The organism is Pandoraea vervacti (assembly GCF_000934605.2).
In the GTDB taxonomy this organism is placed as follows: Bacteria; Pseudomonadota; Gammaproteobacteria; order Burkholderiales; family Burkholderiaceae; genus Pandoraea; species Pandoraea vervacti.
In genome coordinates this window covers 1,841,386-1,898,842 of the sequence record NZ_CP010897.2, presented here as the reverse complement: position 1 = coordinate 1,898,842, position 57,457 = coordinate 1,841,386, and the positions used below count along the sequence as shown (strand labels likewise).

Genomic DNA, 57,457 nt, shown 5'->3' with positions numbered 1-57,457 from the left:
CTGTCCCTCGCGCGCGGGGAGATCGGATGCCTGCTTGGCCCCTCCGGCTGTGGCAAGACGACCGTGCTGCGCGCCGTCTGTGGTTTTGAGCCGTTGGCCGGCGGGCGAATCGTGCTCGACGGCCATGAGGTCGCCAATGCACAAGTGTGTGAGCCGCCGGAGCGCCGTCACGTCGGGGTGGTATTCCAGGACTACGCCCTGTTTCCCCATCTCAACGTCGCTCAGAACATTGGCTTCGGCCTTGGCCGCATGGCGCGTGCAGAACGTCAGGCTCGCGTGGAGATGCTTGCCGAGCGAGTGGGGCTGGCGGGAACGCTGCGCAAGTATCCACACGAACTCTCCGGCGGACAACAGCAACGCGTGGCGCTGGCCCGCGCGCTGGCGCCTGCGCCGGCGTTGCTGCTGCTCGACGAGCCGTTCTCGAACCTCGATCTCGACCTGCGCGAACGTCTGGCCGTCGAGGTCCGGGAGATCATTCGCGCCAGCGGGGCCACGGCGATTCTCGTCACCCATGATCAACATGAAGCGTTCGCCATGGCAGACCGCATCGGCGTGATGCACGCGGGGGCAATCGCACAATGGTCTGCCGCCCGCGAACTTTGGCGTGCCCCGGCCAACCGGGTCGTGGCCGACTTCATCGGGCGAGGCGCGCTGATTCCGGGAACATTCCGTGGCAACGCGGACGGCGGCGGAATCTCGCTAGAGCTGGGGGAAATTTCCGTATCGTCGGCGCTGGCCGACAAACTCCTGCGTCACACCACCAAGGACGCGTACCCTTTGAGTGTCGACGTACTCCTTCGTGCGGACGACATCGCTCACGATCCGGCAAGCCCTTTCGAGGCGACGCTGGTGCGGCGTGCGTTTCGGGGAGCCGATCAGCTTTATACGCTGCGGTTGGCATCGGGCAGCGAGGTCGTGGCGCGCGTCGACGGTGAACTGGCGCATGCGCCCGGCGATCGCGTGGGGCTGCGCCTGACGGTGCAGCATCCGGTGGCGTTTGCCGCGCATACGGCTTCCGTCTGAGTTTGGCGCCCGAGTTTCGCGCCTGACGCTCGTGTCCGAGTCCCGCGTCGTCGTCTCGCAAAGTACGCCGTCACTCAGAGGCTGGTAAAATCCGGCAAAACGGATGGGCCTATGAAACAGTACCTCGACTTCATGCGCCATGTTCTCGAACATGGCACAGACAAGACCGATCGCACGGGCACGGGCACGCGCTCGGTGTTCGGCTATCAGATGCGCTTCGACCTGCAGGAAGGGTTCCCGCTCGTCACCACGAAAAAGGTGCACATCAAGTCCATCGTGCACGAGCTCCTCTGGTTCCTGCAAGGCAGCACCAACGTGCGCTACCTGCAGGAAAACGGCGTGTCCATCTGGAACGAATGGGCCGATGCCGACGGCGAGCTTGGCCCGGTCTACGGCGCGCAATGGCGTTCGTGGCCGACACCCGACGGTGGGCACATCGACCAGATCACGCAGCTTGTGGATCAGATCCGCGCCACCCCCGACTCGCGACGTCTGATTGTCTCCGCATGGAACGTGGGGGAAATTCCGCGCATGGCGTTGCCGCCGTGTCACGCGTTTTTCCAGTTCTATGTGGCCGACGGCAAGCTCTCGTGCCAGTTGTACCAGCGTAGTGCCGACATTTTCCTGGGTGTGCCCTTCAACATTGCGAGCTACGCACTGTTGACACACATGATGGCGCAGCAAACCGGGCTGGACGTCGGCGACTTCATCTGGACGGGCGGCGATTGCCATCTGTACAACAATCACCTTGAGCAGGTCCGTACGCAGCTTGAGCGCGAGCCGTTCCCGCTGCCGAAGCTGGAGATCACTCGCAAGCCCGATTCGATCTTCGATTACCAGTTCGAGGACTTCCGTATCACCGGATACGAAGCGCATCCCCACATCAAGGCGCCGGTGGCCGTATGACGATTCTGACGCTGGTGGTCGCCCGCGCCGAAAATGGCGTGATCGGGCGCGACAATCAATTGCCCTGGCGTTTGCCGGAAGACCTCGCGCACTTCAAGCGCACAACGCTCGGCAAACCGGTCATCATGGGCCGCAAGACTTACGACTCGATCGGCCGCCCCTTGCCGGGCCGACGCAATATCGTGGTGTCGCGTAACCCGGCGCTCAAGATCGAAGGGTGTGAGGTGGCCGGCTCGCTCATCGACGCCATGCGGCTGTGCGTCGGGGTCGAAGAGATTTGCCTGATTGGCGGTGCGCAGTTGTATGCCGAATCGCTGGCAAGCGCAGACAAGGTCGTTGTCACGGAGATCGCCAAGGCGTTCGAGGGCGACGCCCACTTTCCCGCGCTTGCGGCCGGACAGTGGCGCGAGACGGCACGCGAAACGCATCACTCGCCCGCCCCGAACGACTTCGACTATTCATTTGTCACCTACGAACGCATCTGAGCGCGCTCGTTCGACGCTCGGCGCGCGCTCAGTCACTTGCTCAGGCGCTTACTCCGGCGCTTACTCAGGCGCTTAAATTCGCGCGCGGCACTTCGGGAGCCGCGCCGCACGCTTGCTCGCCCTCCTTCGCCTCCGGAAGCCCGATCGTCGCCACATGCACGCGGTCGCGGCCAAGGCGCTTAGCGGCGTAGAGCGCTTCGTCAGCCAAGGCAATCAGCCGCTCGTGCGTATCCCGCACATCGCCCTGCTGCGGTATGTGGGTCGCGCATCCGACGCTTACGGTCACCCATCCCTGCGGTCCCGGCCCCGGTTTAGCCAGCGCACGCACACTGTCCGTCACACGCGTCGCGACAAATTCAGCCCCCCGCTCATTGGTGTCCGGCAAGACGATGACGAACTCTTCGCCCCCATAGCGCGCGACAAGATCGGTCGGACGGTGCGTCGCCCGCATCAGCGCCAGGGCGACGTGTTCAAGGCACTCGTCGCCGACGGGATGACCGTATTGATCGTTGTATCGTTTGAAGTGATCGACGTCGACCATCAGTAGGGAGAGCGGACGCCCCGAGCGGCGTGCCTGCTCGAAGTCACCGGGGAAGCGGTCATTGAAATAGCGACGGTTGTAGATACCGGTGAGCGCGTCGCGATTGCTGTATTCGATGAGACGCAAATGCGCACGGGTGAGTTCTCGATACAGCCGCGTCACCTCCCACACCAGCACGCAAACCAGCAGTCCCGGCGCGGACATGCTGAAAAAACGCGCCAGATACCAGCCCAGCGAGAATCGGACGGTGCTCATCAGGCTGAGCACGGTGTCCGTCACGCACGCCAGAATGGCGAGCGTGACCCAAAGGTCGAGCACGGTGCGCAATCGCCCGATACCCAGTACCGCGCCGAGCGCGACGAGGTTGACCACCAGCAACACGATGCCGGCGCCGCCTGCCGAGAAGTCGCCGGGCGCCGTCGCCGGCGAAAGCGCCGGGGGCAACGCAACGGTCAGTGCGACCAGACACAACAAGACGCCAACGATGAGCGGCGCACCGAGGTAAAGCCAAATGCCCCGGCTGGCCGAGGGCAACTGCGTCACGGATTGTGGCGTGAAAAGACGCCGCGAGATCATGGCCATCAGCACGAGTGCGGGGAAACCGGCGTGCCAGCACACCCAGATCCAGCCAGACGTGCTCGGATGAGCGCCGAACAATCCGGTCGGGGCAAACAACCCCGGGAAGGTCAGCAGTTGCATCGCGACCGTCAGTGCCGTGAACCCGTAGGCCCCGGCGAGCCACCCGAACACGGGCAATCGGCTCACCTGAAATTGCGCGCAAAGCAGGTACGACGCAATGGCTGCAGTGGTAAACACCGTCAGCCCGCACATCGGCAGAAATGGCGCGATGGCAGGCAGCCTGGCGGTGGCTTGCGGCGCCGCTAATATCAAGGCGGCAAGGATGACCATCGCCAGACAGCCGGCAAACGTGCGCTGACCGCGCGATGCGTGCTCCATGAGAAAGCCGTCCATGAAATCCCTTTCGCCTCGGTAAGCGTGACGTAGATTCGACGGTGACCTTTCCTTGCGGCCACGGCAATTACCGATGGCCAATTAGGCGCAGCATGCACCAAATCCCGTCGTCTGCCAACGTGCCGCCGGTTCGCCGCCTCAACGAAAAAACGGCGTCGACCGGCTACCGTTGGATAGCGGGTCGACGCCGCTGGGCGTCAGGGCTCGACAACGCCCCGGGGTGCCGGAAACGTCCGTTTTGAACGCTTCCTCCGTCATTGTCTGTCGCCTTCGTCGCGCGTACCGCTTTCGCGCCTTTTCTGCCAGCGAATCCAGCGCAACCCGCGGATTCGCCAGGGCGAACTTGACGGCTCAACCGCCCAAATACGCCTCCAGTACGCGCGGATTGCCCAGCAAGTTACGGCCGGTGTCATCGAGCACGACCTTGCCGGTCTCGAGCACGTAGCCATGCTGGGCGATCTTGAGTGCCTGACGAACGTTTTGTTCCACCAGAAAGATCGTCAAACCGTCGGCGTTGATTTCCTTCAACGTGGCAAAAATACCCTGCACGATGATCGGTGCGAGGCCCATCGACGGCTCGTCGAGCAACAGCAGGCGCGGGCGCGCCATCAACGCACGACCGATCGCCAGCATCTGCTGCTCGCCGCCCGACAGATTGCCCGCCATCTGGTCGAGGCGCTCGGCAAGTCGCGGGAATCGTTGCAGGACCTTGTCCAGATCGGGCTTCACGTTCTGCTTGTCACGTCGCGTGTACGCACCGAGTTCAAGGTTTTCACGCACCGACATGGTCGTGAGCGTCGCGCGGCCTTCGGCCACCTGCACCAGCCCGCGCTGCACGATCTTGTTAGGCGCCAGCCCCCCGATGTCCTCACCTTCGAACAGGATCGTGCCCGCCTGCTTCCGGATGAGACCGGACAGGGCGAGCAACGTCGTGGACTTGCCCGCGCCGTTCGCACCGACGAGCGACGTGATCTCGTGCTCTCGCAAAGCAAAGTCGACGCCCTTCACGGCCTCGATATGCCCATAGGCGACCTTCAGGCCTTTGACTTCGAGCAGCGCGCTCATGCCTTGTCCTCCGCATCCGCCGCCACAGCAGCAACATCGTCATCGTCATCGCGCCCGAGATAGGCTTCGATAACCTGCGGGTTATGCTTGATTTCGTCCGGCTTGCCTTCGGCGATGATGCGACCGAAGTTCAGCACGGCGATCCGCTCGCACAAGCCCATCACGAAGCGCATGTCGTGCTCGATCATGAAGATCGTGTAACCGCGCGCCTTGATGTTCTCGATCTCGCTCATGAGGTCGACTTTCTCGCCCGTGTTCATGCCGGCAACCGGCTCGTCGAGCAAGAGAAGCTTGGGTTCGGTCGCCAATGCACGCGCCAGTTCGAGCTTGCGCTGATCGCCGTACGACAGATTGTCGGCAATGTCGTACGCCTTGTGATCGAGCTTCACCCACGAAAGCAACTCGTGCGCGCGTTCGCGCGAACGCTTCTCCATGTCGCGAAAGCCCGGCAGCGACAGCAACAACCCCGCCGGACCGTACGTGAGATGGCGATGCATGCCCACCACGACGTTCTCGATCAGCGTCATCTCCTTGAAGATGCGGATGTTCTGGAACGTGCGGGCCACGCCGCGCTGCGTAATCCGGTGCGGCTTTTCGCCCACCAGACTCTCGCCGTCGAACGTGATGCTGCCGCCGGTGGGCTGCAACAGGCCGGTGATCAGGTTGAAGACCGTGGTCTTGCCCGCACCGTTCGGCCCGATCAGGCCGAAGATGGTGCCTTGCGGCACCTCGATGTTCACGTCCTGAAGCACGTGAAGTCCACCGAATCGCTTGGAAATATTGGAAAGCTTAAGCATGTCGTGTTCCCCGCGCACTCACGTGGAAGAGGCCGAGCGCGCCTTGCCGGCACGGAACCAACGGCGAAAACGCATCGGATCCCAGATGCCCTTGGGCAGGAACAGCACGATCAGCACCAGAATCAGGCCGTTGACCACGAGACGGAAGTCGTTGAACGCCCGCAGCAACTCCGGCAACAACGTCAGAATCGTGCTGCCGAGCACCGGCCCCACGAGGCCGTTGATACCGCCGAGAATCGCCATCGTCAGAATCTCGACACCACGGTCGAAGCCAAACTCGTTCGGTCCGATGAAGAACGTCAGATGCGCGTTGAGTGCGCCGGCAAGCCCTGCCAGCACGGCGCCCAACACGAACGCCAGCATTTTGTACCCGGTCACGTTGATGCCCATCAGACCCGCCGCCGTCTCGTCTTCCTTGATCGCCTCGAACGCACGGCCAACCTTGGAGCGACGCAGACGCCACAACACCGCGAGCACGATCACGACGGCAGCCGCCACATGCCACCACTGGGTGAGTTGCGGAATGCCGTTCAGACCGAGCGCGCCGCCCGTGAGGTCTTCGGTGTTGAGGATGAGCACGCGCACGACTTCGCCGAAACCCAGCGTCGCCATGGCCAGATACACGCCGGACAGGCGAAGTGTCGGCTTGCCGATGATGAACGCCACGATGGCCGGGGCCGCCATGCCGCCCGCGAGCGACACGGCAAACGGCGTTTCGTAATTCATCGTCAGCAACGCGGCGGTGTAGGCGCCGATTCCCATGAAGGCCGCGTTGGCCATTGCCAGCATGCCGCACGAGAGCGTGAGATAAATCGACAGAGCGAGCAACGCGTTGGTGCCCAGCGTGAGCACCAGATTGCTGTATACCGCCCAGAAATTATTGAACCAGTCCATTGCGCCCCCGTGATTACGCTTTGCGTTCGAGCACTTTGCCGAACAACCCCTGCGGACGCACCAGCAGGATCAGGAACAGCAGGCCGAACGCCACGGCGTCGCGCATGTTCGAGCCGATGTATGCCACCGACAACACTTCGGCAAAACCGAGGAACAAGCCACCGATCATTGCGCCACGAATGTCGCCCATCCCGCCCAGAATGATCACGGCGATGCCTTTGTGCAGCATCGGTTGCCCCATGAGCGGGAACACGGCGTTGGAGTACAGACCGATCAGCACACCCGCCATGCCGCCCAGACCGGCGGCAGCGAACGACGTCGCGAGGAACAGGCCTTCGACGTTGATGCCAAGCAGATAGGCGGCCTTCGGCGATTCGGCGATGGCGCGCAAAGCGCGTCCCAGCTGTGTCTTCTTGATCGTGGTGATGAGTACCGCCATGAGCGCGAACGAGATGAAGATGATCGCCAGCTCAAGCACCGTCATGTGCACGCCGGCCACCGTAATGGTGTCCTGCGAGACGATGTCGTACGGGAAGCGGAGGTTCTCTGCGCCGAAAATGCCCTGCACACCGTTGTTGAGCAAGATGCCCACACCAATGGTGGCGATCATCGGAATCAGGTGAGGCGCACCGCGCTTGCGCAACGGTTTGAGCACCAGCACGTCGATGACGAGGCCAAGCAGGCCGGAGGCGATAACTGCGGTAATGATCGCAGCCCACAGCGGCAGATGCAGATGCGCGACGGCTTGCAGCGCGGCATAGGCGCCGACCATGAAGACCGCGCCGTGCGAGAGGTTGATGACGCCGAGGATGCCGAACACGAGTGTGAACCCGAGCGCGAACAAGGCGTACACGCACCCGAGGGAGAGCGCGTTGACGAGTTGCTGTTCCAGCATGGTGTGTATTCCAGCCTGAGGGACGGAGGCACGCGCCGACGAGGGGGGCGACGTGTGCCAGAAACGCCGATGGGCGTAGCGCCTTTCGGCCCTACGCCCATGCGGACTTCTTCAAGTACTGCCGGGCTAGTTACTTCTCGATGACGTACTTGCCACCCTTCGTCACGCTGACGATCGGCGCCTGTTGTGCATCGTAGCCGGCCGGCTTGCCGTTCTTGCCCATTGCCTGACGGAAGGCAAACTTGCCGGTCGCGCCGTCGTGCGTGACCTTCGGCAGCGCGTCGCGCAGGGCCTTGCGGTCGGCATCCAGATTGCCCGAGATCTTCACGTTCTTGATCGCGCCCGCCGCGATGTACATCGCGTCGTACGATTGCGCGGCGAACTGGTCCGGGGCCACGTTGTACTTGGCCTTGTAGGCGGCGATGAACTTGGTGTTGGCCGGCGTGTTGTTCTCGATCGACCACGGGCTACCCACCCACAGGCCGTCCGAGCTGCCTTTGGCCAGATCGAAGATCTTGACCGAGTTCATGCCGTTGCCGCCGATGAACGGGACGTTGATGCCCAGTTGACGCGCCTGCACCATGATCGGCGCACCTTCGGCAATCAATGCCGACAGCACGATGGCGTCCGGGTTGGATGCCTTGATCTTCGTGAGCTGCGCCTTGAAGTCCACGTCACCCTTGGCAAACGTTTCGGTGGTCGTGACCGGAATCTTCAAGTCTTCGAGCGCCTTCTTGAAGTTGTCGTAGCCGCTCTTGGTGAACACATCGTCGTTGCCGTAGAGCACCGCGACCTTCTTGATGCCGGTGTGCTTGGCCGCAACCTTGATGGTCTCGGGCAGCACGTCGGCTTCGGTCACCGAGTTACGGAAGATGTAATCGCCAATCGAGGTGATGCCGTCAGCCGTGTTCGACGTGCCGAAAGCGACCGTCTTGCCGGCTTGCGCGATCGGGTCGGCAGCCTGTGCCGAGTTCGACAGCGTCGGGCCGAAGACCATGAGCACCTTGTCCTGGAAGATCAGCTTCTTGAAAACGTTGATCGCCTCTTCCTTCTTGCCCTGCTCGTCTTCGACCTGAAGCACGAGCTTGTTGCCATTGATGCCGCCAGCGGCGTTGATTTCGTCAGCGGCGAGCTGGAAACCGTTCTTGATGGCGATACCGTATTGCGCAGCGCCGCCCGACAGTGCTTCGGCCACGCCGATCTTCAGATCGGCTGCGTGGGCCGCAGCCACCATCCCCGTAGCGACAAGTGCGCTCAGCAACTTGGTCATGGTGCTTTTCATGAGTCCTCTTCCTCCTCTAGTTATGAGAAGGCGCGCCTTATGAGCGCGCCCATTACCCTAACTACCGTATCTGTTCTTAAGCCACGGCTTAAGAAAACCCCTAAGGATATCGCAAACTGCTTGCGCCGGACACGATAATTGAGCATTTGCCCCGCAATGGCGCACAAATGCAACGCGTTTGTGGCGCCATAACGGCTTTTTGCAGCATCAATGACCGGCAACGGTCATTTGTTCAATCAGGATTGACCCGACTTCCTTGGTACCGCGCACCAGCGTGTCGGCACCGATCGCCACGATCTGCCGGAACATGTCGTTCAGATTGCCCGCCAGCGTAATTTCTTCGACGGGGTACTGAATCTCGCCGTTTTCGACCCAGAAGCCGGAGGCGCCGCGCGAATAGTCGCCCGTCACATAGTTCACGCCCTGCCCCATCAGTTCGGTCACCAGCAGGCCGGTCCCAAGCTTGCGAAGCATGGCGCGGAAGTCGTCGCTCGGCGCGGTCAGCTTGCTGTACATGCGAAGGTTGTGCGAGCCGCCCGCGTTGCCGGTCGTCTGCATCCCGAGCTTGCGCGCCGAATACGTCGACAGGAAGTAGCCCTGTACGACGCCATCGCTCACGACGTCGCGCGCGCGCGTCTTGACGCCTTCTTCGTCGTAAGGCGCGCTGCCCATGGCACGGGGCACGTGCGGGTCCTCGTGGATGCCAACGTGCTCGGCGAAGACGGGCTTACCCAGCGTGTCGACGAGGAACGTCGCTTTGCGATACAGCGCACCGCCGCTCACCCCCTGCACGAACGCGCCCAGCAGCCCCGCCGCGAGCGGCGCCTCGAAGAGCACCGCGCACTTGCGCGTAGAAAGCTTGCGGGCATTGAGACGCGCCAGTGCACGTTCGGCGGCGTATCGACCGACGGCTTCGGGCGACGCGAGATCGCTGGCCGCACGCTTGGATGAATACCAGTCGTCGCGCTGCATGTGGCTGCCGGAGCCCGCGATCGGCGACACCGACAGGTAGTGGCGCGAGTACGGATAACCGGAAAGGAAGCCCCGGGTCGTGCCAAGCAGGAATTGGGAGTGCTGGGCGGAGACGGCCGCACCTTCGGAGTTGCGAATGATCGGGCTCACATCGAGTGCGGCCTTCTCGGCCCGACGCGCCAGTTCGACGGCCTCGTCGGCCGTAATGTCCCATGGATGGAACAGCGACAGGTCCTGCGGATGCATTTCGAGCAACTCGGACTCGGCGAGGCCCGCGCAATCGTCTTCCGCGGTGAAACGAGCGATGTTGTAGGCGGCGTCTACCGTGTCGTGCAGCGCCTTGCGGGAAAAGTCGGACGTACTCGCATTTCCACGGCGCTGGCCGATGAAAACGGTGACGCCGACCAGCTTGTCGCGATTGCGCTCGATGGTCTCAACCTTGCCGCGCCGCACCGAGACCGACAGGCCATCGCCCTCGGAGATCTCCGCTGCTGCGTCGGTTGCGCCGAGCGAACGGGCGTACTGCAGCACGTCGCTGACGATTTCCTTGAGTTGATCCTGGGTATGCGTGAAATGCTGGGTCGCTTGGGACATCGGCGCGATTCGGTCAGTGGCTGAATAGGAACCGCCATCTTAGCGCGACTTGCCAGCCGTCGTGCGTAGCCCAAGCAACTATTTGGACGACGCGCGCCGCGTTACAATAGCGCCTATGACGCACATTCAACGCTTTAACCGTATCGCCCATAGCGAGCTTTCCGACGAAGGCCCAAGCAAATCCCAGCGCAAGCGCGAGTCGCATGCGCTGCAGGATCTGGGCGAAGAACTGGTCAATCTGGCCAAGGACGCGCTCGCCCGCGTGCCAATGCCCGAAAACCTCGAACGCGCCGTTCGTGATTGCCGCACCATCACGGCACATGAAGGCCGGCGCCGTCAGTTGCAATACGTGGGCAAGCAGATGCGCACGCTCGACGAACGGGAAATCGAGGCCATCCAGCGCGCGCTGGACGTCATCAAGGGCGTCTCCAAGGCCGAAACCGCCAAGCTGCATGCGCTGGAGCGGTGGCGTGAACGCCTGCTGGCCAAGGACGAGGCGCTGACCGAACTGCTCGCGCAACATCCCGGCGCCGATGCCCAGCAACTCCGCACGCTCATTCGCAACGCCCGCCGCGAGCAGGCCGCACAGAAGCCGCCCAAGGCGTTCCGCGAATTGTTTCAGGTCCTCAAGGATCTGCTCGGCACCGGCGCTGCCGCAACCGAAACTTCGGACGAGGCCGATAACGATCTTCCGGAATTCCCAACACGCGAGGATGATTGATGGTTGCCCGCGCACATCCCGACGAACTTCGCGTAGGTCTTGTGTCCATCAGCGATCGCGCGAGTCAGGGCACGTATGAAGACCAGGGCATTCCTGCGCTTCAGGCATGGCTCGGCAGCGCGCTCACGTCGCCGTGGGTGACGCAAACCCGACTGATTCCCGACGTCGCCGAAGACATCACCGCCACCCTGATCGAACTGGTGGACACGATGCAGTGCGACCTGGTGCTGACGACCGGCGGCACCGGCCCTGCGCGGCGCGATGTCACGCCCGAAGCCACGCTGCTTGCCGGCACCAAGGAGATGCCGGGATTTGGCGAACAGATGCGCCAGATCAGCCTTCGCTTCGTACCGACAGCGATCCTCTCGCGACAGGTGGCCGTGATACGCGAGACGGCAGATCATGCGGCGCTCATCATCAATCTGCCCGGACAGCCGAAGTCCATCAAGGAAACGCTCGAAGGGCTGCGCGACGCGCACGGCAAGTCGGTCGTGCCCGGCATTTTTGCGGCGGTGCCTTATTGCATCGACCTGATCGGCGGGCCGTACATCGAGACGAACGAAACGGTCTGCAAGGCCTTCCGCCCCAAGAACGCGATACGCGCCCCGAAATCGACTTGATGGAAGCCGGGGGCGCCCAGCCCGTCTACCGTCGCCGATTCCTCGTCGATTCCTCGTCGAAACGCACAAACGCACAAACGCCAGCGAATTCGCTGGCGTTCGTGTTTGTGCTTGCCGCTTTCGCAAGAACTCAGGCCGTAGCCCCCGGCACAGCGGTCTTCAGAAAGTGCTCACGGTAGTACACCAGTTCGTCGATCGATTCGTGGATGTCGGCGAGTGCCGTGTGCGCGGCACGCTTGGTAAAGCCCTTGTATACCGTCGGCTCCCAGCGGCGGCACAATTCCTTGAGCGTGCTGACGTCCAGATTCCGGTAGTGGAAGAATGCCTCGAGCTTGGGCATGTAACGCGCCATGAAGCGGCGATCCTGGCAGATCGAATTACCGCACATCGGCGACTTGTTCGGTGGCACGTACTGGCTGAGGAATTCGATCAGTTGGGTCTCTGCGTCCGCTTCGTCGACAGTCGACGCCTTCACCCGGTCAATCAGCCCCGAGCGGCCATGTGTGGACTTGTTCCAGTCATCCATCCCGTCGAGCACGGCGTCGGACTGGTGAATCGCGAAGACCGGCCCTTCGATGCGTCGCGTGAGCGCCGAATCGGTAACGACGACCGCCACCTCGATGATGCGATCGCTGTCGGGCTGCAAACCGGTCATCTCCATGTCGAGCCAAACCAAATTGAACTCGGCCCGCGCAAGCGTTGTTTCGGCGTCGGCGAGCGTGGGATTTTGGGATGGAATGGAAGACATGATCGGAAGACTCTGGAAAACGCGTCGTAAGGCGACCGGCACGGCGCCTCGCCGGTCGAAAGAACTTATAATTCTCGCATACTTCAGATTCTCCTTAAGCGCATGTTCACTTATCTCTTCGTGATCTTTCTGTTGGCGATGGTCATGACCAAGCTTTGGCTGGCCGCCCGCCAGGTCCGCCATGTGGTGGCCCATCGAGCGTCCGTGCCCGAGCGCTTTGCCGACACGATCACGCTGACCGATCATCAGCGCGCTGCCGACTACACCGTCGCCCGCACCCGGCTCGGAATGGCAGAGATCTTTGCGCAAGCGGTTCTGCTTGTCGCGTTTACCTTGCTGGGCGGACTGAACCTGCTTCATATCGGCATCTCGTCGTGGCTTGGCGAGGGGTATGTCGGCCAGATCGCCCTCATCGCCGCAGTACTGCTCATTTCCGGCGTCGTTGATCTGCCCTTCACCTATATCCGCCAATTCGTCATCGAACAGCGTTTCGGCTTCAACCGCATGTCGCTCGGGCTCTTCATCGCGGACATGATCAAGGGGACGGCCGTCGGTGTCGCACTTGGCTTGCCGCTGCTGTTCGTCGTGCTCTGGCTGATGGACCAGGCCGGGCCGCTCTGGTGGATCTACACGTGGGTCGTGTGGGTCGCGTTCAACCTTTTCGTCCAGTTCATCTTCCCGCACGTGATCGCGCCGATGTTCAATAAATTCGAGCCGCTCTCGGATGCTTCGCTCGCGCAACGCATCGAGGGGCTGATGCAGCGTTGCGGCTTCGCGGCACGAGGGCTGTTCGTCATGGACGGCTCGAAGCGCTCCGCACATGGCAACGCCTATTTCAGCGGATTCGGCCGAGCCAAGCGCATCGTGTTCTTCGACACGCTGATCGAGCGACTCTCGCCTGCCGAGATCGAGGCCGTTCTGGCGCACGAACTGGGGCACTTCAAGCGTCGCCATATCACCAAGCGTCTGGTCGTCGCGTTCGCCCTGTCACTGGCATTTCTCGCCCTGCTCGGTTGGCTCTCCGGAAAAACATGGTTCTACACGGAACTCGGTGTGATGCCGTCGATGACCGGCAGCAACAACGCGTTGGCGCTGGTGCTTTTCTTCCTGGTCTTGCCGGTGTTCGGGTTCTTCGCCAGCCCGCTGAGCAGCCTTACCTCGCGCAAACATGAATTCGAAGCCGACGCGTTCGCCGCGAGCCAGACGCAGGCGAGCGACCTGGTGAATGCACTCGTCAAGCTCTATCAGGACAACGCGTCGACATTGACGCCCGATCCGCTCTACACAGCGTTTTATTATTCGCACCCGCCCGCGTCCCAGCGCATCGACCGTCTGCTGGGGCAAGCATGAAGCGCGGCGCCAAGGATAAAACGCAGGCGGTTCAGACGACCGAACAGGCACGGCGCCACGGACGCGTAGCCGCCGCCCACGGCCGTCATTACGTCGTCGAAGCCAGCGACGGTGAGACCGTGCTGTGCTTCCCGCGCGGCAAGAAGAGCGAAATCGCCGTTGGCGATGAGGTCTCCTGGGCGCGCACGGGGGATCAGGGCGTCATCGAGGAGATTCTGCCGCGGCGTAATCTGCTCTATCGCTCGGACCAGTTCAAGAGCAAACTGTTTGCCGCCAACATCGACCAGTTGGTCATCATGCTGGCGACGGAACCGTACTTTAGCGAGGACTTGCTTGGCCGTGCCCTCGTTGCCGCGGAAGCTAACGAACTGCGGCCGTTGATTGTCCTGAATAAGACGGACGTGACCAGCGCCTTGCCGACCGCCCGCGAACGTCTGGCGCCGTACCGGGCACTCGGATATGAAGTGCTCGAGTTATCGGTACGTGCGGATCCCGAAACAGCAAAAGCACTGCTGTTGCCTCGCCTGGCCCATCAGGCATCCCTGCTGCTTGGCCAGTCCGGAATGGGAAAATCGAGTCTGGTGAACCTCGTCGTGCCCAATGCAGACGCTGCCACGCGCGAAATTTCGACGGTATTGAATTCCGGCAAACATACAACGACCTTCACGCGCATCTTTCACCTCCCGGATGGCGGTCTGCTCATCGACTCCCCCGGTTTTCAGGAGTTTGGCCTGCATCACCTCAAGGAAGGCGCATTGGAGCGCGCGTTTCCCGAGTTTCGCCCACTCCTGACCGGATGCCGTTTCTACAACTGTCATCACCTGAAGGAACCGGGCTGCGCAATCCTGGAAGCCGTCGCCGATGGGCGGATTTCGCAACAGCGCCACGCGCTCTATGCGCAACTCGTCCACGAGTCGGAACAGCAGATCCCGTATTAAGCGACGACAGCGCATACGCCATGCAACAAAAAACCCCGCTTCCGCGGGGTTTTTCGCAGGTCCTGCGAGGCGGGCAAAATTAGCCGAGCCAGACGGCAAGCGTGAGCAAGAGCAACAGAAGCATCCACAACAGCACCGCGCGCCACACTAAACCGACCGCTGCCTGCAGGGTGCGCGGGGTGCACTCGCTACCGACGGGCAGCACCGCGTCGTCGCCTTGATTGAGGGCGTCAACGCTGGACACTTCAGCCAACGGTCCGGTCAGTCGCGCGCCCAGGGCGCCGCTCCCGGCGGCGAGCAAAATGCCTTCGTTTTCATTTGGCCATTGCTTCGCGTAATGACGCCATGCATAGATAGCGTCCTCAAAGTTACCAACGATCGCGAAGCCAATCGCGGTCAGACGTGCAGGCACCCAGTCGATGACGTAGAAGGCCTTGCGTGCAAACGCGCCGAATGCCGGGCTTCGGTCGGGTGCGGCTTCCGTCCACCGACGCGAAAGGTACTCCGCGAGTCGGTACAACACCGCGCCCGCCGGACCAACCGGCATCAGGAACCAGAAGAACACCCCGAAGACATGGCGATGGGACGCGATGACCGCGTGCAACAGCGTGTGGCGCACGATTTCGTCCACCGGCATATCGACCGTATCGATGCCGATCCATTGACGCAGGATCTCGCGCGCTTCGTTGACGTTGTCGTTATTGAGCGCAACGTGAATGTCGGTGAAGTAATGACTGAACTGGCGAAAACCCATCGTCAGATAGACGATCAGCACGTTCCAGGCAAAACCCAGGAAAATGTTGACCCGCATCAGCAGGTAGTAAATGACGCCAACGGCCAGGACAAACGGCACGACGACGACCAGCCAGGCGAGCACGCCATGACGCGGCTGCCCCGCGTCGAATGACTGCGACGTGTGTGTCGCGTGGGAGCGGATCAGGTTGTAGATCGGGTTTTGCGTGGAGAGGGCACGCACCTGCTCGAGGATCAGCGCGAGGAGTACCGAGAAGAATGTCATGCGTGCGATCAGATCACCGGACGGAATGGTGTAACGATAGCACAGCTTCTCGCAAATGCCCGCCCAGTGCGCTTCGGCGACGCACTCGCTAACGCATTCGGGCGCACCGCCCGCACTGCCGGGCGACCTTTCGCGTCAGGCGCGCAGCAGTTGATAGAAATTCCGCAGCATGCCGGCCGTCGCTCCCCAAATGAAATACTCGCCGCCCGCCGGCTTCGGGTAGGGCATCGCGTAGAAGCGGCGCTCACCGACCTGATAATTGAAGACACGAATCTGGTGATGCGCCGGATTCATCAGAAAATCCAGCGGCACTTCGAAAATCTCGTCCACTTCCCCGGTGTCGGCCACCAGATCGAAAGGGGGTTTGACCAACCCCACGACCGGCGCCACGCGAAAGCCGGTGCCGGTCACGTAGTCGGGCAAACTCCCGATAACCTCAACGGCACCGGCATCCAGTCCAATCTCTTCACGTGACTCGCGCAAAGCCGTCGCAATGGGCGTGGGATCATCTGGCTCGCGACTCCCCCCGGGGAAGCTCACCTGCCCTGCGTGCGTACTCAGATGCTGGGTCCGCTTCGTGAGCAGCACAGTGGTGCCATGCGGACGCATCACCAGTGGCACGAGGACCGCAGCAGCGCGTGGCGTGAAGAGCGACGCAGAGGTCAATTCGACGACGCCGGACTCCGGCGTCCAGATCGGCGGGCTGGCCAGACGGTCACGTAGCGCCGTGGGCGTCAACCGCTCTGCCGGCACCGAAGGCTCACCCTCGCCCGTCGAGACGATTGGTAATGCTTCAGGGTGCAGGATGAGAGGTGGGGCCACGTAGACCTTTGCAGGATAGATAACTTCGCTATTTTAACGAGGAAGCCGAAAGTGCGTATGCGCGAAGAAAATGCAATTCACACGGTAATTCGCGGCATGCCTGCGTTATGGCGCACCGCCGCATGACGCTCGAGCGACGACGACAGAACGAAAAAAGCACCCCGAAGGGTGCTTTTCCGTACGACTTTTGCTGCGCCCGGCCACAGGTCGCCAGACGTAGCAGCGCCCGACTTACTCGGCGGCAGCAGGCTTGCTCTTGAACGTGAGCTTTTCCTTGATACGTGCCGACTTGCCCGAACGCTCACGCAGGTAGTACAGCTTCGCGCGACGAACATCACCACGACGCTTGACTTCGATGCTGGCGATCAGCGGCGAGTACGTCTGGAACGTACGCTCAACGCCTTCACCCGACGAAATCTTGCGGACGATGAAGCCCGAGTTCAGGCCACGGTTACGCTTGGCGATCACGACGCCTTCGTAAGCCTGAACGCGCTTGCGGTTACCTTCAACCACGTTGACGTTGACGATCACGGTGTCGCCCGGGGCGAATTCGGGGATCGTCTTGTTCGCGGTCAGACGCGCGATTTCTTCTTGCTCGATCTTGGCGATCAGATTCATTTACCACTCCTTGTGCCATCGTATCGACGTTATACCGGCGAGCCGGCCCCGACAGAGGATGGGTTCAAACCGAATGCCGTCCCCATGACGACACCCGAACCTACTTGGCCGAATCGGCCTGCAGGCTTGCCAGCCATGCCTCATCGGCACGACTGAGCAATCCGTTGGCGCGTGCGCTCTCGATCAAATCGGGCCGCTTGCGCCAAGTGTTGGTCAACGCCTCACGGCGCCGCCACTTTTCGATCTCGGCGTGATGCCCACCCAACAACACGTCGGGCACGCGCACACCTTCGTATTCTTCCGGCCGCGTGTAATGCGGACAGTCGAGCAACCCATTGACGAAGCTGTCTTGCTCCGCCGATTGCTCATCGTTCAGCGCCCCCGGCAGCAGGCGGATCAGTGAGTCCATGAGCGCCATGGCAGGCAGTTCACCGCCAGAGAGCACAAAATCGCCGACGCTGACCTCTTCATCCACCACGCGATCAATCAGCCGCTGATCGATGGCTTCGTAACGTCCGCACAGCAAAATCAGACCCTGCTCCTGCTCGCGCAACGCTACAACCCGACGGTGTGTCAACGGCTTGCCTTGCGGCGACATCAACAGCACCCGACCACGCGGCACGCCGGCTTGCGCCTGTGCAGCCTTTGCAGCGGCAATCGCATCGTCGAGCGGCTTGGCAAGCATCACCATGCCCGGACCGCCACCGTAGGGACGATCGTCGATCGTGCGGTAGTTGTTATGCGTGAAATCACGCGGATTCCAAAACCGCAAACCGTAGCGCGACTGCTTGAGCGCCCTGCTGGTGACGCCCCAGTCGGTCAGTGCCCGAAACATTTCGGGAAAGAGCGTGACGACGTCAAACTGCATCAGACCGGTTCCGTCCATAGGTGCCCGGGCGCCAAAGCCACCGGGCGGTCAATCGGTAATTCAGTAATCGAGACCCCAGTCGGCCACAATGCGCCCCGCCTTGGTATCGACAGTCTGAATATACTGGCCAACGAACGGGATCAGGCGCTCGGCGGTCTTCGCCGGCTTGTCGTCGATGGCAGGCACGTCGTACGTCACACGCAATACGGTGTGCACACCGTTATCGAGCAACCCGACGACCTTCCCCAGCAATTCGTTCTGCAAATTCGTCACCTGAGCGCCGATCAGGTCGACCCAGTAGAACTCGTCTTCACCTGCTGTCGGAAACGCGCTTCGCGGCACCCAGACCTGCAGGCCCTTGAGCGCCTCGGCAGCGGTGCGGTTCTCGCTTCCCCGCAATTGTGCGACGACCGTGCCCGAGTGCCCCCGGCTATGCAGCACGTTGGCCTTCGTATAGGCCGACTCACCGGGGCGGCGGAAATACCAGCAATCTGCGGACAAGAGGCCTTCGCCCTCACCCGTGTGCGGCTGCACCTTGATCCAGCCGCGAATCCCGTAGGCATCGCCGATGTAACCAAGCTCGACGAGATCGTCGGGGACTTCGGTCACCGGGGCTAGCACCTGCTCAGCGCGTATGCCGGAGGCGCGACGCGCTTCAGCACCGATTTTCAGCGGTACCCGCTCACGTGCGGTACGAACCATGCCAATCCAACCTTGTGACGAACACACGGCGATGCCTGCTCCGGATCGCTCGGGAACAGGCACCGCCGTTCAATTCTCATGCCATCGGCAAACCGATAGCAATGCGTACAGCTCGACTATCTGAAAGCTTAGGCAGCAGCCTTGGCGCCTTGCTTGATCAGACGAGCCACGGTCGGCGACAGTTGTGCGCCAACGCCTTGCCAGTACGTCAGACGGTCTTGAGCAATACGCAGACCTTCCGTGCCTTCGGCAGCGACCGGGTTGTAGAAGCCAATACGCTCGATGAAGCGGCCATCGCGGCGGTTACGCGAGTCGGTTGCAACGATGTTGTAGAACGGGCGCTTCTTCGCGCCGCCGCGAGCCAGGCGGATAACGACCATATTAAATCCTTGTGAATCCAGAAGTGTTCGGACAGAAAACGCGTGATTATAGCGCAAAACCCTCGTCAAAACAAACACTTCGCCAAACGGAATGTGGTCCCCGCCGTACCGCGCCCAAATTGGGCCGCCTATGCGGCGCTGCCGCCCCCCCTGCGAGCCCTGGTCTACAATGCACGCATCCTTTGCGTGAAGCGAGTCCTGCATGCCACGATTTCCCAACGGATGGCAACGCCTTCTGGGCGCGCTCCTCGCCTGCGCCTCTCAACTCGCGCCAGCGCGCGAGGCCCTTCCGATCGAGCAACTGTCACTGCCGCCCGGTTTCCACGTCGAAGTCCTCTCCGATCAAGTGCCCGGCGCGCGGGGCATGGCGTTGGGTCCGAAAGGCACTTTGTTTGTCGGAAGCCGCGCCCAGGGGAACGTCTACGCGATCACGCTCGACCCGTCGCGCGCCTACGCCGCCAAAATCCGCACGATCGCCTCGGGTCTGAACATGCCCGTGGGTGTCGCCATTCGAAATGGCACCCTCTATATCTCGGCGGTTTCACGTATCGTGAAGCTAGAGGACATTGAAAATCATCTGGACAATCCAGGCAAACCGGCGACTGTCTACGACAAGCTACCTTCGGAAAGCCACCACGGCTGGCGATACATCGCTTTCGGACCCGACCAACGCCTCTACGTCGGTGTTGGCGCCCCCTGCGATGCCTGCAAGCGAGACGAAAATCGCTACGCCATGATCGGGAGCATGAAAGCGGACGGTACCGATTGGCGTATCGTCGCCCGCGGCGTGCGCAACACCGTGGGATTCGACTGGCAACCCGGCACAAATGCGCTATGGTTCACTGACAACGGTCGCGATTCGCTGGGCGACGATATACCCGACGATGAACTCAACCGACTCACCAGTCACGGCGAGCATTTCGGATTCCCGTATTGCCATGCGGGCGACATTGCGGACTCCGCCTTCGGGCGAGAAAAAGCTTGCAGCGCTTTCACGCCGCCCAAGGCGAAACTTGGCGCTCATGTTGCAGCACTCGGCATGCGCTTCTATTTAGGCAAGCAATTCCCCGAGGCGTATCGCGGCAGTATCTTTATCGCTGAACACGGATCATGGAATCGAAGCAGCAAGGTCGGCTATCGGGTCGTACGCGTGGCCCTGGATGCGAAAGGCAATGTAGCGAAACAGGAAGTCTTCGCTCAGGGCTGGCTGGGCGCCGACGAGTCCGTGTGGGGCCGCCCCGTCGATCTGCTGACATTGCCAGACGGTTCTCTATTGATTAGCGATGACTATGCCGGCGCGATATACCGCATCACGTACCGGAAGCCTTGAGGCCTCGCCATGACAGTTAGCCACACCGATTGGGAAATGTCCTTAGCCCTACGCAAGGAACTGTCCCCTCGCAGACCCGGTCAACGGATCATGGTATTCACGGCGCCGTTTGAACACACTGCCCTCAGTTCAACGCGATTTTGGCCGTCCCTGCCCTCCATGCCACTACACCCGTTCAAAATCATGACGCAAAGCCGACCCTCGCTCCGCCCCGCCTCCTTCGCCACCTATGTGGCGACCCTCCTCGTGCCGGCCGCCCTGCTAGCCGGTTGCGCCGCACCGACGGGCGGCGGCACGAGTCCGACGTCAGGCGCCGCGGATACCACCGCTGCCGCGACGGGCCCCGCCGACATTCTCGGCACGTGGCAACTCGTGAAATGGGAAGGCGCAAGCGACGCCCCGAGCCTGCCCGAAGGCCGCGTGATCAACCTCACGTTCAACGACAAGGGCGCGTTCTCCGGCACAGGCGGCTGCAATCGAATTTTCGGTCAGTACACCATCGGTCCGGGCAAGGGTCAGGTCACGATCCAGCCCCCTGCTGCGACGCGCATGGCGTGCGCGGATTCGATGGCGTTCGAGTCCCGTTATCTCAAGACGCTGCCGAGCGTGACCCGCTTTGAGCGTCGCGACACGCAATTGACACTGAGCGCGCCCAACGGCGAGACGCTGACCTACGCGTCGCAAACACTGCTCAACCGTCCGGTGGCGGGCGCGAGCGGCACGACAAGGACAGAAGACCGCATTCTGGATGTCGACTCGCAAATGGCGGATTGCGTCGGGGTAGCACCGCGTAAGTGCTTGCGCGTCCGTACGGCGGACGACACCGGAAAATCGCAGTGGGAGTTGTGGTACGCCCACATCGATGGCTTCGAGTGGAAGCCCGGCGTAGAATACCGCGTGAAAATTCACGGCGAGCCCGTGGCCAATCCGCCCGCTGACGCGTCGAGCATGCGCTGGACGCTCGTCGAAGTCCTTCGCGAAACGCCTGCCCGATAACCACACCCAATGAACGCAGTCGCATACAAGTCCAAGACCCTGACCGCCGGCCTCGCCATGCTGTTCGGCACGCTGGGGCTGCATCGCTTCTATTTGTACGGCCTGCGCGATCGCTTCGGCTGGGCCCACATCGTGGGTTCTGCGTGCGGGGTGGCAGGTTGGGGGCTGCTTGTGACGAGCGAACTGCATTCCCCGGCGGGATGGGTCTTGACGGTTCTCGGCGCCATCTCGCTGTTTTCGGCGTTTCTCGCCGCGATCGTCTACGGACTTCGCCCGGATGAGCGCTGGAACGCACAATTCAACACTCGGGTCACGACCAAGTCCCGTTCGGGCTGGGTCGCCGTCATCATCGTCAGCGTGTCGTTGTTTGTCGGCGCCATGCTGATGATGGTCGGCTTCGCCGTGGCGTTCCAGACGTACTTCGAAATCCACGACACACCGAATCGCCTGTCTCAGTAGGACCCGATTGTGACGCTCACTTCGCCACCACTCCCGCCCCGGCCGACGCTGGGCTTCATTGGTGCGGGACGTGTCGCCAGCGCTCTGGCGCGGGCTGCCGTCAGGGCCGGATATGAAGTGCCCGTCATTGCCAGCCGCCGCAGGGAAAACACCGAGCGTGTCGCAGCGGCGCTGCGTGATTGCCACCCACTGACCGTTGACCGCCCCGGTGACATGAACGCTGTCTTTTCGCGTGCCGACGTGATTTTTCTCACGGTTCCCGACGACGCCATTGCCGAATGCGCGGAGCACCTCACGCCTCGCGCCGGTCAGGCGCTCGTGCACTGCAGCGGAGCATCCGAAGTCGACCTGCTTGCGCCTGCAGCGAAGCACGGCGGACAAATCGGCGGATTCCATCCGCTGTTTCTCTTTGCGGGACTGGACGATGACGCAACTCGCCTGCCGGGCAGCGCGATCGCGATCGAGGCTGAAGCGCCGCTGAACGAAGTGCTTCAACGTCTCGCGAGCGACATGGGGTGTCGCACCCTGTCGATTCCTGCGGGCGAGCGTATGCGATATCACGCGGGTGCCAACTACGCCGCCAGCTTTCTGCTTTGCCTTCTCGACGAAGCAACGCATCTGTGGAAGGCGATCGGTCTCCCGACGGAAGACGCCCGAGACGCGATGTGGCCTCTCGTGATGGGGACGCTCAACGCCGCGCGCGAGCGCGGGCTCTCGGGCGCGCTGGCCGGGCCGGTGTCGCGCGGCGATGCCGGCATCGTCACCCGACACACGGAAGCGCTTGCCGCAATGGGGGGCAACCACGCGACCCTGTACTCCCTGCTCACCCAGCGAGCCATCCACCTCGCCCGGCAACGCCCCAACGCCGACGACACGGCGCTCGATGCCATTGCGCGAGCCATCGCCCCGTATATTCCCCCCGTGGCTCCCGAGCGCGACGCATAACCTCGCCCAAGACGCCCACGCCTTCCAGCCCGCCACTGCCATAGGCACGCTCACCGCCATTGCGGCTGCATTCGTTGTCATCTTTCGTCTCCGTCAAAATACTGTATAAAAACACAGTATAATGACAGCCATCCCCTGCGGCTGCTTCCAATGCGTCACAGGGTCGCCATTCAGGAGACGACCAGGAGACGAACCATGGCATCCTCATTCGCGCCGCCCCCGTCGCGCAAGGGCCGAGGCGCTACGGCCAATCTCGAATCGCGCTTCTCCGAATTTCGTCGCGAAAGCGACGAGAATCGCCACGAATCAGACGCGGCCCAGGAATGCGAAGTCAAATTCGTCACCCAGGTCGCGCTGGAGACCGCACGAACGATTATTTCCCGCAACACGTCGCCCGACATTCCATTCGACCGCTCGATCAATCCCTATCGAGGGTGCGAGCACGGCTGCACGTACTGCTTTGCGCGGCCAACACACGCCTATCTCGGCCTTTCCCCAGGACTCGACTTCGAAACGCGTCTGTACGCCAAGCACAACGCCGCCGAACGTCTCGATGCCGAATTGCGCAAGCGCGGATACCAACCCGCCCTGCTCGCACTGGGCGCGAACACCGACCCCTACCAACCGATAGAGCGGGAGTACGGCATCACGCGAGGTGTGCTTGAAGTGCTTGAGCGCTTTGGCCACCCGGTGGGCATTACCACCAAATCCGCACTTGTCACTCGGGACATCGACATCCTGTCGCGGATGGCCGAGCGCGGACTTGCCAGGGTTTTCATTTCGGTGGGAACGCTCGACGCGGAGATCGCTCGCAAGATGGAGCCCCGCGCCAATACGCCGCCCAAGCGTATCGAAGCCATTCGCAAGTTGACGAGCGCCGGCATCCCGACAGGCGTGATCGTGGCACCGATCGTGCCCGCCCTCACCGACTTCGACATCGAACGTGTCCTAACGACGGCAGCCGCAGCGGGTGCGACGTACGCCGGCTACGTGATGTTGCGACTTCCGAGAGAAGTTCATGACGTATTCGTCGATTGGCTCGAAGCCAATTACCCATTGCGGGCGCGCCATGTGATAAGCCTGATCGAGCAAGTCCGCGATGGCAAACACAATAGTGCCGAGTTTGGAACGCGTATGCGGGGGACTGGCCTGCATGCCGAGTTGATTCGCCAGCGCTTCCACCTGGCAGCCCGCAAGTTGGGACTAAACCAGGCGCGCCCGCCATTGAGAGTGGATCAGTTTCGCGTGCCCGACCGACCGCCCGGCGATCTGGTCACGAACGGCCGCGACACGTCGGTCGGTACAACGACGCGGCGCGGTTCAACGGGCCCTGAATCCACCGGCAAAGTCGACCCGCAACTGCCGCTCTTCTGACAGACTGTCAAACACGGCGCCGCAGCGTGCGCCCCTGGCGCGGCGGAAAACGCGGGTCGATGCAGCCGCAACGCGCAAATCGATAAATCCGACTATCGACCGTTCCCCTCCCGATCCAGGTCGCAAAGCGGCAGTCCTGCGTGTCCCCCCATGGCGCCCATGTCGGCGTCACTCCTCGATGTGCACCGTGAGCGTTTCCTTGATCTCCTCCATCACCACGTAGCTTTTCGACTGCACGGCACCCGGCAGTTGCAAAAGAATGTCGCCCAGCAACTTGCGGTACTCGGACATCTCACGAATTCGCGCCTTGATCAGGTAGTCGAAGTCGCCGGAGATCAGGTGACACTCCATGACTTCCGGAATGCGCAGCACCTCCCGGCGAAACTGATCGAACATGTTGCCGGACTTGTGATCCAGCGTGATCTCCACGAAAACCAGCAATGCCGCCCCGAGCGCCGCCGGGTTCACTCGGGCGAAGTACCCCATGATCACGCCATCGCGTTCCATGCGCTTCACGCGTTCGATACACGGTGTTATCGACAGGCCCACCTGTTCGGACAGGTCCTTCATGGACATCCGGCCGTCTTGCTGGAGCAGCGTCAGAATCCGCCGATCGAGCCGGTCCAGCGTGCGAACCGATTGCTGCTGCACTCTCATGATTAATTCCTGAATTCAGGCGATATACATTAACTAAACCTGCCTATCCGAGAATAGCATGCGAATTATTACTGCATAACTATGGTTTTACAGGAGTCAACGCAATGAAGGTCATCGTTCTCGGCAGCGGCGTCATCGGCGTTACCAGCGCCTACTACCTGGCAAAGGCCGGACATGACGTCACGGTGCTCGATCGTCAAGCGGGTCCGGCGCTCGAAACCAGCTTCGGCAACGCCGGCCAGATCTCGCCCGGTTACGCGTCGCCGTGGGCGGCTCCGGGGATTCCGACCAAGGCCATGAAATGGCTGTTCCAGAAGCACGCACCGCTCGCCATTCGCCCGGACGGCACGCTCACGCAATTGAAGTGGCTCTATCAGATGCTGCGCAATTGCACGCCCGAGCGTTATGCCGTCAATAAGGAACGCATGGTGCGAATCGCTGAATACAGCCGCGACTGCTTGCGCGAACTGCGGGCCGAAACGGGGATCGCCTATGAAGGCCGTCAGGCCGGCACGCTGCAACTCTTCCGTACGGAAGAGCAACTGGCCAATGCCGCGCGCGACATTGCCGTACTCGAAGAGGCAGGCGTGCCGTTCGAGTTACTCGATAGTAAGGCGCTGGCCGGCGCCGAGCCTGCATTGGCTACCGTCGCCCATAAGTTGACCGGTGGCCTGCGCCTGCCGAACGACGAGACCGGCGATTGCCAGTTGTTCACCACGCGACTGGCGGCCATGGCCGAAGCGCTTGGCGTGAAGTTCCGTTACGACATGCCGATCGATGGACTCAGCGTGGCTGGCGACAAGATCGAGGGCGTGGTTTGCGCGGGGATGCTCCAACGTGCGGACGCCTACGTCGTTGCGCTCGGTTCGTATTCCACCTCGTTCCTGCGCGGCATCGTTGACATCCCCGTGTATCCGCTCAAGGGGTACTCGATCACCGTGCCAATCGTCGACGCCTCGCGCGCTCCGGTCTCGACCATCCTGGATGAAACCTACAAGATCGCCGTGACGCGTTTCGACGACCGCATCCGCGTTGGCGGCATGGCCGAAGTCGTCGGATACAACAAGGCGCTCAATCCGGCACGTCGCGCTACGCTCGAAATGGTGGTCAACGACCTTTATCCGGGCGCCGGCAATACGGCACAAGCGTCTTTCTGGACGGGCTTGCGCCCCATGACACCGGACGGTACGCCGATTGTCGGTGCCACGTCGCTGCGTAATCTGTTCCTGAATACCGGACACGGGACGCTGGGGTGGACGATGTCGTGCGGCTCGGGTCAGTTGCTGGCCGATCTGATGTCCGGACGTCGCCCCGCCATCCTTGCGGACGACCTGTCCGTGGCGCGCTACAGCGGCGCGTCGGAGGCGCAGGCCCAACCGGCCTTCGCCTGATTTGCGAAACGGCACCTTCGGGTGCCGTTTTTGTTTGTCGTTGCCGCATTGTCATACCGGTTGTTTGCTGTTCCAACAAAACACAACACAGGAGACGCATCATGAAGATCGGTGTACCCAAGGAGATCAAGAACCACGAATATCGCGTAGGCATGACGCCCGCAGCCGTACGCGAAGTGGTGGCACGCGGGCACGAGGTGTGGATCGAGTCGCAAGCCGGCGAAGGTATCGGCATGGACGATACGATCTACGCCGCTGCCGGTGCACGCATCGCCGCCAACGCCGTCGATGTCTTCGACCGTGCCGAGCTGATCGTCAAGGTCAAGGAACCTCAAGCGATCGAACGCGCACGCTTGCGCCCCCACCACACACTGTTCACCTATCTTCACCTCGCCCCCGACGCGGAACAGACGCGCGACCTGATCAAGAGCGGAGCCACGTGCATTGCGTATGAAACTGTGACGTCCGCGAGCGGCGGCCTGCCGTTGCTCGCGCCCATGTCAGAGGTCGCAGGCCGCATGTCGATTCAGGCAGGCGCCACGGCACTCGAGAAAACACACGGGGGACTGGGCTTGCTGCTCTCAGGCGTCCCGGGCGTGGAAGCCGGCAAAGTCGTCATTCTGGGTGGCGGCGTCGTCGGCACCAATGCCGCGACGGTTGCGGTCGGGATCGGCGCGCAGGTGATCGTCATCGATAAATCGGTCGACGCCTTGCGCCGCATCAGCGCACAGTTCGGCGGCCGCGTGCAGACCGTCTATTCGACGCAGCACGCCATCGAAAGTCATTTGCGCGACGCCGACCTCGTCATCGGCGGCGTTCTCATTCCCGGTGCCGCAGCGCCCAAGCTCATCACGCGAGCGATGCTCGGCCTGATGCGCAGAGGCTCGGTCATCGTCGATGTCGCGATCGATCAGGGCGGATGCTGCGAGACGTCGCACCCGACCACGCACGCCGACCCGGTCTATGTTGTCGATGGCGTGGTGCATTACTGCGTCGCCAACATGCCCGGGGGCGTGCCGCGCACCTCGACCTTTGCCCTGAACAACGTGACGCTGCCGTTCATTCTTCAATTGGCCGATCATGGCGCCGTGGCCGCCATGCGCGCCGACCCCCATCTTCTCGCAGGCCTGAATGTCGCGCGCGGCATGGTGACCAACCGGGGCGTAGCCGACGCACTCGGCCTCGTCTACCACGACCCGAACGCCGTATTGGCGAATCTGCCGGCCGCCGCCTGACACGGGCGAGGCAAGCTCCCGCGAACCGGGACAACCACGATACGCAGGCGGCGACATCAGATCGCCGCCTTCAGCTTCCGGTTCCGTCTCGTTTCAGCACGTTCGGCCGCTACCGTCCGGCGCGAAATGGGGCTGCGATCCAACGGGTAGATGGACGGGCAGACGTGACCGGATAGCCTCATGCCGCGCCTGCCTGCCGGCACGCGTGTCGCTACGCGCCGAACGACACCCCCGAAGTCCCCGCCACGTCTGGCGCTTTGGACATGGGCGTACTCACTTCGTTATACTTGCCCCATCTCGACGGCGCCCGCCGACCATCCGGTTCACAGGGCACGCGCGGCCATGTCACATCCGGTCTGCGTAGATCCGTCAATGTCCATGAGCAAGTGATGAACGCCGATCCGCAAGAACTCAATAAATTCAGTGAACTGGCCCACCGCTGGTGGGATCCGCACAGCGAATTCAAACCGCTGCACGAGATCAACCCGTTGCGCCTCGACTGGATCGAACAACACGTGCCGCTGCAAGGCAAGCGCGTGCTCGATATCGGCTGCGGCGGCGGCATCCTCTCCGAATCGATGGCCCGCCAGGGCGCTCGCGTGAAGGGCATCGATCTGTCGAAGAAAGCGCTTGGCGTGGCGGATCTGCACAGCCTCGAAGCGGGCCTGAACATCGAATACGAAGAAATCGCCGCCGAGGCGCTTGCCGCGCGAGACGCCGGAACGTACGACGTCGTGACCTGCATGGAAATGCTGGAACACGTGCCCTCCCCCGCATCGATCGTGGCCGCTTGCGCCACGCTCGTGAAACCGGGCGGTCACGTGTTCTTCTCCACGCTCAACCGCAATCCGAAGGCCTGGCTGCTGGCCGTCGTCGGTGCCGAGTATGTCTTGCGCATGTTGCCGCGCGGCACGCATGACTACGCCAAGTTCATTCGCCCGTCGGAACTGGCATCGTTCACCCGTGCCAGCGGCCTCACTCTGCGCGACATGCGTGGTCTGTCCTACAATCCGATCAGCAAGCGTTACTCGATCAATCGCGACACCGACGTCAACTACATGATCGCGTGCACACGCGACGCCTGATATGTTCGAGCCCCCCGCCCGAGTCCCTGACTCCCTCCTCGACACCCCCGTGCCGACACTATTGCATGGCGACATTCGCGCCGTGCTGTTCGACCTCGACGGCACGCTCGCCGACACGGCGCCCGATCTCGTCGCGGCGGTCAATAAAGTGCGTACAGACCGCGGTTTGCCGCCCGGACCTTATGAAACGCTGCGGTTGCAGGCGTCGCATGGCGCTCGCGGACTGATTGGCAGTGCGTTCGGTGTCACGCCGGAGGATGCGGCCTTTGCGTCGCTGAGAGACGCCTTTCTTGCCAATTACGAAGCCGCATTGTGCGTGCAGAGCCATTTGTTCGAAGGCATCCCCGCCCTGCTCGCGGCGCTCACCGAGCGCGGCATGCCGTGGGGCATCGTGACCAACAAGGCAGCGCGCCTGACCAACCCGCTCGTGAAATTGCTGGGGCTTTCGGACAACGCCGCCTGCGTGGTTTCGGGCGACACCACGCCGCACAGCAAACCGCATCCCGCACCATTGTTGTACGCATCGGAGTGCTTGGGCATTGCGCCGGCACAGATCGTGTACGTCGGAGACGATCTACGCGACGTGCAGGCAGGCAAAGCGGCCGGGATGGCCACGGTGGCCGCGGCCTACGGCTATTGCGGCGACTCGCTCGCGCCTACCCAGTGGCAGGCCGATGCCGTCGTCGAACGCGCGGGCGCGATCGCCCCGCTGGTGATGTCGGCGGTTTAAGCCGCCGGACCATCGCCCGCCGAAACGCCGCGACGCACGCCGTGGCCGCGTTTCGGGACTGTCCCGCCGCGCTTCAGTGGCGCGGCGTATGCTTCACTGGCTACTTACGGGAGACCGCATGGCCGAGCAAGCGAACGATCGCAAATCCTCGACGCAAACCTCCGCAGACGGCAACCGCCTGCAGCAAAGTCTCGCCCGCGTACAAGCGCTCGGGCGCGACCCCGACGTGCGCCGCCGCGCCCGTAAAACCGGCCTCTGGGCCGCCGGCATCATTGCCGTGTTCGGTGTCGTCGGTTACTTCACCGTCCCGGCCGTGCTCAAGCACTACGCCGTCGACAAACTGTCCGCCTATCTCGAACGGCCGGTAAGCGTGGGCGACGTCAGCTTCAATCCATATACGCTCCGCCTCGATCTGCATAAGGTGCACATTGGCGACAAGGCGCCGGGCCAGCCCTTCGTGGACATCGGCGAGGTGAGAGTCAATGCGTCATGGAGTTCGCTGTTTCGCTTGGCGCCGGTGATCGGTGAACTGTACGTCGACACGCCGGTCGTCAACATTGTGCGCACGGCCCCGCAGCGCTTCAACTTTTCGGACATCATCGATCGCGCCACCTCGGGACCGCCTTCGCCCGAGCCGTCGAAACCGGCACGTTTTGCACTGAATAACGTGCAGATCAAGAACGGCACGATCCGCATCGACGACGCCTATCAGGACGAGAAACACGTCGTCGACAATCTGCAGGTCGGTGTACCGTTCATCGCCAATTTGCCGGCCGATACTGACATCTTCGTGCAGCCGCTGCTCCAGGCGTCCATCGACGGCGCGCCGCTGCATATCTCCGGCCAAACGAAGCCGTTCGCCGACTCGCTCGAGTCGACCATCGACATCAAGATCGACCGCCTCGACGTGCCCCAGTATCTCGGGTACTCGCCGATGACGGTACCCGCGCAGATCAAGAGCGCGGCGCTCAGCACCGACTTGAAGTTGCGGTTCACACGCGACAAAGACGGTCATCACGTAGTGCTCACAGGCACTGCGGGGTTGGCCGATGCGGTAGTCAACGAACCCGACGGATCGCCGCTTGTTGCGGTCAAACAGGTTGACGTAAAACTCGGCAAGATCGAACCGCTGAACAACGTCTATCACATCGATAGCGTACGCATCGACGGACTCGACCAGCACGTCACGTTGGAGAAGGATGGTTCCATCAACGTGACGCGGGCGTTGCTGCCGCAGCGTCCGGTCCTCAAGGCAGTGGGTAAAGCAGTGGACGAAGCCGCCGCATCGCCCAAGGCCAGCGAAGCGGCCAAGTCCGCACCGAAGGTGGCTGCCGAGCAGACCGCGCGCCCCGCTACCCCGGCCTCGGCGGCCGAGGCGGCGCAGGCGAAGGCTGCCGCAGCGGCTCAGCCGTCGCCGCTCGACCTGCTGGTCGGTGAAGTCTCGCTTGTGAACAGCAAGTTGCGTTTCACCGACGAACGTGGCGCGAAACCGGCCAGCGTGTCGCTGGAGAACGTTCAGCTCGCGGTGAAACAATTCTCGACGCTCGGCAAGGAGCCGGCGTCCTACGACGCGTCGCTTGGCATTCACAGCGGCGGTTCGCTCAAGGCGCACGGACAGTTCAGTCTGCCCGCCCACAACGCCACCGGAGAACTCGACGCGCAGTCGATCGCACTCGCCCCACTGCTGCCCTTTGCGCAGGGAGCGCTTGCAGGCGAGCTGAAGAGCGGTACGGTCGGCGCGCAGGCGAAGTTCAGCGCGGCCTTTGCACCCGACAAGCAGCCGAACGTTCAGATCGAACCGGCTACGGCCACGCTCGAAAAGATCGAATGGCACACGGGCAACAAGAGCGACGCACCGCTCAAGCTGGCCAGGGCACAGGCAAAACTGTCGCATTTCGATCTCGGCGCCCGGCAGGCGGTCGTCGACGAAGTCACGCTCACCGGTCTCGATCTGGCGGCCCGGCGCGACAAGGACGGCACGATCAACCTGCTGGCCCTGACCGGCAACGGTCAACCCAAAACGTCCGCAAACCATGGCAACGGTAGCGGAATCCAGGCGCGCGTCGGCACCGAGCGGGGACGCCGTTCGTCGGCCAAGGGCGCGGCGTCGGGTGCGTCGGGTGCGTCGGGCGCAGACGGATGGCAGTGGAAGGTCGGCAAGGTTGCCGTCGAGAATGCCAGCGTCGGATTCGAAGACCGCGCAGTCAAAGGACGTCCGATCAATGCCAGGTTCGCACCGCTGAACATCAAGGTTCAGAACGCTTCCCAGGACATGACCAAACCGTTGCAACTGCAGGTGGACGGCACACTGAACAAGAAGGGCTCACTGAACGCGACCGGCAACATCACGCCGCAACCGCTGTCCGGCGACCTTCAGGTCAAGACGCAACAGCTCGATCTCGCGGCATTCGACTCGTACATGAGCGACGAACTTAACGCGAGCATCGCAAGCGCCCTGCTCTCGAGCAACGGCCGCACCACGTTTGCCATGAAGGGCGAGACCACGCAGGCAACGTATCGCGGGGACGCTACGCTTGGCAACGTGCGCTTGCTTGACAAGGTGACGACCGACGACTTCGTGCGCTGGAATGCATTGTCGGTGCAGCAAATCAATCTGGCGATCGGCAGCGGCAAACCGAACGTTCAATTGGGCAGTGTTGCGCTCTCGCGCTTCTACGCGCGCCTGATCATCAATGCCAACGGGCGGTTGAACCTGGCTGACGTCGTCGGCAACAAGCAGGCTCCACGCTCGCTCACGCGTGCGAACGAAGGCATTCCGCTGGATGCGGCGTCTGCCGCGAAACCACCGCTCGATGCGGCCGCGTCGGCGGTAGAAGCCGGACAGCCCACCGAAGTCGAGAAAAAGGAGCAGTCGCCGGGCAAGACGACCGTGGAGCGCGGTCCAGGCTACGGCACTGGCAAGGCGCTGCCTGCGGACGTCCACATCGGGCGTATTACGCTGCAAGGCGGGAACATCAACTTCACGGACAACTTCGTCAAGCCGAACTACACCGCCAACCTGACGGACATCGGCGGGCGTATCGGGGCGTTCGGCACCGCGACGACCGAGCCCGCCGACGTGGCGCTGCAAGGCAAGGTCAATCGCAATGCGCCGATCAACATCAACGGCAAGATCAATCCGCTGGCACCCATGGCGTTCGTGGATCTCGGGGCAAAAGCCGACGGCATCGAGCTGACCAACCTCACGCCGTACTCGACGAAGTACGCGGGCTACCCCATCGAAAAGGGCAAGCTCACCGTCGATGTGCACTATCTGCTCGATCAGGCGAAGCTCACGGCGAACAACCACATCTTCATCGACCAGTTGACGTTCGGCGATCATGTCGACAGTCCGACGGCGACGAATCTTCCCGTGCGCCTGGCGGTGTCGTTGCTGAAGAACTCGCGAGGCGAGATCGATGTGGACATTCCGATTTCGGGTTCCCTGGACGATCCGCAGTTCAGCCTCGGCGGCGTGATCTTCCGGGCCTTCGTGAACCTCATCGTCAAGGCCGTGACGGCGCCGTTCAGCTTGCTGGCGTCTGCGTTTGGCGGTGGCGATCAGGAGCTGGGCTACGTTGAATTCGCGCCTGGCAGTGCACGCCTGACGCCGGCCGACGAGAAACGTCTGGAAACGCTGGTCAAGGCGCTCAACGACCGTGAGGCGCTCAAGCTTGATATCGTGGGCCGGGTCGACCCGGCGAAAGACACCGACGGCCTGCGCAGCGTTGCTGTGGAACGCGCCATCAAGGCCCAGAAGGTCAAGGCGATGGTCGGCAAGGGCGAGAGCGTCGACGTGGACAGCGTCACGGTCACGCCGGAGGAGCGCAGCAAATACCTGACGGCCGCCTACAAGGCGGCGGACTTTGCCAAGCCGCGCAACATGATCGGCTTTACCAAGTCGCTGCCCGACGACGAGATGGAAAAGCTCCTGGAGACGAACGTCAAGGTCGGAGAGGACGATTTGCGGGCGCTGGCCGAGCGGCGTGCTCAGCGCGTGCGGTCATGGCTGGACGGCAAGATTGCGTCCGACCGGCTGTTCGTTGTGGCGCCGAAGCTCAACGCGGACGGCATCAAGGACAAGGGGGCGACCACGCGGGTGGACTTCGCACTCAAGTGAGGCATTTGTGTCATAATGCGAAGTTCCACAGGGGCCGACATGGTTTCGACGTGGGTAGCAAAGCGATTCAGGGCATACCGAGGACCCGTCACCTCGTTAATCAATGGGAAATTAAGTAACTGCTAACGACTCTCGTTACAAGCTGGTAGCCTAAGGGCCGCCGTCCTCTGCCTAGTTCACTGACGGACTAGTGTCGCAAGACCGGTAGCAATACCGCCAGAGGTCATATACGTCAGTTAAGCTTTGGCAGCGCCATGACGCCAGGGTCGAAAACTTAGTGGATCGCTGCTGCGTAGCGTGTTCGTCCGCGACAAAGCAGTTAAATCAAACGACTGAACTAAGTATGTAGAACTGGTCGTGGAGTACTTGCGGACGCGGGTTCGATCCCCGCCGGCTCCACCAATTCCTTGACCGTCAACGACAACGAAAGACGGTCAAATCGCTTGAAAATACGGGCCTTCGGGCCCGTTTTTCATTTCCGGGCCCACCGTCCGGGCCTCGACTTGCCGCTCGCGGATGCCATAGAAACGCCGCTCGGCGTTACCTGAGAACGGCACGCTTGCTCATCCCCGCATCCCCGCATCCACCATCCACCGTCATTGCGACGCGAACCGCCGGTACACGAACCAAACGCCAGCCACAATGGCTACGCCCCACGCCATCGCAATGACCACCGCCGCCACGCGACTCACGGGTCTTTGCGTCGCAGCGGCCGTGGCGCGAAGCTCGGCGAGCACGTCCGGCGGGATCAGTTTCAGGACGATGACGATGCCGAGCGGAACCAGTATCGCGTCATCGAGCAGTCCGATGACAGGAATGAAATCGGGAATCAGATCGATGGGCGAGAGCGCATATCCCGCCACGAACAGCGCCAGGGCCTTCGCGTACCAAGGCACCCGGGCGTCCCGGGCCGCCAGATACAGCACGTGGGCGTCGCGTCTGATCGTTCGCGTCCATGTCTTCAACTTCCCGAGCATCCTCTGAATGCGACTTTCCATGTCGACCCGCCCCGCGCGAAACCGGCACCCATTGAATTACCGGAGGTCCCTTATTGGCTCGAACCGTCGAGCCGCCATACCCTTGCCTCGCTCCCGCAGACCACGTAGTCTGACAAATCATCTCAATTCACGCGAAACGAAGCATGCGTCAGTCCTCCTCCCCCATGTCTCGGGAAATCGACACAGTCGTCTTCGATCTTGGCAACGTACTGATCGAATGGGACCCGCGAAATCTGTATCGGAAGTGTTTCGGCGGGGACGAGGCCGCGATGGAGCGCTTTCTTGCGGAAGTCTGCCACACGGAGTGGAACGAGCAGCAAGACCGCGGACGCCCGTGGAAAGCGGCGATTGACGAAGCCATCGCTCGGCATCCCGATCACGAGGCCAACATCCGGGCCTACTTCGAGCGTTGGACGGAGATGATTCCAGGAGACATTTCGGGCACCGTCGACATTCTGGCGCAACTGCGCGAGCGCCACTTCCGGCTGCTGGCGCTAACAAACTGGTCCGCGGAGACCTTCCCCATCGCGCAAGCACGATTCCCTTTCCTCGGATGGTTCGAAGGCATCGTCGTCTCGGGACGGGAGCGCATGATCAAGCCCGATCCCGCCATTTTCCGGTGCCTCATCGCGCGTTACCACCTGCGCCCGGAATCCACCGCGTTCATCGACGATAGCCTTCGTAACGTCGACGCGGCCCGTCGCGAAGGACTGGCCGCCATTCACTTCAGAAGTCCCGCTGAGCTGCGAAAGCAGTTAAAGGCGCTGGGCATCGCACTGCCTGACGCCGCGTGACGCCGCTGGTCAACGCTCACACCTCGCGGCGGGCCGCCGCCCTCGCCTGAGCTACCTGTACCGGGCCGCGCGAGCGCAGCACAGGCGAAGCCGGCAGGGCGACCGATGCGACGCAAGCAACGGGGCGGGCGCACCGCCGGCGAACTCAGCCCCTCACCCCGCCCTTTTCGTATTCAGCCCGAGAAACGGAAACGGCGGCGCGACCTTGAACTCGGCAGACACTTCACCGTTGAACGTATTGCGCTGATCCTTGCCGAGGTCTAGCCGCTTGACCGGTGCACCCGCGGAAAAATCGATTTTCTTCAGATCCACCCAGAATGTGTTGGGCGTGAGCGCCGACTCGAAGAAGTACAACATTCGCTTGTGGTCGACCACCGTACGCCAGCGGGTCGACGAGATGTTCGGCTGATCCGGCGTCGTAATCCCGTAGGGCACCGACGCATTGCGAATCACGCTGAACACACTCGCGAGCGCCTGCACCGGATCCTCGCTCTTGGGAATGGCATTGACGTAGAACGAAGCACGCGCAAAACGATCCGACGCACGGTTCGTCCCTGGCAGGAACGTCGTGCCACCGATCTGTTTCCAGTACGCATTGAGCGCGAGTTGTTCGTCGAACGTCGGCGAATTCGTCATCACCTGATATTGCCTGCCGTGATGAATCACCTGGCGGCCATTGATGTACTCGACGATGGCGCTGTCCCCCGACTTGTCCGACATCGACAGGTGCAACGTCGTGAGACGGTCCTCGCCCGGCACATTGTCCGTTACGATCGTGAACGGCACCTTCTCCAGCGCGGCGACTGCCTCGCTCACCGTCGCAAAGTTGTCGAGCACGTATTGCGCCCACGCGGCAATCGTCAGCCCGGGTTTCGCGTCCTTGTCGAACTTCGGATACTGCGACTCCACAAGCCAAAGCAGTTGCGCAGACAGCCCCTTCTCGTTGACGCCGTCCGTTGTCGACACGTCATAGCCGGTCGCCACGACACTGCCGTACTTCGCCGTCCAGCGAATGGAGTTCGGCCCGGCTTCGCCGGTACGTGCGATGCCTCGCGGCAATACGTAGAGATTCGTCGCGACGTCGAGCTTCCAGTCCATCGAGCGCGCGGTGATGACGTCATCGTTGGCGCCGAGATAGACCACCCGCGTGCAGGCAAGCGACGACAGCGGGGAGATAGCGAGCGTTGCAGCAGCGACAAGACAGGAGACTTTGGGAAGCGATGCGAGCGCTCTGACGAGCTTCGAAGCCATGGCGATACCTCACGGAGGAAGGGAAGGAAGCGCTGGGATGGCAGCAAGGAATACGCAAGAAACGTCAGTATAACGATGGAAATCACCTTCCCGGCATTTCCCGGATGCGTCGCTTTTGCGCTGCGCCCGCTTCCCCGGACAGCCTCGCATCACGCCCGCCATTCACTCCACGAGAATCGGGTAAAGCGATGCCACGAGCAGCGCCGCCGCGACGCCATTGAAGATGCGCACCGAGCGCGCATCGGTCAGCACGCGACGCATGGCCACACCGAAGCCAGCCCACAAGCCGATGCACGGCGCGCCGAGCGCGCCATAAATGACGGCGAGCAACGCAACGTCCGGCAAATGGGACGCGTTGGGCAAATAGGTGCTGATCGCGCCCACCGCCATCACCCACGCTTTCGGGTTGACCCACTGAAATGCCGCGGCACCGATAAATCCCATCGGGCGCTCACGCCTACGGCGCTCACCGTCCATCGGGCCGGAGCGCGCCAGGTGCCACGCCAGCCACAGCAGATACGCCGCCCCCACGTACTTCAGGACGGTATGGATCACAGGGAAACGGACGAACACCGTATGCAGCCCCGCCCCCGTCAGAAACACCATCAGCGCAAACCCAAAGGCAATGCCGGCCAGATGCGGCAGCGTGCGCATGAAGCCGTAGTTCAGCCCGGAGGTCAGGATCATCATGTTGTTCGGGCCCGGCGTCACCAATGTGATGACTGCGAAAGCACAGAAGGCCAGCAATTGTTCGGTCGTCATGATCGTCAGATTGTCACGCCGCGTCAGCGCTGCCACCGGCAAACCCTGAAAATGACGCGGAGCCACAGCATAGGCACGCCGGACCCGCGACACCCGGTACAGTTCGCCGAATCCGTACGGGCCTGTACCGGCTTGCGACCATGACAGTTAAGCGCTCGCTCGTCGCCCATGGGGGCGGCCAGACCGTGGCGTCATCCCCGCAAGCGGGAGCATCGTGCGAGAATCGACGACAACCGAACGACGCTATCGATGCGATCGCGCGAGGCGCGTGCCCCGATGTCCTGCGACACCGACACGTCGTGACACGCACTCACCGAACGCCCGACACCCATCCGATGCCGCCCCGTCTGCCACCGCTGTCCGCCCTGCGACTGTTCGAAGCTGCGGGACGTCACCAGAGTTTCAAACGCGCCGCCGCCGAGTTGCACCTCACGCCGAGCGCCGTGAGCCACGGCATCGTCGGGCTGGAGCAGACGCTGGGCGTCGCACTCTTTACACGCTCGCCGCACGGGCTCGCGCTCACCCCCGAGGGCGTGGACTACCTCGCCTACGTGACCGAGGCATTCTCGCTGCTGCTCACCGGGACTCGCCGCCTGCCCACACCCGACGCCTCACGCGCCATCGCCATCACCTGCGCCCCCACACTCGCCTCACGCTGGCTCCTGCCGCGCCTGGACATGTTCATCCGACGCATGCCCGGTGTCGACATCACGGTCGATACCTCGCGCCGCCAGGTCGGCTTTCCGATCGACGGCTTCGACTTCGCGATCCGCCTGTCGCGCGCACCGGTGGCGAGCGACACCTGGCACCGCCTCTTCGGCGAACGCTTCGTGCCCGTATGCAGCCCGGCCTATCAGACGATGCACGCCGACGGGGACGGCAACCTCGACCTGCGGGGCACGACCCGCATCCACGTGAGCAGCGCCAGCGAAGACTGGCAGGTCTGGGCCGAAGGCGCCGGTATCGACGACTTCGATACCCGAGGCGGGCTGAGCTTTGACAGCATTCAGATGGCGTTCGAAGCCGCCATCGCGGGACTCGGCGTCGTCATAGGCCGCCGCCCGCTCGTGGACGAATACCTCGCCAGAGGCGCCCTCGTGCGTGCGCACGACGTCACCACGCAATCGCAAGGCGCGTACTGGCTGATCAGCGCCCGGGACATCGAGCCACACCCCGAGTGCGTGGCGTTTCGGGACTGGGTGATCGAGCAGGCGGGCACGCACCAAGGTGAATGAAATTCACCTGCGAACTCATACAACTCCTTTGCCAGACGGGGATTTCGTTGCGAGACTTCGGTGAGGAGGACTCATCATCATGTCGCAAACCCCGATTTCCCCGTCACCCTCGCTACAAGGCCGCGTCACCCTGATCATTCTTGCCGGCGCCCTGGTGCTCAGCGCCGCGATGGGGACTCGCCAGACGTTTGGCCTGTTCATCAATCCTTTCTCGTACGATCGCGGTGTTCCTGTCACGCTGGTGGCGTTTGCCATCGCGCTGCATAACCTCGTGTGGGGGTTTGCGCAGCCGTTTGCCGGCGCGATGGCCGACCGCCATGGTCCCGCGCCGGTGGTCGCCTTCGGCGCCCTCGTCTTCGCCGCAGGACTCGCGATGGCAGCGCTCGCGCCATCGGGTGTCTGGCTCGTGATCGGGTTGGGGGTGCTGGTCGGGCTGGGCATCAGTTGCACGACGTTTGGCGTCGTACTGCCTGCGGTGAGCCGTGCCGTGACACCGGAGCGGCGCACCATGGCGATGGGTCTCGTGAGCGCCGGTGGCTCGCTGGGACAAGTCGCGCTGGTACCGGTCGCGCAAGGACTGCGTCAGACGTATGGCGTTTCCACGTCGCTCTTCGTGCTCGCCCTGGTGTTGTGCTGCGCCGCACCGCTTGGCCTGTTCATGACGATGCGCAGCCGCAGGAAGACGACGGATGCGGTGCCGACCTCGGTGCCCGTCGCTGCCGCAAAACACGACGAGCACGCCACGCAAGCGCACACCTCACTGCGCGACGTACTGCGGCAAGCGTGCGCCCACCGGGGTTATCGGTTGCTGACGCTGGGCTTTTTCACCTGCGGCTTTCAACTTGCCTTCATCGCCACGCATCTGCCCGGCTATCTGTTGATGTGCCATTTGCCGGTCGGACTCGGCGCCACGGCGCTCGCGCTGATCGGCTTGTTCAACATGGTGGGCAGTTGGGCATGCGGCTGGCTTGGTGGACATTACCGGCAGCACCATGTGCTCGGCTGGCTCTACCTCGTTCGCGGTGCCGCCATTGCCTTCTTCTTCGTCTTGCCGAAGTCGGACGCCAGCGTAGTCATCTTCGCCGCCGTGATGGGGCTCACATGGCTCGGGACCGTTCCGCTCACGAGCGGGCTCGTGGCCAAAGTCTTCGGGACGCAGCATTTGGGCACGCTCTTCGGCGTGTGCTTCATGAGCCATCAGATCGGCTCGTTTCTCGGCGCGTGGCTCGGCGGTTTCGTGCTCGATGTGACCGGCTCGTACAACCTGATCTGGGCCGCGACGGCCATCCTCGGCGCAGTGGCGGCCGCACTCCACTTCCCCATCGACGACGCGAGCGTCGTACCCTCGCTGCGTGAGCCTGCGACGGCCCGCGCCTAGGCGCACGCAAGTGAACTGAGCGACTCAAGCGACCCAAGCGACCTCAAAGCTTGTGCGCCCCCGCCAGACGAAATATCTTCGTCCAGCGTTGCGCCACCGCGCGATCGGGCATCGGCACCACGCGCCGATCGTCGCGACCGCGGCCAGCGTGCCGAAGCGCAACGCTACGGCGGCGTAGAGCCGCACGGCGCCGTACCCAATGCCCGCCAGAACGACGAGCGCCAAAAGAATGAACGGCACACCGTCCTCCCAGACATCGAAAGCGCATCGAAAACGAAAAGCCCCGCCAGCCTGCAAGACTGGCGGGGCCTCATTCCATCACAAATGCCACGCAAATGCCGACGAGCGCCCACCGCTCCGGCCCCGTCGACACCTGCGCCGGTTACCGCTGCGGCTGCGGCGTCGCGCCGACGTCCTTGCGCACCTTGGCCACTTGCGAGGCCGTCACGGCCGGCGCCTTGTTGCCCCAGCTCGAGCGCACGAACGTCAGCACGTCAGCCACATCCTGATCGGTCAGACGATCGTCGAAGCCCGGCATGGCGTAGTGCGTCGGCGCCGACTTCGTCGACGGCATTTCCGCGCCCCGCAGCACGATATGGATGAGCGAGGTCGGATCGACCGAATTCACCGTCGAGCTAAGCGCGAGCGTCGGGAACGTTTGCGTGTAGCCCTTACCCGTACTGCGATGACATGCTGCACAGTTATCGAGGAACGTGAGCGCGCCGTTGCTCTTGTCGGACCCCACGCGCAACGCCTTGGCGACGGTGTCGTCATACGCGAGCGCCTTCGCGTTCGGATCGACCGGCCTGAGCGTCTTCAGGTACTTCGCAATGGCGGCGAGGTCGTCGTCGTTCATGTGCTGGGTACTGTGCTGCACCACGTCCGACATGCCGCCGAATGCAGCGGAATGGTCGTTGCGCCCGCCCTTGAGGAAGGCGGTGATATCGCCTTCCGTCCAATTGCCCAGCCCGTCGGTGGGATCGCCGCGCAGATTCTTCGCGAGGAAGTTGTCGACCACGCCGCCCGAGAGGAACGCCGTGCTGTCGTCGGTGAGCGCCTTTTCCTGCAGGGCGAAGCCGCGCGGCGTGTGGCATGCGCTGCAATGACCCAGGCCCTCGACGAGATAGCGTCCTCGCGAGATCGGGTCGTTGTCCGTCGACGCCGCATCGGCGACAACGGCCGGCGCGAACATCTTGCGCCAGATCGACAACGGCCAGCGCATCGACATCGGCCACGGGATATCCGTCGCCTTATTCGCCTGCGCCACCGGCTGCACACCGTTCATGAAGTACGCGTAGAGCGCCTTCACATCCGCCGGACGCACTTTGGCGTAAGACGTATACGGCATGGCGGGATACAGCGTGGCGCCGTTCCTGGCAATCCCGTGACGCACTGCCTTGTCGAAGTCTTCCAGACTGTAGCTGCCGATACCGGTGTCCTTGTCAGGCGTGATGTTCGTCGAATAGATCGTGCCGATGGGAGAGGCGATCGGCAAGCCGCCCGCGAAAGGCTTGCCCTTGGGCGCCGTATGACATGCCGCGCAGTCGGCTGCACGTGCGAGATATTCCCCTTGCCTGACGAGCTGCGCCCCGGGGTCGTTTGCGGCGGGCGTTTGCGTTGGCTGCGGGGTCGGTTGCGCGGCGTCCACCGTCGAGGCCGGCACCGCGGGCGTCGGCACCGGCGAGACGGCAGCGCCCGAGGGGGCGGCGGCGTTCTGCGCCCAGACGGCCACCGCCGCGAGCGCAAGTACGCCGGCCGTGAGCATGCCGGCTGAGCGTTTCATCGTCGTTTTGCGGATCATGGCTGCGCTCCTCAGGCTTGCACCAGCGGGCCGGCGTTCTTGAGGTACTGCTCGCGAATTGCCTTCGCGGACCAGTACGCCAGCGCCGCCACCACGCCCGTGGGGTTGTAACCCATGTTCTGCGGAAACGCCGACGCGCCCATCACGAACACGTTGGACACGTCCCAGCTTTGCAGATACCGGTTGACCACGCTGTTCGACGGATTCGTGCCCATGATGGCGCCGCCCGTGGTGTGCGTGCTCTGGTAAATCCGCGTGTCGTAATGCGTGCCCTTCTTGCGAATGGCGCGGAACACCTTCTCGGGGTTCATCGCCCGCCCGACCTCCTCCATCCGGTCGCCCATGTAACCGAGCATGTTGTATTCGTTGTCGTGCCAGTCGAATGTCATGCGCAACAGCGGCACACCGTAGGCATCCTTGTAGGTCGGGTCGAGATCGAGGCAGGCGTCGCGATACGCCATGACCGAACCGGAAATGCCGATGGTCATGTAACGCTGATAGGCGTCTGCGATTCCCGCCTTCCATTTGCTGCCCCACGCCGGCGTGCCGGGCACCGTGGGTGTCATCTTGATCGGACGTCCGCCGTAACGGATGTGACGAATGCTCGCGCCGCCAACGAAGCCCAGCGGCCCGTGATCGAACTGGTCGCCGTTCAGGTCGTCCATCGACACGCCGCCAGCACCGGTGCCGACGAACGGATTGAGTTGCGTGCCCTTGGGCAGCAGAACGTTGATTGCGCCGTTCATCTGGTACGCGTAGTTCTTGCCGACCACGCCCTCGCCGGTCTTCGGGTCGTACGGCTTGCCAATGCCGGAGAGCAACAGCAAGCGCACGTTGTGCAACTGATACGCCGCCATGATGACGAGATCTGCGGGCTGCTCGACTTCACGGCCCTGGGCATCGATGTAGGTCACGCCGGTGGCCTTCTTGCCGTCGCTGTCGAGATTGACCTTCACGACGTACGAATGTGGACGCAGCTCGAAATTCGGCTTCTTGAGCAACACCGGCAGGATGGTCGTCTGCGGCGACGCCTTCGAATACATGTAGCAACCGTAGTTTTCACAAAAGCCGCAGAAGTTGCACGGGCCGAGCCGCACGCCATACGGATTCGTATAGGGCTGCGAGGTGTTCGCTGCGGGCGCCGGATACGGATTGAAGCCGACTTCACGCGCCGCCTTCTCGAAGAGTTGCGCGCCGTAGGTGTTTTGCAATGGCGGCGTGGGGAACTCGCTCGAACGCGCGCCCTCGCGCGGGTTGCCGCCGGGCACGATCTTGCCGTTCAGATTGCCCGCCTTGCCCGAGGTGCCGAAGACTTTCTCGGCAAAGTCGAAGTGCGGTTCCAGTTCTTCGTAGCTCACGCCGAAGTCCTGAATCGTCATGCCCTCGGGGATGAACTTCTTGCCATAGCGCTCTTCGTAATGGCTGCGCAGCTTCAGCTCTTCGGGAAGGATGCGGTAGTGCATGCCGTTCCAGTGAAAGCCTGCGCCGCCCACACCATTGCCGAGCAGGAACGAGCCGTTCTGACGGTAAGGCACGGCGAGGTCGTCCGGCGTGTGGCGAATCGTGACCGTCTCGCGCGCGAGTTCCTGGAACAGCTTGCCGCGCACGGAGTACTCGAGTTCGTCGATGACCTTGGGGTACTGCGCATCGGTGGGCGTATCACGCATCGCGCCGCGCTCGAGCGCCACGACGTTGAGCCCCGCATCCGTCAACTCCTGGCCGAGGATGGCCCCGGTCCAGCCGAAGCCCACGATAACGGCATCGACCTTGTCTTTTTTGATTGCCATGACTTAGCCCCGCTTTCCGGAAATCGACACGGGCCCATACGGGTATTTGACGTTGGGCTGGTCGGCCCAATCCATGAAATCGGCACGCGCGCCGGGGAAACCCACGAGCTTCCAGCCGACCATGTCCTTGTTGCCGCCGTGAATCGGGTCCGAGAGGAAGCCTTCCTTCGTGTTGGCCAGCAGGTAGGAGAAGAACGTGCGCGCGGGCACCGCGTCGAATTCGATCTTGGCGTGCTCGAGGTCGCTCAGCACGGCTTCCTGTGTGGCGTGATCGAGATCGGCGAACACCTTGTTGTACTGCTTCTTGCAGTGGGCGTCGCATGCGGCAATGCCATGACGATAGATGTCGCGCGGCACGAGGCTCAACTGGTAGCCCATCTCGGCCGGCTGATCGGTGTGGAACGGTCCCTGCATGTACCAGAGCTTGCCGTGACCGAACGGCGTTTCCATCTGCCGGTCGATGAACTGCGGCACATCGGCTTGCAGTGCGCCCGGGCCAAGGTCGTCTGCGGGAATCAGTCGATCGACGGCCGCGTTCACGAAACGCCATTCGTCGGCAGTGAAGTATTTGGGCTCGTAAGATTTGCCGGAAGCGGCGGCGGGGGCAGCGGATTCGCTGCTACAGGCGGACTGCGTCAGCGTCGCACCGGTGGCGAGAGTCGTGGCAGGCACGATCGCCAGCACCTGGCGCAAAAAGCGCCGGCGCGGTTCCTTGTCCTGTGACATGGAGTTCTCCGTTTTTTGGGGGACGAATCACGCATGACAGTCAGGCGGTGGCTCGCCATGCGTGAAGAAAACCTGACAGGCTATTCACCTCGCGTAGCGCTATTAACAACGCGGCCATTCTACTGACAAGTTCCCTACATGGCAAAGAAAGAGATTGTTGCGCGAATCACGCAACTAATTGATTGAAAAGGCTTGCAGATAATTAAAATATTTACTATTACGCGTGCGCGCAGGGTTTCGCCAAGCAAAATGTGCGGCGTTTTCACGCGTGCAGGGGCGGCTCGAAAAATTGCGTGAATCGATGCGCGTATCCAATAAAAAAGCCGCCACGAATACCGTGGCGGCTCAATACGTCGGGTCGATGACGCGATCGGCTTAGCCGCTGTGCGGTGGCTGCGTTCGTGGCAGCGGCGGTGGCGAGCCTTCGTCATCGGAGGACGACACGCGATGCGTCTTAGGCCGAGCGCCTTGTCGCAGCCACCGCTCCTCCGACGTTTGCGCCCGTGTGGCGTCCGACGCGTCGGCTGACACAGGCCCCCGTTGCGGCGCGGCGGCCTCATGCTGCCGCTCCACGAACGTCGGCCGCTCCAGAATGATGCTCAGACGGCCCGCGCGTCCCGAGTGCGCGGCGATGAATTCGTCGGCCAGACGATGTCGGCGCTGCGATGCCGCACGCTTGCGTGGGCGGGCTGCCGACACCCCGCCCGCTGCGTCGGCCCTCGAGGTTTTCGCGGGTGTCGAAGCGATGGACGAGCGCGTCTTGCGCTCGGGCACGAGCGTACCGTCCTCCTGCACATCGAACGTTCCCAGAATGACGGCAGGCGCGGCGGCCCCGACGTCCGGCGTCGGCATCGTCCCGGCGGCTACGTCGTCGCACGAGTCCGCCCCCGCGTCGACTTCGTCGAGCAGACTATCGTCATGCGTGTGCACCGGAAGTGCGCCGAGCAACTTGCCGCCATGCGTTTGTTCGAGATCGGATTGCAGGGCGCGCGAGGCGCGCTTGCACGTATCGATGTCGAGCGCCCGCGCCCCCAGCCACGACGTGTGTTGTCCCGACATCGCCGTGCGCGCACTGCTCAGTACCGTCGAATATTCGTACTGCCCCAATCCCTTGGCGTGAATGTCGGACAGTGTAATCGGCGTGCCGGCCGACTCACCCAGCAGCAGCGCCAGACGCGCCGCATCGTTGCGTGCCCGAATCTGGTTCTTTTGAAAGCGCGACTTCGACGTGGCGGGCTTGAGCACCAGCTTGCCGCCCCGAACCTTGAGGCGAAGCGGCGTGCCCGCCCCGCCGTTCGTCAGTTCCTGGCGCGCTTCGCGCGCCATGTCATTGAGCGCGATAAGCATGTTGAGTTCGACTCTGAGTTCCTGGAACTTGCGCGTGTGCAGGCCGGTCGTGAGCGACAGCATCGCGTCGCGCATCGACGTGAGATCGTCAAGATTGCGCTGCCCCATCGCCCTTGCGGGACCCTTCGCCAGTTTGCTCACAGCCGCCTGCACGCGTTCGATTTCGTCGTTGACATGCGCAATGGCCTCGAGCTGATCGAGCACCGCCTCGTTGCCGAACGTGCGCACATAGGGAGTTTCGGCCGGTGGCACTCCGTAACGCGCCTGCCGCATGGCTTCGGTGCGGCGGTCCTCGAACACCACATCATGCACGACGGCGTCCTGAAACGAGGCATGCCAGGCATCCACGCGCTGCGCGATCTGCCCCGGAATCAACGGCGTGTCCCTCAGGTCGTCGGCGGCGCACTGATCGCGTGCGCGCTGCGCCTGCCATTGGCCGAACGAAAGTCCTTTGGCGTCCTCAGCACTTTGCCGACGCGACGGATAAGTCTGCCAAGGCTTGCCGCACGCCCCCACGGACCCCGCCGGCAGCGCGCCGAGTCGCGCAAAATCAGAGCCGAAACTCTGTGCGCAATCGCACGGCGAGCGCGTACCGCGAATGAGCACAGGCGCCGACGACGCGCCCCCGATGCCCCCGAACAGTGTTCCCATCATTCATCTCCTGTTAGCAAGGCCGGACGGCCTTCGGGCACGGAGATTAGGCAGGATTGCCGCAAATGGATTTGGATTGTGGGGAATGGCTTCGCTTTGCGGCACCGGTTAAGGACATTCCAGTACGCGGATGATGCACGGCGGCTGAGATGCGCGGCGCGCGGCGCCTTGCCGCGAAGCGCCCGAATCGGCACATGCGCGGTTCATGTGCGGTTCATGTGCAGTGCATGCGCGGTTCATGTGCGGTGCGTGTGCGGTGCATGCGCCGAAGCGGCAAGCGCTCCGGCGACGTTCAGAAGCGCGCGAGCAACTGGCCGAGCAATGCCGCCCCTTCCTTGCCCTTCGCGGAGTCGGCCCACAGGCGGTCGATCATGGCGCGATACATGCCCACGCCGTCCGGCGACGTGGTGATGGTCGCGATGCCCGTGCGCAGATTCGGCAACTCGCCCAGACGGAACGGCGATACCGCGACGTAGGCCTCGCCCTGGGCTTCGAAAATCTGAAACGTCTCGTTGGGCATGTTGTCGCTGACGATGCCGATCTGCACCCCGGCGGTATCGGCTTCCAGAAATTCGACGATGCGCGCAACTTCGCGGCGCGCAGCCATCTTGCGCTCCAACTGCACGCCTGGGGGCAGCCCCAGCCGACCGACGAGCCCGTGATGCAGGAATTGCTCGATCTGACGCAGCCCGATCAGGCTCGTGACCGCGAGCCGCTGACGCGTGAAACTGGACTTGCGCTCCTGCAAGATCCCCAGCACGCGATTGATCGTGTTTTCCCAATGCCGGTCGGCCAGCGTCGGCGGAATGCTCTCGTCGAGCATATGACGCAACCAGATGTCGTAATCGTCGGAGGTCAACAGGAACGAGATGGGATCGAAATGCGCCACGATGCGCTCGGAACGACTTTCCAACTGGCGCATGCGCTCGAAGTAGCTCACTGCCGAGTCGTGGTACTCGACCTCCACGCCGAGCAGATTGGCCAGCGACACGCCCAACAGCGCTGCGAGCCGCTCCAGCGTATCGATCTTGACGATCTCGCCGCGCTCCAGCTTGTAGATAGCCGCGCGCGAGATATCGAGTTGCTCCGCGACATCCTCACTGCGTAACTCCGCCGCCAGTCGATAGGCGCGCAAGCGCTCGCCAATGGCTCGGAAATTGAAGCGCGCGCCACGCGGCGCCCGGGATGTCGTTGCAGCTCGATTCAAATCGCCCCCTGCCGAATACCTGTCGAATACTCGAATACGTGTCGGATACTGCGTCATGCGAGGGGCGGCCCGTGCCCGGACCCACGCACCCGCGCCCCCGCTGTGCCGATCCCTGCGGCCCCCGCTCAGGACCTGCCAGCGCATGCGGCGCCCGCATTGCAGTGCCGGGATTATACCGGTCGCCCACCGCGCCTGACGGACATCGGCTTGTCGCTCCCACGCCTGCGCCATTGCGCGCTCGCACCCCTTCCCGCGCTCCCGCCCACGACATCTCCCCGTGCGCCCCTGGCGCGCGTCGCCGCTCCCGCCAACTCGCACGGCCGGACACCCTCATTTCCGATCACCGAATATTTTTCCGGTTGTCTATTTTTTTAGATTTACGCACGATGCCGGACACGGTCACCCACCGCATGAGAATGCCGCGACTCGCAGGCGGCCTGACGGCTCACAGGGGGATGACCCGAGGCGCAGGGGGTGATAGCCTGCGCGCCGTCCAGAAATTTATACAAACAAAGAGGGAATGATGAAAACCTGGCACAAGGTGGCGAGCGCCGCCGCAGTGGGCGCTGTCGCACTTGCAAGCACCGCGCATGCGCAATCGAGCGTGAGCTTCTACGGTTTGGCAGACGCCTACGTGGGCTCGATGAAGAACCCCGGCGGCAACGCCGCGGTCGTGCAGCAAGGCGGTGGCATGACGACCTCGTACTGGGGCATGTCGGGCACGGAAGATCTGGGCGGCGGCAATAGTGCGCTGTTCGTACTGGAGAGCTACTTCTAGCCGAACAATGGGACGTACGGGCGGTTTGCGGGCGACAGCTTCTTCTCGCGCAACGCTTACGTGGGGCTGTCCAACACGCGTCTGGGCACGTTGCGCATCGGCCGGATCACCACGCCGATGTACCTCGCGACGATCCAGTTCAACCCGTTCAACAACTCGTACACCTTCTCGCCGATGATCTTCCACACCTACAAGGGTCTGGGAACGCAAGGCGTGGTGGGCGATTCGGCATGGAACAACGCCATCGCGTACACGACACCCACGTACGCCGGTCTTGCCGGCACGCTGCTGTACGCCACGGGCAATAGCGCGTCGGATCACAGCGCGAAGAAGTGGGCTGCCGCTCTCACGTACGCCAACGGTCCGTTCGCCGCCGCGGTGAACTATCAGTATGTGAACTTCAGCGCAACGCCGGGTGACTTCGGCTCGCAGTTGCCCGGCGTGACCGGCCTCACGAATCAGAACACCGTGCAGCTCGGCCTCTCGTACGACCTGAACGTGGTGAAGGTCTTCGCACAGTACATGCTGGTCGCCAGCCAGGCAACGAGCGGCAATTTCCACGCGAATACCGGGCAGCTCGGCGCGTCGGTGCCGGTCGGTCCGGGCAGTGTGCTGGCATCGGTGGCCTACACCGGTTCGAGCGGCTCCGGCGACAACCAGCGCCGCACGACGTGGGCGCTCGGCTACGACTACCCGCTCTCGAAGCGCACCGACGTCTACGTCGCTTACAAGTACGACCACATGAGCGATATGTCGACGGGACAGACGTACGGCGCAGGCATGCGCGTGCGCTTCTGACGCGGCGAATCGCCATGTTTCCCGGCGGGTGTCCCAACGCACTTTCGCCCGCCGGCGTCTCGCACAGCGCCCGCGCACGCCCCGCGCAGTCATGCGCGGTCATGCACGATGGCATGCGCAAATCCTGTGGCCGCGACCTCCCGGCATCAGGGTTAGCCCCGATGATTTTCGCCTTGCCTGCCCTGCCGGGTTCGTTTAGTCTAAATATTTAGACAGATGGAGTTCATGATGGATCTGCAACTCGCATGCGCCTGGTTACAGCGCGACACCGTCGGTCTGTCCGACATCGAGGATTTTGCCGCACGCTGCCTGAACGCCTCGGGCACCGCCACGCGCGAATCCGCCGCGCTGCTCCTGCTCGCACAGGCCGCGCAGACGTTCGCAGAGCGCCAAACGGGCGTGGCAACCAGCGGCGACACATTTCACGCCTTTCTCGCGCACATTCGAACGTACGCGACACGGCTGCGCGACGCCGCCGCCGAATCCGACACCCGTTTTCTCGCCGCACTCAATCATTTCGCCACACAGTCGACGACCGAGGTCTACGCGTGACGTCACGCGTTTTTTTCACCTGATCGTCTAAAAATATAGACAACTCTGGCAAATCCGCCTTCGTGAACATGACGAAGCCACTTGCCTCCCACGGGAATCGATCATGGAAGCCAACCTGAACACAACGCGTGCGCATCGCGCCGGCGGCTCGGCCAAGCCAGGCGACGACATCGTCACACCGTATGCATGGAAAGCGCTCGCGGGATCGGCCATCGGTTATGCGATGGACGGCTTCGATCTGCTGATTCTCGGTTTCATGCTGCCCGCGATCACGATCGGTCTGCATCTGAGCGCAGGACAAGCAGGGGCACTGGTGACGTGGACGCTGATCGGTGCGGTCGCCGGCGGCATCCTCTTCGGTGCGCTCTCGGATCGCTACGGTCGCGTGCGCATGCTGACGTGGACGATCCTGCTGTTCGCCGTTTTCACCGGCCTGTGCGCGCTGGCGCAAGGCTTCTGGGACCTGCTCGTCTACCGCACGATTGCGGGCATCGGCCTTGGCGGCGAGTTCGGCATCGGCATGGCGCTCGCCGCCGAAGCCTGGCCAGCCTCCAAACGGGCGCGCGTCTCGTCGTACGTGGCGCTCGGCTGGCAGACCGGCGTGCTCGCCGCCGCCCTGCTCACGCCGTTGCTGCTCTTGTACATCGGCTGGCGCGGCATGTTCGTCGTGGGCGTGTTGCCCGCGCTCGTCGCCTGGGTGCTGCGCAACAAGCTGCATGAGCCGGAAGTCTTCGTGCGCCGCACGGACAAGGCATCGCGCCACGGCAGCGCAAACGCGTTTCGTCTGCTCGTGAAAGACGTCCGCACCACGCGCGTGAGCCTGGGCATCGTAATCCTGTGCTCGGTGCAGAACTTCGGCTATTACGGGATCATGATCTGGCTGCCGACCTTTCTCTCGCAGAAGCTTGGCTTCTCGCTGACGAAATCGGGTCTTTGGACCGCCGCCACGGTGATCGGCATGATGTTCGGCGTCTGGGCCTTCGGCCAACTGGCGGACCGCATCGGCCGTCGTCCCACGTTTTTGTTGTATCAGGCGGGCGCCGTCGTCATGGTGATCGTCTACTCGCAATTGACCGATCCGACGGTGATGCTCTTCGCGGGCGCGTTCATGGGGATGTTTGTGAACGGCATGGTCGGCGGCTATGGCACGCTCATGTCCGAGGCTTATCCGACGGCCGCGCGAGCCACCGCGCAGAACGTGTTGTGGAACATCGGACGCGCCATCGGCGGTCTCGGCCCGCTCGTCGTCGGCGCGCTCGCCACACGCTACTCGTTCCAGATCGCCATCGCGCTGCTTGCCAGCCTGTATGTGCTCGACATGATCGCCACGCGCTTTCTTATCCCCGAACTCAAAGGCGCAGAACTCGAATGACGCGGCGCCGGTGCCGCGAGACGTCGTACGCGCCACCGGCACCGTCATTCCTTCGTCACTCCGTCACTCCGTCACTCCATCGCTTCGTCTGATCGTTTTCCCGCGCCCATCGTCCGCGCCCCACTATTCGGAGTCCCCATGTCAGTCGTCTCCCTGACCTCCGGCAACGCCCCCCATCCGGCGACGCCGGTACGCTCGCCGGCATGCCGCACGCCTGCATCGCGCGCTTGCGCCGAAGCCGTATGCGGTACGGCGGCAGGCCCGAGCGTCGCGACCCATCGCTGCCGGGTCCTGAGCCATTACGCGGTGAACGCACGGTATCGCTATCTGCGTTTGCAGGCCGACGCCCCCATCGCTCTGAGCACGCACCCCGGACAGTTCTATCAGTTGAAGTGTCCGGTCACTGCCAGCGATGCCCCGTTCCTGCTGCGCCCAATGAGCGTCTACGGCGCCGGCCCGGCGCCGGACACCATCGAGTTCCTTTACAACGTGACGGGCGTCGGCACCCGCGCGCTGGCCACGCTCGCCGAGGGCGCATCGCTCGATATCGTCGGCCCCCTTGGCAACACGTTCACGCTCGACACTGCCTGGAAACGCGTGATGTTCGTCGCGCGCGGCGTGGGGCTGGCGACGATGGCGCCGCTCGTGCAACGTGCGGCCGCCGCCGGTCTGCAACTGACGGTAGTGATGTCCGCACGCAGCGAAGCCGACCTGATGCACGACGAATTCCTGCGCTCGCCGCAAGCCCGCGCGCTGGCCGACGTGCATTGCGTGTTCGACAGCGATGGCTCGTCCGCCGTGGAAGTGTTGGCGCCGCGCGTGCAGGCCCTGCTCGCCGCCACGCCGCACGACGCCGTCTACACGTGCGGCTCGCATCGCCTGCTGATGCTGCTCCAGCGAGCGCTCGATGCGTATCCGGACATCGTCGGTGAAGTCGCCATGGAACAGCGCATGGCGTGCGGCATGGGCGTGTGCCTGTCGTGCGTTCGCCTGTTCGATAGCGACGGCGACAAGCAATTCCTTCGCGTGTGCCGCGAAGGCCCCGTGTTCCCGATTCGTAACGTTGTAGGCGAGGTGGACTTTGGCTGATCTTTCCGTTCGCATTGGCGCGCTGACGCTGCGCAATCCCGTGATGCCCGCGTCGGGTTGCTTCGCCGTCGAATACGCCGAAGCGCTCGACCTCAACCGGCTCGGGGCACTCGTCATCAAAAGCGTGTCGCCCAACGCGCGCGCGGGCAATCCGACGCCTCGCGTAGCCGAGACGGCCAGCGGCATGCTCAATTCCATCGGCATTCCCAGCAAGGGGCTCGACGCCTATCGCCGCGATGTGCTGCCCGCTTACACGCGCTTCGACACGCCTGTTGTGGTGTCCGTCTCGGCGGATACGGCCGAGTCGTTCGCTGAGGCCTGCGAGACACTCTCGCTGCCTGAGGTAGCGGCCATCGAAGCCAACATCTCATGCCCGAACCTCGAAGCTGACGGTATGGCCTTCGCCATGCGGCCCGAAAGCACGTACAAGGCCGTGAGCGCGATTCGCCGGCGAACATCGCACCCGTTGTGGGTCAAGCTCACGCCCAACGCCGGACAGATCGCGCTCATCGCCCGCGCGGCGGAAGACGCCGGTGCCGACGCCATTGTCATGGGCAACACCGTGCTTGGCATGGCCATCGACGTGCACACCCGCAAACCGAAGCTCGGCAATGTGATGGGCGGCCTCTCGGGCCCGGCGATCAAACCGCTGGCGTTGCGTCTCGTGCATCAATGCCACCGGGCAGTGCGCATTCCGATCGTCGGCTGCGGCGGCATCGAGACGGCGCATGACGCGGCCGAGTTCATGCTCGCGGGCGCGAGCGCCGTGCAGGTCGGCACCGCATCGTTTCGCGATCCCGCCGTGATGGGACACATCGTCGACGGGCTCACGGCGTACTGCGACACGCACGGTATCGACAAGATCTCGACGCTCACGGGCGCCGTCGCCATCGACGCGCAACTGACCGACCGCTGGCTGCGCTTCGCGCAACAGTCGGGCTGAGACGTTCGCTCAGACGTTCGGCCACACACGCAAAACGTCTGAAAACGTACCGCCGGCATCACCTGCATCACTTGTATCACCTGTACCACCCGATAACCCTCGCATCGTCTCACGCGAAAAGAAGCACACATGGAACCGAATGCGCTGGCCCCGCTGGCCGAGCAACTCTTTACCGACCTGCGCCGTCTGGGCAGCGACGGCGTCGGCATCACCCGCGACAGCTATGGCGACGGCGAGAACGCCGCAGCGGCCTATCTGACGGAATGGGCAGGTCACCAGGGACTGTCGGTCGCGCGCGACCGTGCGGCCAATCTCATCTTCACCCTGCCCGACGACGACGCCACCGCCCCCGCCACATGGATCGGCTCGCATCTCGACTCCGTGCCGCAGGGCGGCAACTACGATGGCCTCGCGGGCATCGTCGCCGGGCTGCTGTGCCTCGTCGAACAACGGCGCAGCGGGCGTCCGAGCGCCACGCCGGTTCGCGTGCTCGCCCTGCGCGGCGAAGAAAGCGCGTGGTTTGGCCGTGCGTACATGGGATCGAGTGCGCTATTCGGCAAACTGAGCGACGCCGATCTCGCCATGGCGCATCGCACGCACGCCCGACCGCTCGGCGAATGCATGGCGCGGGCCGGAGCCGATATCGAGGCGATTCGTGCCGGTGAGATCCTATTCGACGCCTCGCGGGCGAAGGCCTGGCTCGAACTGCATATCGAACAGGGACCGGTGATGATGGCGCGCGACATGCCTGTGGCCATCGTGCCGGGCATTCGCGGCAACGTGCGTCATAACCGCGTATCGTGCGTCGGGGAAGCCGGGCACTCGGGTGCCGTGCCGCGATGGTTGCGTCACGATGCGATGTTCGCCGTGGCCGATCTGATCACGCGGTTGGACGAACACTGGCGTGCGCTGCTCGAGCGCGGCATCGACATGGTCGTGACTACGGGTATCGTGGGCACCGATCCCGCAGAGCATGCAATCTCGCGCATTCCGGGCAAGGTCGATTTCAGTCTGGAGGTGCGTAGCCAGAGCGCCGACACGCTCGACGTCTTCTACGAACTGATGCGCACCGAGTGCCGCGCCATCGAGCGTGACCGTGGCGTGACGTTCGTCTTCGACCGTCGGCTGGCGTCGGCCCCCGCGGTCATGGACAAGCATGTCTCGTCGATCCTGGAGGACGTATGCCGCGCGCTGGACCTGCCGCAGGAGCGTGTGCCAAGCGGTGCGGGACACGACGCCGCGATCTTCGCCAACGCCGGCATTCCCAGCGGCATGGTGTTCGTCCGCAACGCCAACGGATCACACAACCCGGCCGAGCGCATGGACCTGAACGACTTCATGCTGGGCGTGCAAGTGATGGAGGCGGCGACGCATCGGTTGTGAGCGTCGGGACGGTCCAACCCGGCTTCATCCCGACACCAACGTAAAACGGACCGCACTGTGGCGGTCCGTTCCCCACGGTAATGCCTGAGAAGCTGACGTGGCGCAGGTGGGATGCTCTGCGTCTCAAGGGGCCAGCGAGATAACCTCCGCGACGGCCGCCGTCAGTTTTTTCGCGTAAGGCACATGCAGGAACTCGTTCGGTCCGTGTGCATTCGACTTCGGTCCGAGCACGCCGCACACCATGAACTGCGCCGTCGGGAAACCCGCTTGCAGCGTGTTCATCAACGGGATCGTGCCGCCCTGCCCGATGTAGGCCACATCGGCGCCGTAATGGCGTTGCGACGCCGTGTTCAGCGCCGACGTGAGCCACGGCGCGACATCCGGCGCATTCCAGCCCGATGCGGCACCGGCGTCGGACTTGAATGTCACCTTCGCGTTGTATGGCGGATCGACTTCGAGCAATGCCTTGAGCTCTTGCACGGCCTGCGCGGCGTCGATGAGCGGCGGCAGACGCAGCGAGAGCTTGAACGCGGTGCGCGGACGCAACACGTTGCCGGCATCGGCCAGCGCCGGAAGGCCCGCCGCTCCCGTCACCGACAGCGACGGACGCCACGTCGAGTTGAGCAGCGCTTCTTTCGGATCGGTCGTGGTCGGCAATACCGACAGGCCGTCCTGACCGCAGGCCCACGGCATTTTCTTCCACACATCGTCGCCGAGAATCTGCGCGGTCGCCTCGGCTTCCTTCAGTCGTTGCAGCGGGATCGGGCTGTGGAATCCCTTCGGCAGCACGGTGCCGCTACCGGCGTCTTCCAGACGCTCGAACAGTTGGCGCATGATGCGAAAGCTCGACGGCGCGATACCGCCATAGCCACCGGAGTGAATGCCCTCGTCGAGCACCTGGACTTCCAGACTGCCGGAGATCAGGCCCCGCAACGACGTCGTAAGCCAAAGCTGGTCGTAATTCCCTGCGCCCGAGTCCAGACAGACGACCAGGCCGACACGGCCAAGGCGCTCACGCAACGCATCGACATAGGGCAGCAGATCGTAGCTGCCCGACTCTTCGCAGGTCTCGATGAGGCCCACACAGCGCGGACGCTCCACGCCCTGCGCGTCGAGCGCGGCAAGCGCCGTCACGCTCGAATAGATGGCGTAACCGTCGTCGGCACCGCCGCGGCCGTAGAGCTTGCCGTCTTCGAACTTGGGCGTCCACGGGCCAAGATCCTTGCGCCAGCCGTCGAATTCAGGCTGCTTGTCTAGGTGCCCGTAGAGCACGATCGTGTCGGTACTGCCCGAGCGCGTGGCGGGCGCTTCGAAGAAAATCACCGGCGTGCGCCCTGCCAGTCGAATCACTTCCAGCTTCAGTCCCTTGACCGGCTGACGCTCCGCCCACTGCGCAGCGTCGCGCACCACGCGGTCGATGTAACCGTTGCGCGCCCAGTCGGCATCGAAGCCAGGGCTCTTGGCAGGCACGGCGATGTAGTCGGTCAACGCGTGCAGGATTTCGTCGTTCCACTTGCGCTCGACGAACTCACGCAATGCCGCAGTGTCGAGCGTCGGCTGAGTCGGGGTGACGGTGTCGTTCATGGGGAAGACCTCGGCAAATGTTCTGGGGGCGGATTCGGATAGTTTCCGATGGTGTCGGATGGCTGCGACAGGATGCGCGCCGGTATGGCGATATGGCGTCATGATAGCCATTTCCGTCAGGCCGTGGCGACCGGTCGGCCCTACGGCACGTGGAAGTGCAAGCGCAAAACGTCGACACCGCTGTGCGTCGGCACAGCGCATCGCCAACATCGATCGGGGAGAGAATGGCTCAGCTACCGGCGCCCGGCGGCCCGAAGCGGAACACGATTTCACCGGCCGCGCCGCTTGCCTTCGTGCACGTCGCCGATTGCTGGCCCTTGGCGGGCACATCGACCGAATGCTCTGTGTCGGCGGCGTTACAGCGCCAGTAGAAGGTCACGGGGCGCTCACACCGGTTCGTCACTTCATACCGGTAGTCGGTGACGTTGGCCGGCAGAGCGCGAATCGCTCCGCACGGTTGCCCGCCGGTGTCGACCGGCTCCGTGGGCATCGCCGATGTCTGCGCATGCGCTGGCCCGCTCACCGCGAAGGCGAGAAGCACCAGCAAGCCTGAAATCCCCGAACGACGCGTGGTGGACGCAGCCATCAGATCCAGCGCCATGCAATGGCAATGGCGCCAATGACGACGCCAATGGAAATGACCACGCCGAACCACGCCAACTGCGCACGCCGCGCCCGGCGGCGGCTGGATTCCGAAGTGTCGTAAAAACGACCCAATCCGCCCGAGTAAAGCTTTTCCCAGCGAATTTCCATGGCGCACCTCATCAATCAATCAAACCGGCCCGCACAACTTGTTCTTTTCTTCTTTATCGAAAGTTTTGAGGCGCAAGACAATTCGGATAAATCCGGGCACCGTCCGTCGTGTGATACACCCGAAAACTTCCCGAAATTCCGACATCGCACCGTCGCTTCAAGATCGCACTATTCTTCCGGAATTGCAATAGCGTGAACTCGTAGAATGCGACGCCAAAACCACGGACGACCATCGTCATCCACGAAGGTTATCTCCGCGCAAAGCGTGCGTTAGCGCAAATCGCGAAGCCCCTTTAAACGGGAATAGTGCCGCGTCGCTGAAATTGTGCCGTAACACTTTTACGGCGGGGCGCCCGCATCTGTAACAAAACGTTTCAAATGGGAGATGTACAAGCGATTGAATCGAGCGATTGAAAGCGGACGGCAAGTCGCTCGGAGTGGCGTGGCGTCAGTCGTTGCAAGGGGCGTAACGGCGCACACGATCGTTCGGTGCACGCAATGATCGGCGGCAAAAGATGAAAGGCCGGTGCAAGGCAACGTAGCGCGGCATTCCGCCGGAGGCGGCGCCGCGCACGAAAAGGAAGGAGGACGGAGGAAAGACTTGAGGCTTTAGCGTCCCAGGAAGGCCGCACCTACTGACAGCAGGACGAAACCGCCGACGCTACAGGCGATCGCTATTGCCAACAGGCGTTGAAAAAGCTGCTCGCGCTCAGTTGCGCTGCGCTGGGAACGGGG

General features: G+C 62.9%; 52 protein-coding genes, 1 other RNA gene and 1 pseudogene (1 of these 54 cut by a window edge). 27 read left to right on the top strand and 27 right to left on the bottom strand.

Annotation, left to right across the window (positions count from 1 at the left end; genetic code table 11):
- The 3 genes from UC34_RS08560 to UC34_RS08550 all read left to right on the top strand — a co-directional run.
- Positions 1-1,023, top strand: the 3' portion of a protein-coding gene (locus tag UC34_RS08560) for an ABC transporter ATP-binding protein (RefSeq protein WP_044455210.1). 87 nt of this gene lie to the left of the window's left edge; 1,023 of the gene's 1,110 nt are visible here — the last part of the coding sequence; the start codon falls outside the window, past its left edge; the stop codon is at positions 1,021-1,023.
- A gap of 111 nt (positions 1,024-1,134) precedes the next feature.
- A complete protein-coding gene (locus tag UC34_RS08555; protein WP_044455209.1) occupies positions 1,135-1,929 on the top strand; it encodes a thymidylate synthase in 795 nt (264 codons plus the stop codon).
- The gene (locus UC34_RS08550) at positions 1,926-2,414 is read left to right on the top strand and encodes a dihydrofolate reductase (RefSeq protein ID WP_044455208.1); all 489 of its coding nucleotides are present in this window, start codon (positions 1,926-1,928) and stop codon (positions 2,412-2,414) included. Before UC34_RS08555 ends, UC34_RS08550 begins: the two co-directional genes overlap by 4 nt.
- A gap of 64 nt (positions 2,415-2,478) precedes the next feature.
- Here UC34_RS08550 and UC34_RS08545 read toward each other — a convergent pair whose 3' ends face one another.
- The 7 genes from UC34_RS08545 to pmbA all read right to left on the bottom strand — a co-directional run bounded on the left by UC34_RS08545 (position 2,479) and on the right by pmbA (position 10,426).
- Positions 2,479-3,927 (bottom strand): sensor domain-containing diguanylate cyclase, encoded by a 1,449-nt coding sequence (locus tag UC34_RS08545; protein WP_044455207.1) that lies wholly within the window; start codon positions 3,925-3,927, stop codon positions 2,479-2,481.
- 351 nt (positions 3,928-4,278) lie between these two features.
- The gene (locus UC34_RS08540; protein ID WP_044455206.1) at positions 4,279-4,992 is read right to left on the bottom strand and encodes an ABC transporter ATP-binding protein; all 714 of its coding nucleotides are present in this window, start codon (positions 4,990-4,992) and stop codon (positions 4,279-4,281) included.
- The gene (locus UC34_RS08535) at positions 4,989-5,789 is read right to left on the bottom strand and encodes an ABC transporter ATP-binding protein (RefSeq protein WP_044455205.1); all 801 of its coding nucleotides are present in this window, start codon (positions 5,787-5,789) and stop codon (positions 4,989-4,991) included. The genes UC34_RS08540 and UC34_RS08535 overlap by 4 nt, the downstream gene beginning before the upstream one ends.
- 18 nt (positions 5,790-5,807) lie before the next feature.
- The gene (locus UC34_RS08530; RefSeq protein ID WP_044455204.1) at positions 5,808-6,683 is read right to left on the bottom strand and encodes a branched-chain amino acid ABC transporter permease; all 876 of its coding nucleotides are present in this window, start codon (positions 6,681-6,683) and stop codon (positions 5,808-5,810) included.
- A 13-nt stretch (positions 6,684-6,696) separates the two neighbouring features.
- Positions 6,697-7,578: a branched-chain amino acid ABC transporter permease gene (locus tag UC34_RS08525; protein ID WP_044455203.1), complete on the bottom strand. Its 882-nt coding sequence runs from the start codon at positions 7,576-7,578 to the stop codon at positions 6,697-6,699.
- A 130-nt stretch (positions 7,579-7,708) separates the two neighbouring features.
- Positions 7,709-8,860 (bottom strand): ABC transporter substrate-binding protein, encoded by a 1,152-nt coding sequence (locus UC34_RS08520; RefSeq protein ID WP_044455202.1) that lies wholly within the window; start codon positions 8,858-8,860, stop codon positions 7,709-7,711.
- A 207-nt stretch (positions 8,861-9,067) separates the two neighbouring features.
- On the bottom strand, positions 9,068-10,426 hold the full coding sequence (pmbA, locus tag UC34_RS08515) for a metalloprotease PmbA (RefSeq protein WP_157123096.1): 1,359 nt from the start codon (positions 10,424-10,426) through the stop codon (positions 9,068-9,070).
- 115 nt (positions 10,427-10,541) lie between these two features.
- Here pmbA and yjgA point away from each other — a divergent pair, with 115 nt between their 5' ends.
- Positions 10,542-11,147 carry a ribosome biogenesis factor YjgA gene (gene yjgA / locus UC34_RS08510; RefSeq protein ID WP_044455200.1) on the top strand — a complete coding sequence of 202 codons (606 nt, stop codon included), beginning with the start codon at positions 10,542-10,544 and terminating at the stop codon, positions 11,145-11,147.
- Entirely contained in the window at positions 11,147-11,767 is a 621-nt protein-coding gene (gene mog / locus UC34_RS08505; protein ID WP_044455199.1) for a molybdopterin adenylyltransferase, read from the top strand. Before yjgA ends, mog begins: the two co-directional genes overlap by 1 nt.
- Positions 11,768-11,897: 130 nt before the next feature.
- On the opposite strand, the gene orn is transcribed toward mog, so the two are convergent.
- Positions 11,898-12,515 (bottom strand): oligoribonuclease, encoded by a 618-nt coding sequence (gene orn / locus UC34_RS08500; RefSeq protein ID WP_044455198.1) that lies wholly within the window; start codon positions 12,513-12,515, stop codon positions 11,898-11,900.
- A gap of 102 nt (positions 12,516-12,617) precedes the next feature.
- Between orn and UC34_RS08495 the strand changes: the two genes are divergently transcribed.
- Together UC34_RS08495 and rsgA are read left to right on the top strand one after the other, a co-directional pair.
- Positions 12,618-13,865 (top strand): M48 family metallopeptidase, encoded by a 1,248-nt coding sequence (locus UC34_RS08495; RefSeq protein ID WP_044455197.1) that lies wholly within the window; start codon positions 12,618-12,620, stop codon positions 13,863-13,865.
- The gene (rsgA, locus tag UC34_RS08490; protein WP_044455196.1) at positions 13,862-14,803 is read left to right on the top strand and encodes a ribosome small subunit-dependent GTPase A; all 942 of its coding nucleotides are present in this window, start codon (positions 13,862-13,864) and stop codon (positions 14,801-14,803) included. The genes UC34_RS08495 and rsgA overlap by 4 nt, the downstream gene beginning before the upstream one ends.
- Positions 14,804-14,882: 79 nt before the next feature.
- Here rsgA and UC34_RS08485 read toward each other — a convergent pair whose 3' ends face one another.
- From UC34_RS08485 to rpsP, 6 genes are all read right to left on the bottom strand, one after another.
- Complete coding sequence (locus tag UC34_RS08485; protein WP_044455195.1) at positions 14,883-15,821, bottom strand: CobD/CbiB family protein; 939 nt, start codon at positions 15,819-15,821, stop codon at positions 14,883-14,885.
- A 135-nt stretch (positions 15,822-15,956) separates the two neighbouring features.
- On the bottom strand, positions 15,957-16,643 hold the full coding sequence (locus UC34_RS08480) for a CoA pyrophosphatase (protein WP_044455194.1): 687 nt from the start codon (positions 16,641-16,643) through the stop codon (positions 15,957-15,959).
- 231 nt (positions 16,644-16,874) lie between these two features.
- On the bottom strand, positions 16,875-17,261 hold the full coding sequence (rplS, locus tag UC34_RS08475) for a 50S ribosomal protein L19 (RefSeq protein WP_044455193.1): 387 nt from the start codon (positions 17,259-17,261) through the stop codon (positions 16,875-16,877).
- Between the two features lie 100 nt (positions 17,262-17,361).
- Positions 17,362-18,129, bottom strand: coding sequence for a tRNA (guanosine(37)-N1)-methyltransferase TrmD (gene trmD, locus UC34_RS08470; protein ID WP_157123094.1), 768 nt, complete (start codon positions 18,127-18,129; stop codon positions 17,362-17,364).
- Between the two features lie 60 nt (positions 18,130-18,189).
- The gene (rimM, locus tag UC34_RS08465; RefSeq protein WP_044455191.1) at positions 18,190-18,831 is read right to left on the bottom strand and encodes a ribosome maturation factor RimM; all 642 of its coding nucleotides are present in this window, start codon (positions 18,829-18,831) and stop codon (positions 18,190-18,192) included.
- Between the two features lie 128 nt (positions 18,832-18,959).
- Positions 18,960-19,211: a 30S ribosomal protein S16 gene (gene rpsP / locus UC34_RS08460; RefSeq protein ID WP_017234865.1), complete on the bottom strand. Its 252-nt coding sequence runs from the start codon at positions 19,209-19,211 to the stop codon at positions 18,960-18,962.
- A gap of 202 nt (positions 19,212-19,413) precedes the next feature.
- Between rpsP and UC34_RS08455 the strand changes: the two genes are divergently transcribed.
- The 5 genes from UC34_RS08455 to UC34_RS08435 all read left to right on the top strand — a co-directional run bounded on the left by UC34_RS08455 (position 19,414) and on the right by UC34_RS08435 (position 24,315).
- Entirely contained in the window at positions 19,414-20,541 is a 1,128-nt protein-coding gene (locus UC34_RS08455) for a PQQ-dependent sugar dehydrogenase (RefSeq protein ID WP_052810950.1), read from the top strand.
- Positions 20,542-20,724: 183 nt separating this feature from the next.
- Positions 20,725-21,537 (top strand): META and DUF4377 domain-containing protein, encoded by an 813-nt coding sequence (locus tag UC34_RS08450; protein ID WP_167370647.1) that lies wholly within the window; start codon positions 20,725-20,727, stop codon positions 21,535-21,537.
- Positions 21,538-21,546: 9 nt separating this feature from the next.
- Positions 21,547-21,996, top strand: coding sequence for a TM2 domain-containing protein (locus UC34_RS08445; protein ID WP_044455189.1), 450 nt, complete (start codon positions 21,547-21,549; stop codon positions 21,994-21,996).
- A gap of 9 nt (positions 21,997-22,005) precedes the next feature.
- Positions 22,006-22,941, top strand: coding sequence for a Rossmann-like and DUF2520 domain-containing protein (locus tag UC34_RS08440; RefSeq protein ID WP_157123092.1), 936 nt, complete (start codon positions 22,006-22,008; stop codon positions 22,939-22,941).
- Between the two features lie 195 nt (positions 22,942-23,136).
- On the top strand, positions 23,137-24,315 hold the full coding sequence (locus UC34_RS08435) for a PA0069 family radical SAM protein (RefSeq protein ID WP_044455187.1): 1,179 nt from the start codon (positions 23,137-23,139) through the stop codon (positions 24,313-24,315).
- A 168-nt stretch (positions 24,316-24,483) separates the two neighbouring features.
- Here the strand turns inward: UC34_RS08435 and UC34_RS08430 are convergent, their stop codons facing one another.
- On the bottom strand, positions 24,484-24,972 hold the full coding sequence (locus UC34_RS08430; protein WP_044455186.1) for an Lrp/AsnC ligand binding domain-containing protein: 489 nt from the start codon (positions 24,970-24,972) through the stop codon (positions 24,484-24,486).
- A 104-nt stretch (positions 24,973-25,076) separates the two neighbouring features.
- Between UC34_RS08430 and UC34_RS08425 the strand changes: the two genes are divergently transcribed.
- The 6 genes from UC34_RS08425 to ssrA all read left to right on the top strand — a co-directional run bounded on the left by UC34_RS08425 (position 25,077) and on the right by ssrA (position 33,935).
- Positions 25,077-26,363, top strand: a complete 1,287-nt coding sequence (locus tag UC34_RS08425) for a D-amino acid dehydrogenase (protein ID WP_044455185.1) — start codon at positions 25,077-25,079, stop codon at positions 26,361-26,363.
- 101 nt (positions 26,364-26,464) lie between these two features.
- Positions 26,465-27,598 (top strand): alanine dehydrogenase, encoded by a 1,134-nt coding sequence (gene ald, locus UC34_RS08420; protein ID WP_044455184.1) that lies wholly within the window; start codon positions 26,465-26,467, stop codon positions 27,596-27,598.
- 386 nt (positions 27,599-27,984) lie between these two features.
- Positions 27,985-28,683 (top strand): bifunctional 2-polyprenyl-6-hydroxyphenol methylase/3-demethylubiquinol 3-O-methyltransferase UbiG, encoded by a 699-nt coding sequence (ubiG, locus tag UC34_RS08415; RefSeq protein WP_044455183.1) that lies wholly within the window; start codon positions 27,985-27,987, stop codon positions 28,681-28,683.
- A gap of 1 nt (position 28,684) precedes the next feature.
- The gene (gene gph, locus UC34_RS08410; RefSeq protein ID WP_084070454.1) at positions 28,685-29,413 is read left to right on the top strand and encodes a phosphoglycolate phosphatase; all 729 of its coding nucleotides are present in this window, start codon (positions 28,685-28,687) and stop codon (positions 29,411-29,413) included.
- A gap of 118 nt (positions 29,414-29,531) precedes the next feature.
- A complete protein-coding gene (locus UC34_RS08405; protein ID WP_052810949.1) occupies positions 29,532-33,533 on the top strand; it encodes a DUF748 domain-containing protein in 4,002 nt (1,333 codons plus the stop codon).
- Between the two features lie 30 nt (positions 33,534-33,563).
- Positions 33,564-33,935: a transfer-messenger RNA gene (ssrA, locus tag UC34_RS08400) on the top strand.
- Positions 33,936-34,129: 194 nt separating this feature from the next.
- Here ssrA and UC34_RS08395 read toward each other — a convergent pair.
- Complete coding sequence (locus UC34_RS08395; RefSeq protein WP_237165281.1) at positions 34,130-34,531, bottom strand: YkvA family protein; 402 nt, start codon at positions 34,529-34,531, stop codon at positions 34,130-34,132.
- Positions 34,532-34,674: 143 nt separating this feature from the next.
- Here UC34_RS08395 and UC34_RS08390 point away from each other — a divergent pair, with 143 nt between their 5' ends.
- On the top strand, positions 34,675-35,325 hold the full coding sequence (locus UC34_RS08390) for an HAD family hydrolase (RefSeq protein ID WP_084070451.1): 651 nt from the start codon (positions 34,675-34,677) through the stop codon (positions 35,323-35,325).
- Positions 35,326-35,478: 153 nt separating this feature from the next.
- Here UC34_RS08390 and UC34_RS08385 read toward each other — a convergent pair whose 3' ends face one another.
- Complete coding sequence (locus UC34_RS08385; protein ID WP_044455180.1) at positions 35,479-36,576, bottom strand: linear amide C-N hydrolase; 1,098 nt, start codon at positions 36,574-36,576, stop codon at positions 35,479-35,481.
- 162 nt (positions 36,577-36,738) lie between these two features.
- Positions 36,739-37,404, bottom strand: a complete 666-nt coding sequence (locus tag UC34_RS08380) for a LysE family translocator (protein ID WP_237165280.1) — start codon at positions 37,402-37,404, stop codon at positions 36,739-36,741.
- A gap of 269 nt (positions 37,405-37,673) precedes the next feature.
- Here UC34_RS08380 and UC34_RS08375 point away from each other — a divergent pair, with 269 nt between their 5' ends.
- Both UC34_RS08375 and UC34_RS08370 read left to right on the top strand, forming a co-directional pair.
- Positions 37,674-38,573, top strand: coding sequence for a LysR substrate-binding domain-containing protein (locus tag UC34_RS08375; protein WP_044455179.1), 900 nt, complete (start codon positions 37,674-37,676; stop codon positions 38,571-38,573).
- A 79-nt stretch (positions 38,574-38,652) separates the two neighbouring features.
- Positions 38,653-39,951, top strand: coding sequence for an MFS transporter (locus tag UC34_RS08370; RefSeq protein WP_044455178.1), 1,299 nt, complete (start codon positions 38,653-38,655; stop codon positions 39,949-39,951).
- A 24-nt stretch (positions 39,952-39,975) separates the two neighbouring features.
- On the opposite strand, the gene UC34_RS08365 is transcribed toward UC34_RS08370, so the two are convergent.
- The 6 genes from UC34_RS08365 to UC34_RS08340 form a co-directional block, all read right to left on the bottom strand.
- Positions 39,976-40,191 (bottom strand): hypothetical protein, encoded by a 216-nt coding sequence (locus tag UC34_RS08365; protein ID WP_157123090.1) that lies wholly within the window; start codon positions 40,189-40,191, stop codon positions 39,976-39,978.
- A 142-nt stretch (positions 40,192-40,333) separates the two neighbouring features.
- Complete coding sequence (locus UC34_RS08360; RefSeq protein WP_237165279.1) at positions 40,334-41,752, bottom strand: c-type cytochrome; 1,419 nt, start codon at positions 41,750-41,752, stop codon at positions 40,334-40,336.
- Between the two features lie 11 nt (positions 41,753-41,763).
- Entirely contained in the window at positions 41,764-43,539 is a 1,776-nt protein-coding gene (locus UC34_RS08355; RefSeq protein WP_044455176.1) for a GMC family oxidoreductase, read from the bottom strand.
- Between the two features lie 3 nt (positions 43,540-43,542).
- On the bottom strand, positions 43,543-44,265 hold the full coding sequence (locus tag UC34_RS08350; protein WP_044455175.1) for a gluconate 2-dehydrogenase subunit 3 family protein: 723 nt from the start codon (positions 44,263-44,265) through the stop codon (positions 43,543-43,545).
- 375 nt (positions 44,266-44,640) lie between these two features.
- Positions 44,641-46,266 (bottom strand): hypothetical protein, encoded by a 1,626-nt coding sequence (locus UC34_RS08345; RefSeq protein WP_157123088.1) that lies wholly within the window; start codon positions 46,264-46,266, stop codon positions 44,641-44,643.
- A 289-nt stretch (positions 46,267-46,555) separates the two neighbouring features.
- Positions 46,556-47,470, bottom strand: coding sequence for a helix-turn-helix domain-containing protein (locus tag UC34_RS08340; protein ID WP_044455173.1), 915 nt, complete (start codon positions 47,468-47,470; stop codon positions 46,556-46,558).
- Positions 47,471-47,990: 520 nt separating this feature from the next.
- Between UC34_RS08340 and UC34_RS08335 the strand changes: the two are divergent.
- From UC34_RS08335 to UC34_RS08310, 6 genes and pseudogenes are all read left to right on the top strand, one after another.
- Positions 47,991-49,046: pseudogene (locus UC34_RS08335) on the top strand (porin).
- Positions 49,047-49,271: 225 nt separating this feature from the next.
- Positions 49,272-49,598: a hypothetical protein gene (locus UC34_RS08330; protein WP_237165278.1), complete on the top strand. Its 327-nt coding sequence runs from the start codon at positions 49,272-49,274 to the stop codon at positions 49,596-49,598.
- Between the two features lie 223 nt (positions 49,599-49,821).
- On the top strand, positions 49,822-50,970 hold the full coding sequence (locus tag UC34_RS08325; RefSeq protein ID WP_418303936.1) for an MFS transporter: 1,149 nt from the start codon (positions 49,822-49,824) through the stop codon (positions 50,968-50,970).
- 138 nt (positions 50,971-51,108) lie between these two features.
- A complete protein-coding gene (locus tag UC34_RS08320) occupies positions 51,109-52,059 on the top strand; it encodes a dihydroorotate dehydrogenase electron transfer subunit (protein ID WP_084070449.1) in 951 nt (316 codons plus the stop codon).
- A complete protein-coding gene (locus UC34_RS08315; protein ID WP_044455170.1) occupies positions 52,052-53,002 on the top strand; it encodes a dihydroorotate dehydrogenase in 951 nt (316 codons plus the stop codon). Before UC34_RS08320 ends, UC34_RS08315 begins: the two co-directional genes overlap by 8 nt.
- A gap of 129 nt (positions 53,003-53,131) precedes the next feature.
- Complete coding sequence (locus tag UC34_RS08310; RefSeq protein ID WP_044455169.1) at positions 53,132-54,385, top strand: hydantoinase/carbamoylase family amidase; 1,254 nt, start codon at positions 53,132-53,134, stop codon at positions 54,383-54,385.
- A 123-nt stretch (positions 54,386-54,508) separates the two neighbouring features.
- Here the strand turns inward: UC34_RS08310 and UC34_RS08305 are convergent, their stop codons facing one another.
- The 3 genes from UC34_RS08305 to UC34_RS25350 form a co-directional block, all read right to left on the bottom strand.
- Positions 54,509-55,969, bottom strand: coding sequence for a M20 family metallopeptidase (locus tag UC34_RS08305; RefSeq protein WP_044455168.1), 1,461 nt, complete (start codon positions 55,967-55,969; stop codon positions 54,509-54,511).
- 229 nt (positions 55,970-56,198) lie between these two features.
- Positions 56,199-56,570 carry a hypothetical protein gene (locus UC34_RS08300; RefSeq protein WP_044455167.1) on the bottom strand — a complete coding sequence of 124 codons (372 nt, stop codon included), beginning with the start codon at positions 56,568-56,570 and terminating at the stop codon, positions 56,199-56,201.
- Positions 56,555-56,722, bottom strand: coding sequence for a hypothetical protein (locus UC34_RS25350; RefSeq protein WP_157123084.1), 168 nt, complete (start codon positions 56,720-56,722; stop codon positions 56,555-56,557). The genes UC34_RS08300 and UC34_RS25350 overlap by 16 nt, the downstream gene beginning before the upstream one ends.
- Positions 56,723-57,457: the final 735 nt, after the last annotated feature.

Excerpts from the sequence above, each read along its gene's own strand:
- rplS (WP_044455193.1), bottom strand. The coding sequence starts at position 17,261 with ATGAATCTGATCGCCAAGATCGAGCAAGAAGAAATCGCGCGTCTGACC.
- rsgA (WP_044455196.1), top strand. The coding sequence starts at position 13,862 with ATGAAGCGCGGCGCCAAGGATAAAACGCAGGCGGTTCAGACGACCGAA.
- UC34_RS08495 (WP_044455197.1), top strand. The coding sequence starts at position 12,618 with ATGTTCACTTATCTCTTCGTGATCTTTCTGTTGGCGATGGTCATGACC.
- UC34_RS08360 (WP_237165279.1), bottom strand. The coding sequence starts at position 41,752 with ATGATCCGCAAAACGACGATGAAACGCTCAGCCGGCATGCTCACGGCC.
- UC34_RS08405 (WP_052810949.1), top strand. The coding sequence starts at position 29,532 with ATGGCCGAGCAAGCGAACGATCGCAAATCCTCGACGCAAACCTCCGCA.
- mog (WP_044455199.1), top strand. The coding sequence starts at position 11,147 with ATGGTTGCCCGCGCACATCCCGACGAACTTCGCGTAGGTCTTGTGTCC.
- UC34_RS08435 (WP_044455187.1), top strand. The coding sequence starts at position 23,137 with ATGGCATCCTCATTCGCGCCGCCCCCGTCGCGCAAGGGCCGAGGCGCT.
- yjgA (WP_044455200.1), top strand. The coding sequence starts at position 10,542 with ATGACGCACATTCAACGCTTTAACCGTATCGCCCATAGCGAGCTTTCC.
- UC34_RS08430 (WP_044455186.1), bottom strand. The coding sequence starts at position 24,972 with ATGAGAGTGCAGCAGCAATCGGTTCGCACGCTGGACCGGCTCGATCGG.
- UC34_RS08385 (WP_044455180.1), bottom strand. The coding sequence starts at position 36,576 with ATGGCTTCGAAGCTCGTCAGAGCGCTCGCATCGCTTCCCAAAGTCTCC.
- gph (WP_084070454.1), top strand. The coding sequence starts at position 28,685 with ATGTTCGAGCCCCCCGCCCGAGTCCCTGACTCCCTCCTCGACACCCCC.
- UC34_RS08310 (WP_044455169.1), top strand. The coding sequence starts at position 53,132 with ATGGAACCGAATGCGCTGGCCCCGCTGGCCGAGCAACTCTTTACCGAC.
- UC34_RS08445 (WP_044455189.1), top strand. The coding sequence starts at position 21,547 with ATGAACGCAGTCGCATACAAGTCCAAGACCCTGACCGCCGGCCTCGCC.
- UC34_RS08375 (WP_044455179.1), top strand. The coding sequence starts at position 37,674 with ATGCCGCCCCGTCTGCCACCGCTGTCCGCCCTGCGACTGTTCGAAGCT.
- UC34_RS08355 (WP_044455176.1), bottom strand. The coding sequence starts at position 43,539 with ATGGCAATCAAAAAAGACAAGGTCGATGCCGTTATCGTGGGCTTCGGC.
- rpsP (WP_017234865.1), bottom strand. The coding sequence starts at position 19,211 with ATGGTCGTTATCCGCCTGGCTCGCGGCGGCGCGAAGAAGCGCCCGTTC.
- UC34_RS08455 (WP_052810950.1), top strand. The coding sequence starts at position 19,414 with ATGCCACGATTTCCCAACGGATGGCAACGCCTTCTGGGCGCGCTCCTC.
- UC34_RS08525 (WP_044455203.1), bottom strand. The coding sequence starts at position 7,578 with ATGCTGGAACAGCAACTCGTCAACGCGCTCTCCCTCGGGTGCGTGTAC.
- UC34_RS08300 (WP_044455167.1), bottom strand. The coding sequence starts at position 56,570 with ATGGCGCTGGATCTGATGGCTGCGTCCACCACGCGTCGTTCGGGGATT.
- UC34_RS08320 (WP_084070449.1), top strand. The coding sequence starts at position 51,109 with ATGTCAGTCGTCTCCCTGACCTCCGGCAACGCCCCCCATCCGGCGACG.
- UC34_RS08330 (WP_237165278.1), top strand. The coding sequence starts at position 49,272 with ATGATGGATCTGCAACTCGCATGCGCCTGGTTACAGCGCGACACCGTC.
- ald (WP_044455184.1), top strand. The coding sequence starts at position 26,465 with ATGAAGATCGGTGTACCCAAGGAGATCAAGAACCACGAATATCGCGTA.
- trmD (WP_157123094.1), bottom strand. The coding sequence starts at position 18,129 with ATGCAGTTTGACGTCGTCACGCTCTTTCCCGAAATGTTTCGGGCACTG.
- UC34_RS08370 (WP_044455178.1), top strand. The coding sequence starts at position 38,653 with ATGTCGCAAACCCCGATTTCCCCGTCACCCTCGCTACAAGGCCGCGTC.
- UC34_RS08555 (WP_044455209.1), top strand. The coding sequence starts at position 1,135 with ATGAAACAGTACCTCGACTTCATGCGCCATGTTCTCGAACATGGCACA.
- UC34_RS08530 (WP_044455204.1), bottom strand. The coding sequence starts at position 6,683 with ATGGACTGGTTCAATAATTTCTGGGCGGTATACAGCAATCTGGTGCTC.
- pmbA (WP_157123096.1), bottom strand. The coding sequence starts at position 10,426 with ATGTCCCAAGCGACCCAGCATTTCACGCATACCCAGGATCAACTCAAG.
- UC34_RS08350 (WP_044455175.1), bottom strand. The coding sequence starts at position 44,265 with ATGTCACAGGACAAGGAACCGCGCCGGCGCTTTTTGCGCCAGGTGCTG.
- orn (WP_044455198.1), bottom strand. The coding sequence starts at position 12,515 with ATGTCTTCCATTCCATCCCAAAATCCCACGCTCGCCGACGCCGAAACA.
- UC34_RS08545 (WP_044455207.1), bottom strand. The coding sequence starts at position 3,927 with ATGGACGGCTTTCTCATGGAGCACGCATCGCGCGGTCAGCGCACGTTT.
- UC34_RS08425 (WP_044455185.1), top strand. The coding sequence starts at position 25,077 with ATGAAGGTCATCGTTCTCGGCAGCGGCGTCATCGGCGTTACCAGCGCC.
- UC34_RS08390 (WP_084070451.1), top strand. The coding sequence starts at position 34,675 with ATGCGTCAGTCCTCCTCCCCCATGTCTCGGGAAATCGACACAGTCGTC.
- UC34_RS08550 (WP_044455208.1), top strand. The coding sequence starts at position 1,926 with ATGACGATTCTGACGCTGGTGGTCGCCCGCGCCGAAAATGGCGTGATC.
- rimM (WP_044455191.1), bottom strand. The coding sequence starts at position 18,831 with ATGGTTCGTACCGCACGTGAGCGGGTACCGCTGAAAATCGGTGCTGAA.
- UC34_RS08395 (WP_237165281.1), bottom strand. The coding sequence starts at position 34,531 with ATGGAAAGTCGCATTCAGAGGATGCTCGGGAAGTTGAAGACATGGACG.
- UC34_RS08325 (WP_418303936.1), top strand. The coding sequence starts at position 49,822 with ATGGACGGCTTCGATCTGCTGATTCTCGGTTTCATGCTGCCCGCGATC.
- UC34_RS25350 (WP_157123084.1), bottom strand. The coding sequence starts at position 56,722 with ATGGAAATTCGCTGGGAAAAGCTTTACTCGGGCGGATTGGGTCGTTTT.
- UC34_RS08520 (WP_044455202.1), bottom strand. The coding sequence starts at position 8,860 with ATGAAAAGCACCATGACCAAGTTGCTGAGCGCACTTGTCGCTACGGGG.
- UC34_RS08305 (WP_044455168.1), bottom strand. The coding sequence starts at position 55,969 with ATGAACGACACCGTCACCCCGACTCAGCCGACGCTCGACACTGCGGCA.
- UC34_RS08345 (WP_157123088.1), bottom strand. The coding sequence starts at position 46,266 with ATGATGGGAACACTGTTCGGGGGCATCGGGGGCGCGTCGTCGGCGCCT.
- UC34_RS08485 (WP_044455195.1), bottom strand. The coding sequence starts at position 15,821 with ATGACATTCTTCTCGGTACTCCTCGCGCTGATCCTCGAGCAGGTGCGT.
- UC34_RS08540 (WP_044455206.1), bottom strand. The coding sequence starts at position 4,992 with ATGAGCGCGCTGCTCGAAGTCAAAGGCCTGAAGGTCGCCTATGGGCAT.
- UC34_RS08450 (WP_167370647.1), top strand. The coding sequence starts at position 20,725 with ATGACGCAAAGCCGACCCTCGCTCCGCCCCGCCTCCTTCGCCACCTAT.
- UC34_RS08535 (WP_044455205.1), bottom strand. The coding sequence starts at position 5,789 with ATGCTTAAGCTTTCCAATATTTCCAAGCGATTCGGTGGACTTCACGTG.